The following is a 56,453-nucleotide window of genomic DNA, read 5'->3' on the forward strand; positions in this document are numbered from 1 at the left end:
TTCTACCTCGCGGCGTTCGCCTCGCTGTCGCAGCCAGAATCACGCGCCTACTACGACAAGAAACGCCGGGAAGGAAAGCACCACGTCGCGGCGATCGTCTGCCTCGCCCGACGCCGGATCGACGTCCTATTCGCCATGCTCCGCGACGGCACCTTCTACCAGCTCCCAACTACCGCCGCGGCTTGACGAAGACCATAGGGGCACCTTTTCGCCGCTCCGGCGGCGTGCTGATGGGCCCGGCAGACGGTGGAGTCGACGTTCACGTCCCAGGTGATCAGGCCCTTCGCGTCGGCCTCGGCCTGGAGTTGGGTGAGGATCCTCGCCCAGGTGCCGTCCCGCTGCCAGCGCCGGAACAGGTCGTAGACCCGGTCCCACGGCCCGTAACGTTCCGGCACGTCACGCCAGGGGGCACCGGTCCGGGTCCGCCACCGTATGCCGTCTATCAGCTGCCGCCGCGTCCACACCTGCGGACGGCCTGGCTTGAGGCCCTGCGGCAGCAGCGGCTCAAGCCGGGCCCACTGGCCGTTCGTCAGATCCCCACGTCCCACAGGACGTGATCATCTACGAACAAGATCCACTTTCGCAACAGACCCTAGAGGAGCACGGCCTCGCAGAACGGAACAGCCCCTGGTGGATCCAGGCGGAGAAGGAGCGAAAGGCCGCGTGGGCCGGGATGTACTTGCTGCAACCAACCTCATCCCGGGCCACCGCCGCGACGCGATGATCGCCGCCGTCGACCCCGACCAGCCCGGCGAGCTACAGCCCTCGGGCCGCTCCAACGCCTACGGCGATGCCTGAGTCGACGCGGAATGCGCGCAGGCTGCGACGCGCGCAGCCCGTTTCACGGCCTTGTCAGTGGCAGCAGGCAGACTGTGCCGTATGCGTTCGGTGACCGCACATGGCTATGCCTGGATAGGTTCCTCGCCGTTGTTCCGCTACGCACTGGAGACCGGGTACACCCTGACGCTGGTGCGGGGTGTCACCCCGAGGGAGGTGCTGCAGGTGATGGAGGCGGAGCCCCAGGGCACACGCACAGGGGCGGTCGCGTTGATCGAGCAGCAGGACGAGCTGGGCGTCCCGACGGACTACTGGGACGCGTCCTTCATTGCGGGAGCGTCCACCGTCCCAGGCGAAGGTGATGACTGGACACTCGTCCTGCACGTTGAGGCATGGGAATGCAGTCGCGCTTCCCGGAGGCGTTGTCGGCCAGCAGGTGTGCCGCGGTGCACTCCGCAATGGAGGCAAGCCCAGGCACTTTCTCCATCAGTGATCTAGCGAGGGGACGCCCCGCTTCAGCGGGGTGGGGAAGGCGCCTGCGGGCGGACCAGGCGTACGCCTGCCAGAGGGACCGTGCTTACCTGCGGCGACGGGGGATCCGCTGCAGCATCGCGGACCAGGACGGCGAAGTCCGCAACTGCAAGAACCGCGGCTTTCGCGGGGCCCGGCCGCCGAAGGTCGATCCGGAGGACTACAAGGCTCGGCACGCGGTCGCGTGCGGCGTTAACCGCTTCGATAGGCGCCGAGCCGTGGCCGCGAGGTACGACAGGCTCCGCAGTCCGTTACGAGGGGATCGGCCTCATCGTGACCATCAACGAGTGGCTGTGAGCAGCATTTTCGCGATGGGTCTGGTGGCGCTTCATCGATTTTCCGCCTCGAATGCCTGGGCGACAGCGAGGCTGTCTTCGTAGACGTGGTGTCGGGTGACGAGGCCGTCTTCGACGGTGAGATGCAGCGCGAACCGAGCGCGGTATGCGCGTCCGGTGGGCCGGGCGGTCTGACGGATCTCGCCGAGCACGACCGCGTCGCTTCCGTCGATGAGGATGCGCTCGACCTCAGTGGCCGCGTGCTCGGGCAGGTGGTATTCGGCGAGCTCGCGATAGTGGGCGGCCGCGTCGGCCCGGGTGGACCGGTGACGGATCCACGGCGTGGCGGTACGGCCGTGTTCGGCCTCCGGCCAGTCGAGCTTCCAGTCGCCCTGCTCGGCATACAGCTCGGCGATGCGCTCGGGGTCGCCCTCGCCGATTCTGCGCAGCAACTCATCAACCACAGTACGCGTGTTCGTAGGCGTGGCTATGGACATGGCTGACCTCTCCGTCCTGATCCGCGTCCAGCAACGCGGGGAGATCACCAATCCTGCCGGCGCGGGCGCGCCGAGACGATTACCTCTGAAGTAGGGCAAGCGCATCACCAAGATCCACTACAAGCAGTGGGCGTACACCTAGTGAGAGGGGCGTGGCGGCCGCCGGCAGTGCCGTCGGGTGTCCCGTGTGTGCTCGGCGTCGGTGACTTCGCCCCTGGTGCGCGGGCGCTGCTACGCCGCTGTGATCGTCGACGGCGGGACTGGCGGGCGGGTTGATGTTCTGCCGGACCGTGCTGGCCGGAGGCTGGTCGTGTGGCTGCGCGGGCGCCTTGGGGCCGGGTGTGTCGGCCGGGAGGGCTGCGGCTCTTGCGGTGAGGTGGTTTGCCGGGTCGTCGCCGTAGCGGTGCTGGCGATGTTGTGTTGGGTGGTGATCTGGATCACGTGTGCTGGACCTCAACTCTGCTTGAGGTAGCAGGCTGTGAATCCAGCAGGACGGCCGCGGAGGCAGCCCTGCGACTCACTCACTATTGACCTTCAAAGCGTGGTGCCGGTAGGGCTGACGGTCCATGATCCCTGCGGTACGCCAAGTGCATGAGGTATGCGCAAGGGGGCGGGCTGACCGACGAACGGCGGGCCTTCCGCGAGAAGTTGCGGTTGGAGGCGGCCGAGCGGTTCCAGAAGGGTGACGAGAACGCGGTCATTGCTCACGACCTGCGGGTCAGCGTCCGGTCGGTACAGCGGTGGCGCAAGGCTTGGTCGCAGTACGGGCCGAAAGCCCTGGCCTCGAAGGGGCCGGCGTCGCTGCCGCTGCTCAGCGATGAACTCTTCGCCGCCCTCGAGCGGGAACTGCTCAAGGGCCCGGTCGCGCATGGCTGGCCGGACCAGACCTGGACGCTGTCGCGGATCAAGACCCTGATCGGGCGACGGTTCCACAAGAGCTACACAGTCCAGGGCGTCGCCGCGCTTCTCAGACGGCATGGCTGGACCTGCCAGGTTCCCGCCCGCCGTGCCATCGAGCGAGACGAGGCGGCGGTGGCCGGCTGGATGAAGGAGACCTGGCCCCAGGTGGAAGGACCGTGGCGGCGCTCGACGCCTGGCTCGTCTTCGAGGACGAAGCCGGATTCTCGATGACGCCGCCGACCACCCGCACCTGGTCCCGCCGCGGCCGCACCCCCGTGGTCCGCCTGCGGGGCCGCTCCCGCCGCCGCTTATCGGTGGCCGCCCTGGCCTGCTACAAGGTCGGCGAACGCTCGCGGCTGATCTACCGGCCCTGCCCGGACGCCCGCCCCGACGGGCGCAAAAGCTTCTCCTGGAAGGACTACCGCGACCTGATCCAGACCGCCCACCAGCAGCTCGGCGGCCCGATCGTGCTGGTCTGGGACAATCTCAACACCCACCTGACTGCCGGAATGCGCCGCTACATCGCCGCCCGCGACTGGCTCACCGTCTTCCAACTGCCGCCCTACGCACCCGACCTCAACCCAGTCGAAGGCATCTGGTCCGTCCTACGACGCACCACCACAGCCAACCGTGTCTTCGCCGACCCCGACGACCTGATCACCGCCGTCCGACGCGGCCTCCGCCAGCTCCAATACCGCCACGACGTCCTCGACGGCTGCCTTACCGGCACCGGCCTCCGACACCAGCCACCATGACGACATCACGCATTCAAGGTCAGCCCACATCTTGCTCGACAGCGCCGTGGAACTGATCATGCACCGGATGGTCGAAGCCGAACTCGACTGCGAGCAATACGACTTCGATCGGCTCGAAGACCTCCGCCGGCTCGAAGCGATGCGCAAGAGCGACAACCCCCTGCACCGCCGGTTCGCCACCGGGCCGAGCGACGACCAGCTCAGCGCGGAGATCAAGAAGCTCGAAGGGATGGTGATTTCGAAGAAGAAGCGGCAGAAGATCAACTACAACTTCGGAGACAAGATCGACTTTCTGGTCGAGCGGACGAGGCTTCCTGCCGGAATCGCGCCAGTGCTGAAGAAGTTGCACGAGTACCGGAACGAGACCTACCACCGTGACCAACACCGCCTTGAGGTGATCCGTCCTGCCGTCCGCCGCCTGATCCCCGCGGGGCGGGGCCTGTGTTCCGCCGCCCCGCCGCGCGGCCCGATGCCCAGCCCCGAGCCTGGTGGTGACTCGTGTGAAAGGGTCTGAGGAATTCGCTTGTATCCGTCCACTACCGGCGTCCGGGGTCTCCCGGGCAACGAGAACAAAGAGGGGGAGCAGATGGCCATATGGCAACCTCCGGAGCCGTTGGACCCGGAGACCGAGTCGGCTGCAGAGGCCGGCGACGTCCCCGCGATGAGGCAGTTCGGTATGTACCTTTTTGAATCACGCAAGCCGGGCCAAGCCGAGAAGTGGTTGCTTGCCGCCGCTGAGGCAGGAGACGCCGAGGCGATGTATACCCTGTCGAAACTTCACCACGGCCGAGCATCGAGGGAGACCCCGTACGGCAAGGCTCACGACCTAGTTGCGGCGTCCTGGTGCAGGCGCGCTGCGGAGAAGGGCTGGGTGCCGGCGATCCGAAGCATGCGCTCGTGGGCGGACCCCGAAGAGCACGAGTCCTGGATTCGCAAGGCCATGGAAACCGGCGACCCGCACGCGCCCTCGGCACTGGCCCACCTGCTCGACGAGGAAGGACGCACATCCGAAGCCGAGCACTGGTACCGCGAGGTTTCCCGACGGCCCGACTACATCGGCTTCCACGCCCGCGACTACCTGGCCGATTTCCTCCTGAGGCAAGGGCGCCTGGAGGAAGCAGCGCAGCAATGGAGGCAGAACGCGGAAGCAGGTTCTTCGGCAGCCGCTCACCAACTGGCCTACGTTCTCGAGAAGCTCGGCGACATCGAGGAGGCTGACCGATGGCGCCAACGGGCCGACCTGCTTCGCGCCCGCGAGCGCGAAGAGGAAGAGCCAGAGCGCTGAGCGGAACCGATCCTGCTGGTGACCTGCGTGAAACTGGTCTGGGTCTTCGCGTGAGAGCGTCCAGCCCCCTTGAGGAATCAATGAGGCATAGCTGAAGGTCAGGCCGCATTTCAGCCAGATACTCTCACGCGAAGTGCAGAGGACACCTTCACGCGAGTCACCAGGGCGAACTCGCCTGCGACTTCGCGGCCGTCCGCACCTGCGGCCGGACCGCGGTGGCCGACATGTGGCGCGAGGACCTCGAGCGAGAGCGCGCCCGCGCTCTCCTGCCCCGGATCTGGGTGCTGGCCCGAAGCGTGCGCACCCATCCACCCAAGCGCCTGCGGATTCTGTAGGCCGAACACGTTCCGCTGACCGACGGTCTTGGCCAGGAGCCGCGCCCGCTGCACACGACGGTCAGCTGACCAGGCATCCTGGCCTTTGCAGCGTCCCGCTCTGCGCGCAGACCGGGTCCGCCCTGCCCCGACCCGCGATCCGATTCTCCGATATGTGCGATAAGGCGCCGGTCGGCGCGGTACGTTGAGCAGCAGTCCCCCTGGGCACCGCGTCCCCCGTGCGCTGCGTCCGGGGGCACAATCCGCCGGTCCGGCCTGATCATCGGCCGGCGCCCGTCCCGCAACGACATCACGGCCCTCGACCGCGCGCCTCGCCAGGGCTACTCCTCGCCCTCCGCGGGATGGCCATCGGAGGGCGGGACTCAACCCCATGGTCCGGCCACTACCCTGGTGGCCAGCGGGATCGAGGGAGCCACATGAAGCGCACGCGAGCTGTCGAACTGGTCGAAGCGATGCTCCACCGGCTCGACTGCCCCCAGGAATGGCCCCTCCACCTGGTCCGGCAGGTGTGGCTGTTCGGCAGCTTCGCCCGCGGCGCCACCGAGCCCCACGACGTCGACGTCGCCGTCCGGTTCGAGCGCGACGAACGGATGAACCAGGCCGTTGTCCAGGCCATCTTCTCCGGCGGCAACCCGTACGCGCCGCTGCGCCGCGCGCTCGCCGGGTCGTCCCGCGGGCTGCAGTTCCAGTTCGAGGACGCCGCGCGCGAGCAGCTGGAGGCCGAAGGCACCGTCATGCTCCCACTGTGGCAACGAGGTGACACGCTCGCCAATGCACTCGGCGTGCTCCACGCGATCGCCGAGGACCCCGAAGCCGGCCGGGCCGAGCGCCACGACATGATCGAGGCCTTCGAAGGCCTCGACCGGCACATCCCCCGCCCGGTCCGGGCAGAACTGATTGGGTGGCAGCAGCAAGAGGCCATCACCATCTCCCGCGTCACGCTCTCCGACGCGCCCGACGACACCGACCTGCTGACGACCCCGGACATGCGCAGGGCCTTCCGCCGGTGGAACGAGGACAGCCCGTTGCGCCGCGCGGCCCTGGCGGGCCTGGTCCTGATGAGGGAACTCGCGGTCAACCTCGACGACGTCGAGCTGGCAGGCCAGCGGCTGCCCACACCGCGGCGCCTCGTGGGACACCGGAGTGAACCCCGCTGGTGGATCAACTGGAAGTGGCAGGGCTACCGGAGCATCCCGTACTGCGTCACCCGCGCAGAGGGCTGGCTGGAGGTAGTGCAGCCCACGCGGACTCGCCCGCTGAACGCCTTGGTGATCAAGCCCGGGCCCAAGGCAGCGGCATTCCGACACTGACCCACCCGTGCCGTCAGCCGGTGGCCGAACTTCACCCACGGGTCCCTGCGCCGTGGGATGCCCGTGCCGACTGCAGTTCCGTGGAACGGACGACACGGCCAGCAGCGCGGCTATCGGCGTTGCTCGTCGACGAGCGCGAGGTAGCGGGTGTACTGGGCGTCGGTGATGTGGCGGTTGCGGACGAGGCTTCCTTCTTCCATGCGGTAGGTGCGATCGGGATCGCCCTTGAAGGAGAGCCAGTTGAAGGACGTCGTGACCCAGACGTCGTCGTAGACGAGGACCTTGGCGTGGGTGCTCTTGAGGCGGGTGAAGGTGAACTTGTCCGTATGGCGTGCTGCGAGGTTGTTGAGCTTGCGGACGGCCGCCGCGTCGGTCTTGGTGTCGTTGTCCTCGTAGCCGTAGGCGATGTCGACCTTCACGCCGCGCGCAAGGCGGGTTTCCAGCTTGCTGAGGAACGTGGTGGTGATGATCGCGTTCTTGATCCACGGTGAGATGATCAGCAGGCGGCGCCGGGCGTGAGTGAGGGCTTCGTCGAGGATTTCCGGGTGTTCGAAGACGCCGATGGCGCGGATCTCGTCCGCTTGCGGCTGCGGCTGCGGCTGCGGCTGCGGTGCCGCTGGCGGGGCCGGGGTAGGGCTTTGGGCGCCGAGCTGGAAGGCAGCCTGCTCGGCGCGGTGCTGGGTTACTTCCTGCAGGGGGACCCTGGCCCTCTCCAGGTCGGACTCCAGGACGGGCCGCTCTGGCGGCGGGGCGACTGTGATGCCGAGGGCCTTTGCACCGCCCTGACCGATCAGGGCGAGTTCGTGCGCGTGGCTGAGTTCCCCGTCGACGACGACTCCGAGCTGGATCTCGCTGCGCTCGTCGTCGGCGTACACGAGGATCTTGACCGGGAGCACACGGCGTGACGGAGCCTGGGTGATGGACTTGACCTGGAGTACCTCGCGGTCGGTGGTGCCGTTCTCGCGGAGCAGGGCGGTGATGTCGGCCGCGGTGATGTCGCTGTCGTCAACCGGTCCGGACCGTGCGGCAGGCAGCATGATCAGCCCGTCTTCCTCGGCTTGGCCGCGCCGCAGGGTGGTTCGCCGGTCGTAGGGGGCCACCTTCCACAGCACTTCGGTCGGTGAGTCGCAGCGCTCGGCTGCCGGAATCTGCTGCCTGTGCTGGAGGCGCCCACTTGAGACTGTCCGAGTGGAACAGGTCGGCGACGGTCTGGTCCACCATGCGCTCGGGGAGGCCGAGCATGCCGGAGATGCCGCGCTGGCTGATCACGCCCTGGTCGATCAGCCGCAGGACGAACTCCTCCATCAGCGGCAGGTCCTTGGTCTCCTGGGCGAGGACCTCGGCCGTGATGAGGGCGACGGGCAGCGCGGCGTCGATGTGGTGACCAGTTCGAGCCCGGGGCGGGCGTTGTGGAAGCGGACGGCCAGGAGGCTGTCGGTGCTGAAGTTAGGCATTGCGGATCTCGCACTCCTCCGGGTGGCCGCCGATGTAGTCGAGGACGTCGCGTAGGGCCCCGGGCTTGCTGCGGCAGAAGCCGGCGTCGCCGACGATGATCAGGCCGAAGCGCGCCCGGCTGAGGGCGACGTTGATGCGCCGCCAGTAGGGCTGGCCGAGGAACCCGAAGTGCCCGTGCATGTTGCTGCGGGTCACGGAGAAGACGGCGAGGTCGCATTCGCGGCCCTGGACGGCGTCGACCGACAGGACTTCCGGGATGATGTGCTTGAGCTTCAGGGAGGCCAGGCGGCGCGTGAGCTCTTGGACCTGACGGCCGTACGGGGCGATGACCAGGACGTCGAAGCGCTTGCCTTCCGGCACCTTGATCACCTTTTTGTCGATCGCCTGGTCGATGACCTCCAGGCGGCTCATCGCCAGCTTCGCTTCCAGGGGGTTGGAGATGCTGGTCTCGGCGGTGGTTCGGTCGGATTCACGCCGGCCGGGCAGGGCACTGGTGTCCAGCCAGAGCACCGGCTTGTTGATCGTGTCGTATTCGGGCAGCGTGTGGTCGTTGGGCGAGATCAGCTTCCCGTTGTAGAAGCAAGTGCTGATCATGTTGCCGATTGTCGGCGTCATCCGGTACTGCTCGCGCAGCAGGTGCTTGACGGGCGAGTCCGTGCAGTTGGCGAGGTACTGGAAGAGCGTGGTCATCACCAGCTCGGGGACGAGCTGGTGGTCGGCCATGATTTTCTCGTCGCGCAGCAGATCCTCGTCGATGGGCGGCAACTGGTTGGTGTCGCCGACCAGGACCCACCGCTTGGCCCTGGCCAGCGGCACCAGAGCCTCGGTCGCGGTGGCCTTCGACGCCTCGTCGAAGATGCACAGGTCGAAGTCCAGGTCCCTCACAGCGCGGTGGCCGAGGAAGCCCAGAGCGGTACCGCCGATGACCTGCCGGGTCCGCAGGAACGCGCTGATGAGGTTCTGGTCAGTGCCGATATGCTGCAGCCACTCACCCTGCAGGCGCAGCAGATCCATCAGCTCCCGGCACGGCCCGGACGGGCCGAGGAGGGCCTCGACCGCGTCGCGGGCATCTGCAGCGCTGAGGTCCTCGCGAAGGGTGAGTTCGCCGCTGAGCATGGACTGGACCTGGGCAAACAGCTCCGAGCGCTGCTGGAGGAGCTGTTCGTGGCGGCCGCGGGTGGTGACGACCTCCTCGGCGAGATCCCGGGCGGAGCTGGTGCGGTCCGGGGCCGGCCGGTTCGACAGTTCCTCCAGCTTGGCCGCCACGTGCGCCGTACTGGCGGCCACGGAGGCGAGTTCCTCCAGCACCAGGGCCGCCTTGAGATGGCGGGCCTCCATCTGGCTGCCGGCCGCCACCGCGTCCAGGTGCTTCTCCGCCCGCGCACGAACGCCCTGGGTCCACTTTTTGATCTGCTTGTCCAGCAGCAGCGGTTGGGCGCTCTCGGCCACCCGCGGATCGCCGACGTGGCCCAGGCGGACAAGGCCGGTGATGCCGGCGTCCTCGATGCGCTTGAGCGCGTTGTCGATGGCGATATGAGTCTGGGAGACGATGAGGATCCGGGCGTGAGGGTTGCGCTTGAGGGTCTGCTCGACGATCTCGACGATCTCGGTGGTCTTGCCGGTGCCGGGTGGCCCCTCGACGAGGAGAAGGTCCTGGCTGCCCAGGGCGTGGGCGACGACGTCCCGCTTGCTCTTGTCGAAACGGAGTCCCGCCCCGCCCGATTCGTGCTCTTCCACGCCCGCCCCGCCCTCGACGAGGACCCGCCCCGTCAGGACCGCAACTCACCGCCACGGAGCGCCGCACCTTCTTCCAACGCATGCGAGACACGGCTGAACAAGCCCGCGGAGAGGGAAAGTTCCTCCTGCGCCGCCAAGCCCTATACCTGTCGGGTTACGACCGGGACGGGGATACAGCCGACTGGCTCACCCGCCAACAGCGCACAGAGCGGCCGGCCGACTGGCTCACCGCATGGCTGACGCAACGGTCCGTCGCCGCCGTCGCCGCCCGCCGCGGCGACCGAGATCGCATGGCCCACTTCATCGACACCGCACTTCAGGACGACGCAGGCGAGGCCGCCAACCTCGCCTATTGGACCTACTGGATCGCAGAGATGACGACGCTTGAGCTGTCCGACGACTTCATGGCCCAGCGGTCGGCAGGACCCTGGCCGGGAAATAGACTCCTTTCCCACCTCGCTGATGGGATCACGCCCGATCACGGGTACGTGGACTTGAACGTGCACAGCGTCTGGGCGCTGTTGCAGACCCGCCCCCACCTGCTGCAGTCAGGGGCCGCCTCCCGTGCTCTTCGCGACCGGCTGCCGATCATGTTGGATAGCGGAGACCTCTCGGTGCGCGGCCGCCGAGAGGCGGAGAACATCCGCTACGCGATCCGCCTCGCTGAGGCGTGAAAAGGAGCACGACGGTGTCCGACGACCTCTCCACGGTGGCGCGCTTCCTGTACGAGGCAGGCACGCTGAAGCACACGAAGCGCAGCGGATGGTGGATGGCCGGCGTCAAGGACCCCGAATCGGTGGCCGAACACTCGTGGCGCACATCCCTGATCGCCTCGATCATCGCGAAACTCGAAGGCGCCGACCCCGCCCGAGCAGCCTTCCTCGCCGTCTGGCACGACTCCCAGGAATCCCGCACCGGCGACGTCAACCACCTCGGCAAGAAATACGCTCCCGCTGAGCCCGACCCACGCGACATCACCGCCGACCAGGTGGCAGGCATGCCCGAAGGCCTGGCACGCGTCGTCATGGAACTGGTCGCCGAGTACGAAGCGAAAGAGTCACCGGAAGCCGTCTGCGCACGCGACGCCGACAAACTGGAGTGCATGATCCAGGGCATCGAGTATCGCGACCAGGGCTACGCCCATGCCCAGCGGTGGATCGACAACAGCCGCGCTCGGATCGTCACGGAGTCGGGGCAGGCCCTCGCCGAGGCCGTTCTGGAGACCGGATCACTGGACTGGCTGCGGGAGACGCTCGGCGAGCACAACCGCTGACGAGTGCTGGGTAATACCCACGTCCCCGTTCTTCAGAGGGGGCCGGGCAGATGGAACGTTCCGGGACCTTGGCCCAGCTGCTGATCTGCGCGCGATGTGGCGGGTTTTCCCGTGGTTTCGTAGGCGTGGGGGCGCTGTCGTGGCTGTGATTCGCAGGTGAAGGCGTGATCGGGTTGTAGCTGGCAGTACGGGCGGGCGGCGCTGCGGAGTCTTGGGCTTTTGGGCAGCTGTGTGGCCTCCCGTGGGGAGCCGGGAGGCGCGGCGGGTCCTGTCGTGCACGGGATGGCAGGGCCCGGCCAGGGGGTTCTCCGCTTGGAGGGGTGGGAATGCCTGGGGACACACCATGCATGGTCCCGTGGGATCAGAACCCGACCCGCTTCCTGGGCCTGGCCGCCTGACGCAGGGGGCCACGCACTCTTCGCGGTGTGTCCGGGCGGTGTGGCGGGCCGTGCGCGACAGGACCGGCCGGCTGGGTTTCCCGCCGGTCCCGACGCGGTCCGCCCCGCCCAGGCGAAGTGGTCAGTCGGCAGGCCTGATGACGCCGCACCGCGGCCGACGCCTCCAGTCGGCCGCCGACCGGTTCGGGCGGGATCGGGGAACTTCTGCCCGCGTCGGCGCGCGGTGCCTCGCGCAGCCGTATGATCGTGACATACGTCTCATACCGGGACTACTGGTCCCCGACGTCTCACAAGGGGGCGTCATGCACACCCGCCATCGCTTCATCGCCGTCTCCGCGAGCGCACTCCTCCTGGCCGGCTCCGCGGCGTCGGCCTCTGCCGCCGCCGCATCCCCGGTACCGTCCACGAGTCTCGTGGTCAACGCCAGGATCGCCGCTCATTGCACCTTCGACCGGGTCATCATCGACGTCAAGGGCAAACTGCCGCCGACCACTGTCCAGCGTGTCAAGGAACTCCGCTACGACGGCTCGGGGAAGAGGGTCCCGCTGGCCGGGAGGCACTTCCTGGAGATCAAGCTTTCCCCGGCCGCCGCCCACAACGACGCGGGCAAGAACGTCTACAAGGGCCCGCGCCTGGTCAGGCCGAATCTGCCGAAGCTCAAGGGTTTCGCGCTGACCGGCGACTTCGAGGGTGTCGTCACCTTCGGGGCCGCGTTCCACAGCAAGCCCTTCTACACGACGAAGCAGCTGCACCACCCCGAACGCTTCGTCCTCGATATCGCCCACCGCAACGTCTGCCGTTCCTCGCACTGAGGTGCTCTGACAGGTGCCGAGGCACCGCCTCGCACGACGCGCGGCACCGGGTGGATCTCGTCAGCAGCCCGGCTTTTGTGAGGCCGAGGTTCTGCCTGGACAGGGCGACCACGACGCGGTCGAGGTCGTCGGCCCAGGACTTGTGCGTTTGCCCAGGCATAGGTGTCGAGCATGTGGCGCATCAGCCGGGGGCCGGATCGGCGGAACGGGCGCTGGGGCGACAGAGAGCCGTCAGCGGCGTGGGGTGCTCGGCATGCGTCGCCGGGGTGGTGGTGGAGTCGGGCGTATGGGGCCCGTAGGTGGTTGAGGCCGTTGTGGGGTGGTCGTCGAGGGGCAGGTGGTCGACTTCGAGGAGGATGGCGCCGTGCGCAGGCGTGTGCCGGGGGACGCCGGCGTGGTCTTTCTACTCCGCGGTCCGGCTGTCCGGCCTCGGATGCGGCGTAGATGCCGTAGGACCAGTACCGCTGGGCGGTGGTTACCGGCCGCAGTCGTGGCTGACCCACCCGGGCGGCGCGGCGCGGTCGGGGGTCGCTGCGAACACGCGGGCCTTGAGCGAGGGCGGTACGCCACCCTTGATGCGGCTCGCGACTTCGGCGAGCTGGGCGACGATCGCCTTGCGGTACAGCCCGCCGTCCTTGGAGGCGTCGGACGCCGTGAAGAACGCGGTGACCTCCACGCTGTGCTCTCCTCGGTGCTGGTGGCCGAGCGCCCCACCGGGAACGTATCTCCGAACGGAGCGCTCGGCACGGACAGCGCACCCGGTCGTTAGCCCGGGACCACCGTGTCGCTCATGCTCGGCTTCCCCTCGCCCGACGCGTTCCAGGCGCAGACCAGGATCACGTACTCGTGACCCGCCGTGACTCCCGTGATCCTGGCGGAGCGGGCGGAGGCTGGGTAGCCGATGATCCGGGAGTGGTTCATCGGGGTGCTCTTGTCGTACACCCACACCGCGTACCGGACGATCGAGCCGCTGTGCGAGTCGGTCGGCGCCGACCAGCGCACGTCGATCGAGCCCGCGCCGGCCGTTGCGGTGAGCCCCGGCGGCCGCCCCGCCGTCGTCGGCGCCGCCTTGCCCCGGACGGCCGGGGACCAGGAGGAGCGGTTGGCCGCGCCGTCACCGGCGACTGCGCGGACCCGTACCTCGTAGGTGTGGCCGTCGTAGGGCTGGTCGGTGAACTGCCAGGACATGTCGTAGCGTGGGGCGCTCACGCCGGGCACCACGTCCTGCCAGTCCGCGTTCGAGTCGGTGGTGACGTCACGCCATTGAACGTCGTAGGTGTGCGCGCCGAAGACCTTGTTCCAGGTGGCGGTGACGCCCTGCTGGGTGCCGTCGAACTTCATGCCGGACGGCGTGGCGAGCGACCGGCCGGGTGTGCTGTCCGGTACGTCGGGCGCGGCGGCGCCGATGCCGAACTCCTTGTGCAGCAAGGTGCCGAACGCCTGGGCGATGCGGTACTCGCCGAGGGCGTTGGGGTGCAGCCCGTCGTAGGTGGTGGCGCAGGTCGTCGCCTTCGGGTCGCAGCCCATCGCCTTGTTCAGGTCGGCCAGCTCCACCGGCGAGGCGCTGGTGCTCCAGCCGGGGGCCGCCTTGGCGAGGGCCGCGTTGTAGTCGCTGATGCGCTGGGGGAGGTCGGGGTTCGCGTCGCCCAGGGTGGTGCGTTGGGGGACGTTGGCCAGGACGATCCGCACGTCCGGGTTGACCGCCCGCGCGTTGTCCACGAACTTCTTCATGGTGGCGACCAGATCGGCGCCCGCCCCGTACCAGCCGATGTCGTTGAAGCCCAGCTCGACCAGGAGCAGGTCGGGCGTGCGGCCCTTGGCCTTCAGTTCCTGCATCACCGGCTTGATGGTCGGCACGGTCCGGGTCAGTGAACGGCCCCAGAGGGCGTAGTGAGCCGAGCCGCCGGCGGAGAACCCGGCGTTCACGTCCCCGGCGTACTCGCCCTGGACGCGCGGGTCGCCCGTGCCTGGCTCCGTGGGCTCGCCGTCGCCGCTCTCGCCGAGCACCGGCGGCCGCGGCGGCTGTGCGTCGGCCTGCTGCACGGTGCCCCGGTACGGTCCGACGAAGGTGACCGGCCACTTCTTGCTCCTGGCCCAGTCCCACAGCCGGTAGCGCCAGGTGTGGTCGCCCTCGTACCCGTGGCTGATGGAATCGCCGACCACCATGACGTCGCGGATGTCGGTGTGCGTCACGGAGTTGCGGGCGATGATCTCGTCGATGAGCTTGCCGCCGGGGAAGTCCATCATCATGACGCCCATACGGTCCAGGCCGGACCGCCCGCCGAACCGGTCGTCGCGTCCGGCGTAGAACTCCGGGCACCGGTCCTTCTCGGCGCGCAGACACTGGATGAGGAAGTTGTTCACACCGGTCGCCGTCGGGGTGCCGCCCGCCACCGTGTAGGGGTGGACGCCGGTCCCGGAGCCGCTGGTGTAGTTCAGATACAGCGCGTCCTGCTCGTACTCGTGGTCCTTCTCACCGGGGCGGCTGCCGTCCCAGGTGCCGTTGGTCCGGCGCAGGTGCGCGCGGACCTTCTCCCACTTGTCGTCGATGTCGCTGATGGTGGACAGCTCGAAGTCGTCCTGCACGTACTCCTCGTTGGAGCCGCCGGACGGATAGGGCTGCCCGAGCCCGTAGCCGCCGAAGATGCCGCCGCCGGTGTTCCGGTAGCCGAGGAGCACGACCTTGCCGCGTACCTCGCCGAGCGTCGGGACGCGGCTCGACTGGCTCTTGCCGGTGACCGAGGGGCCCCAGAACAGGTTGCGCCAGGCGGTCGACGGGGTGCTCTCGTCACCGTCCCCGGTGTACGAGCGGCCGTCCAGGTAGGAGTCGAAGATCTTCTTGCGCCACTCGTCGGTCCCGAACCCGTCGGCGTCCTTGCAGGAGAAGGTGGAGCCGGTGCACTCCGCCTTCAGGTTCATCAGGACGGTTTCTCCGGGGTGGTCGCTCAGGAAGTCGTAGGTGGCCTTCAGTACGTCGGTGAAGTTGGCGTACTGATAGGTGGCGCCGTGGTGGACGGTGAACTTCAGCCCCTCGTCCCCCTTGTCGACCCGGACCCGGATGTCGAGCGCCCGGATGCCGGCGTCGAACTGGGTGGTCAGGGTCTTCGCGCTGAAGCCGTGGTTCTCCTGCGTCTGGGTGATGCTGGTGACGATGCCCGAGCACTGGCCCGTGTCCGGGTCCGGTGTGTCCCCGCAGAGCGCGAGGCTGTCATGGGTGCCGGGCACCGAGAGCCAGGCGAGGTTGGTCCCGTCCGGGACGCGTGACATCCAGTCGACGTTGGCCGCGGAGGCTTCGGTGATGCTGCTGTAGTAGTCGTTCGCCCGGGCGGGCGTGGCGCAGAGGAAGACGCCGGAGACGGACAGCAGCAGGACGAGGAGCACACCGAGCACGGCGCTTCTCGCCACCATCGCCGGCCGGCGCATCAGCAATCTTCGGGACGAGCGGGTCTGGCGTAGGGCGGTGATCATTTCCATCCTGGGGCGTATCGGTCGGTCGACTGGAAGGCCGCGCGTGCGCGCGCGAGTCGTCCGGCGAGATGTGTGATGATCCCCTTGTCGGGCTCGCCGGTTGGTGAACGCAGCCTGCCCGGGACGTCCGTCCCGGGCCAGCCCGGACGGCCGTCCCGGAACGCTGGGACGTCCCGCATCCCCTGACCAGGCGGAATGCGGCCGCAGGGGACACGGGGTGGGACGTGTGGGTGGGGTGGGGATGGTGAGGGACGCCGATACGGCGGCCAAGCTGGGCGAGATGATGCGCTCGCTGAAGGAGCGCGCGGGCCTCAGCTACGGCGCTCTCGCGGGCCGGCTGCACCTGAGTACCTCGACGTTGCACCGCTATTGCACCGGTGACTCGGTGCCGGCCGAGTTCGCCCCGGTCGAACGCTTCGGCCGGATCTGCCGGGCGGACCCCGAGGAGCTGCTGGAGCTGCACCGGCGATGGGCGGTGGCGGACGAGGCGCGGCGCGGGAGGGGGGCGAGCCCGTCTGAGGGTACGGCGGCGCCGGTGCCCGCGCCGGTACCGGTCGTCCAGAGTCCGCCGACTGTCGCGGAGCCGACGCCGCGAGCCCGCCAACTCGTCTCGCGGTACGTCCTGCTGGGGGCCGCCGTGGTCGCCCTCAGCACCTCCGGAGCGCTGGCCATCGACCGGTTCCGCGCCGAGTCGGTACCGGACCTGACGGTCCCGGCCATCACGGTGCCCGACCCGTCGACCGAGGAGGCCGGGGCGGCCGGAGGGAACGTCCCCCTCTCGGCGGCCGTCGCCCCGACCGACGACGACTGCCCCCGGACGGACGGCACTCGGAGCCGTCCCACAACGTTCCGCCTGAAGGTGCGAAGCACGGCAGAGGGCCCCGTGACCATGACCGCCATGGACGTCCGGGTACTGTCCACCGAAGCCCCGCCCGCCGAAGTCACGTACGCGCACTGCCAAGACACAGACGCACAGCACCCGTTCGCCGTGGACCTGGACGCCCCCGAGCCCCGGGCCGTGAGCCCGAGGCGCGGCTTCCCGTACGAGGCGTCCGCCGGGACCCCCCTGGTCCTGGACGTCACCGCGCACACGTCGAAGAGCGAGGTGCGCTGGTACCTGGAACTGAGATGGACCCAGGGCCCCCGCTCGGGCACGCTACGGATCGACGACGGCGGTCACCCGTTCCGCACCGGAGCGGTGAAGTAGCGCCGCCCTCCTCGGGTCCCCGAACGCCGCCGTCCACCAGGTCGGTGGCCGGCAGTCCTGGGGCTGGGACGCCTTCACCGCCTTCGCCACCGCCCACTGCGCGATCCTCGCCGACTCCCGCCCCGGCACGTTCATCGAGAGTGTGGAAATCCGGGGCACATCGGCGCACATCGGCGGCCTCATACCCGGGTGCCGATACCTGATCGCGGTGGCAACGAACGCCGCCGGCGGTGGCCTGCCCAAGATCGCCCATTCGGTGATCGTCGGGGGCCGCGCCTCCGCGGTGCCGAGCGGCCTGAAGGTCACCTCTTGTGGGTTGGCCGTTGAGCGATGGGCATAGGAGTTGAGGGCTGCTTGAATAGCCCAGTGATCGAACTGGTGGGCATGTTAGTCGTAGCCGGTGTGACGGGCTGGTTGATGCGACGGAAAGTGAAGCAACGGTCAGACAGTGCGGCTCAGGGCGATGTGATCAAAGTTCCTTGCATGCTCAACCTTCCCTCAACTGGAGGGCGGTGGCTACGGGGACGGATGCTGGTTGGCCCGACCACGATGCTTTGGGAGCCCAGGACTAGGGGTGGTGCGGCCGTATCACTTCCGGCGGGGCTGCGGCAGGTTGGTCTGCGTTCGCCTTCGTTGCGTGAAGCATTGAGGATCAACGGCGGGTCTAGAGTCGTTGAGTGTATATCTCCCGAGGGTGGTGTCCTCATTGCCGTGATGCCGAATGAATTGGACAAGATTCTCAAAACTCTGAGTACAAACCAAGGTGCATGATTTGCAGCTTCGGGGAGTGGGCTCTTGAAAGGTCTAGCCTCGATCTTGCATGAGGGTCCGTCGGCTTGCTGACGGACCCTTTGTGGCGAGTGTTGGTGCGGAAGTCCGGAGTCTGGGCAGGTTGAGTGCCCGGCCAGGCCTTCGGCGTAGTCGCATGGCGTCCGGTTCGTGATCATCCGAGGCTGAGGAGCGCGAAGGGGCGGCGGGGGTCGCGGGCGTTGTGGCGAAGGCCAGCCGCGATGTTGTTCACTCCGGCCGTGCGGAGGGCTCCGACGGCGAGGTCGCGCCAGGTGGCCCTCACGCGGGCGCGTTGCCGGTCCGCAGCTGGGAGGCGTCCTCGGCGAAGGTGGTGTCGCGGACATGATGCAGGGCCTCGATCTTCCAATGATCGCGGACGAGCTCGGCGAGCTGGGCCGCGCCTGCGTGTTCGGCGGTCAGGCTGGTGACGGCGTGGACCGTTTCTTGACGGTGGTCTTGCCGGTCTTGCCGGTCTTGCGGTCGTGGAAGTGGTGCTCCAGAAGGCGGCCGTCGAGGGAAATGTCGCGGACGGCGCCAAGGACCGCCCCGAACAGAGCCCGGGCTGACGGGTGGCGGTGTGGCGGGAACCCGGGCCATACGCCTGGCCCTGACGGGCTCTGCCCGCCTGGTCCACGCGGGCCATGGCTGCGGAGTCGACCTCGGCGAGGAGTTCCGCGCCGTCGAACCGTGGGTCCCGCGCCGTGCGGGGGCGTGTCGGCGGCTCTGACCTGTGACCGGGCAGGTGATCAAGGTGCTGTCGGCCTCTGTCCCGGCACCCGGTGGCCCCGAGCCGGCGGGATCGACTCCGTGCATCCCTGAGGCCGTCTGCTGCCTGCGCGCTCGGGACGCGAGGACGAGAGCCGACTCGGCTCCCGACCCGAAGTAACCGGATGTGCCCCAATGCCGACAGCGCCGGCCGGGACCCGGACTTCCGGACCCCGGCCGACGGCCGTACCGCGGCGGACGGCCGGTCAGGAGTTGAACGGTGTGGATCCGTCGGCTGCGGCGATGCGCCACAGGTGGTCGGCGGTGCCGTTGTCGTCCCACTGCACGGCCTGTGCCCCCGTTGCGGTGGACATGTCCTGGATGCCCAGGGCCATGCCGCTGTTCTTGTTGATGATCTTGCAGTAGCCGCCGCCCGCGTCCACCACGGACCAGAGGTGGTCGGCGGTGAGCGTGTCACCCCACTGCAGTGCGGTGGCGCCGGCCGTCTTGGAGGCGTCCTTGACGCCGAGCACCTGCCCGCTGTTGGCGTTGAATATCTTGTAGTAGCCGTTCTCGGCGGGAATGATCTTCCACTGGTGGTTGGCCGTGGCGTCGGCCGTCTGCTGCTGGGCGGCGCCTCCTGCGGCGATCGAGGAGCCGGAGATGCCGAGCTCCAGGTTGCTGTTCTTGTTGACGATCTTCACGGCCGGTGTCTCCGGGTACCAGGACTCCAACTCGGTGACGCCGACGAACTTGCCGGCCTGGGGGGTGAAGACGACCCGAAACTGGGAGGTCGTGATCGTCGGGAAGGTCACCTCGTTGGCGTTGTCGGCGACCGGGGTGGCAGGGCTCTTGGTCTGGTTCGGGACGTTCACCCACGAGCCGTTGCTGAGGTACTGGACGGTGTAGCTCGCCGGGACGCGGATGTTCGCGCCGTCGTCGTAGGTGTAGAACTTCACCTCGTTGATCTTCCGAGGGGCGCCGAAGTCGACGCCGAGGTGGTCGGTGGCGTTCGACGAGTCGGAGTTGGTCCACCGGTCGTCGGGGATCTTGTCGTAGCGGATCCAGCCGTCGGTGGCCCGCAGCGGGGCGTCGAAGGTGGTGGGCTTGCAGGTCTGCCCGCTGTGGCAGTGCGGACCGTTGGAGACGGTGTTGGTGTAGGAGGCGAAGGCCTTCGGGTAGGGCTGGGTGATGGTCCGGCCGAGCCAGTCCTGCTCGGCGGTCAGCGGGTTGGCCGCCACGTTCGTCAGCCGGGTGGCCGGTGCCGGGGTGACGGGGGCGGCCACGTTCACGGTGGTGTTGGCGAGCGTCGACGACTGCTGGATGCGCTGGCCGTCCTGGAAGATCTGCAGGCCGCTCCCCTTGCCGTAGTGCGTGCCGTCACGGTCCCAGCGGATCGAGTAGGTGTGTCCGTGGTAGGGCAGGGACTCCACCGCGAACCAGTCCCAGCCTGAGGGGACCAACGGCTTCAGCACCAGCGTGTTGTTCGCCTGCGGCTTGATGCCCAGCAGACCGGTGAGCACCAGGTCGTTGAAGCTGGAGTGGTTGTAGTTCTCGCTGAAGTTGAAGCCGTCGTAGATCCATGCGCCGGTGTCGCCGTCGGCGGCCTCGGCGATGTAGGGCTTGCCGTCCTTGTGCTGGAGGTCGGCGAACTGCGCCAGCATCGTCTGGTAGTCCGCCTTGGTGACGTAGCTCTGCGCCGGGTAGTCCTGGAGCAGGTTCGCCATGCCGGTCAGGACCTGGCTCGTCTGGTACGGCCAGCTCGGGCCGTTCCAGTGGCAGCAGTTGGCGTCGTCACGCTGCTGCGTGGCGGGGATCGCCTGGTAGTCGAAGTACGGATTCGCCGTGATCCGGTCGAGTTCGGCGAAGCCGCTGCCCTTGGCGAACTTCAGCGTGTTGGCGCCGGCCTTCAGGGGGACCTGCACGGTGACGGCCTGCGACTCCGAGAACTTCTGCCAGGCCCCGGTGGGCGCGTAGCTGACCGTGATCGGGTGGGCGGTGTCGTCGTTCACGATGAGCTTGTGCGTCGATGTGCCGCTGGTGCCGTTGGCGTAGTGCACGGTCACCGGGTACGTCCCGGCGCCGGGCGCGTCCACGGTGAAGGTGACGTAGCTGTCGTCGAAGTCGATCTGCCCGACGTACTGCCCGTTGGAGGCGGTCGACGAGCTGAACAGGTTGGCGTGGTTGCGGGTGGCCTGCTCCGCCTCGAAGTCGTGCACCCGCTCCAGCGTCGTGGGTCCGAACGGCGCCTTGAACCGCTTGGAGTCGGTCAGGTACTTCCACGCCGACGAGTACTGTGCGTCGGGCAGGTTGAACGCCCACGGGGCGTAGCCCATCAGCTCCCGCCAGGTCGTCCTGGTCTGCTTCAGGGCGCCGTTGGTGGTGTCCGTGTTGTAGACCTGCATGAAGAAGTTGCGCTGCGGGTCCCACAGCGAGTTCTGCACGGCCGACTTGAGCTGCGCGGCCTTGGCGTCGTAATCGTTCGCGGTCGCCGTGTCGCCGTTCAGCGTGGCGATCTTGCTGATGGCCTGGGCGGCGCTGAACATGTACGCGTTGATCGTGGGCCGGTAGCCGCGACCGCCGCCGAACCAGTCGCTGCTGTGCATCGACGTCTCGGTGTACTCCGTGGCGTCGGACAGCGGGGTCTGGTGGTACAGGTCGCTGGTGGACTGCGTGCCGTTCACTGTGATGTCGCTGGTGAGGTTCGAGTCCCACCGCTTGTACAGCGCGATGAGGTGGGGGAGCGCGGACTTGATCTGAGCGGCGTCACCGGTGACGAGATAACGCTGGTACGCGGCGCTCGTGATCCATTCACTGAAGTTGCGGGCGCCCGAGTTGCCCGCCCCGCGCAGCCAGAAGTCCAGGTAGTCGCCGGCGTAGTCCCGGTTGCGCAACCAGCGCCCGTCCAGCAGGTGGTAGCCGGCCGCGTCCGGGAGCGCGGTGTACGGGTTCCCGGCGTAGCCGATCGGCACGTCGTACTCGGTCGACACATAACCCGTACCCGGCACGGTGTAGCGGAGCGCACGCTTGTAGGTGCTCCACCGGTAGTAGTAGACATCGTCGATGTCGTTGTCGGGGGTGTCGAGGAATGGGATGTTGTCCTTGTACCACTGCGGCTCGTCGAGCTGGTTGGCGGCGAGGATCGCGTCCTTGTCGAGCGCGACCGCGTTGGGGTCGTCGGCCGCCTCGGCGGGGGTCGCCCCGGGGCCCCCGGTCAACAGGGCCATGGACAGCGTCGAGCCGCACAGGGCGGCCACCAGGCGGGTGCTGGGTCTGGGTCGATGACGCATAGAGGTGTCCTCCATTGGGCACTCATGCGAGATATTCGCCGTTCGAAATATCGAACGTAGTTCGAAATTCTGCCAGACGGTAATGACGGACGGGAGAGCAAGTCAATAGATCCGGCAAAGCGAGCTGACAGCCCGGGCAACTCGGCGCGGGCGCGTCGGTACTGGCCGGTCGTCGTACGGGTCGGCTCCTCCGACGGTCCCCCGGGGGAAGGAATCGGCGCGGTGTCAGCCACGGTGTGTTCGGTGTGGAGTACGACATCCACGGCCTCGACGGGCTGGTGTTCGTGCTGTCGCTCTTCCCCGTGGCGTACCTGGGGCTGCTCGGCATGCTCCGGGGTCTGCCCCGCGTATTTGATGGTGCGGCCGGAAACGATCAGCCTGTAGGCCGTCACCGACGGCGGCACCGGCATCGGCGCGGTGCTGCGCTCCACCTTCCACGGCGCCACGATCGACTACGAGGTGGAGACGACCGCCGGCGCCATCACGGTCACCGAGCCGGGCGTCGACCCTCAGGAGGCGCTGGCCGAGGGAACCAACGTCGACGTCACCTTGGACCAGGACCGGGCCGACCTGCTCACGCGGGACTGGACGATCGATGCCGATGCGGTTGCCCGGCCGGCGATGCCGGGCACCGTCGAGCACGTAGTGCGACCAAGAGGAAGGGGATGCCGGCGCTCTCCCCTGGAGGCGCCGGCATGCCGGTCTCAGGTCAGTTCGTCACGCGGAAGGTGGCGTCGCTGCGCGCTGTCGCGGTGGTGATCGGGTCGAGCTTCAGGTAGTAGGCGTAGTGGCGGATGTACCGGTCGGGGTGGTTGTAGGACTGGAACGACGACCAGCTCGAGTCGGCGAGGCCGGCGACCTGGCGGAAGGTCGCGTCCGCGGCGAACTGGGTGGTGCCGTCGTTGTAGGCGAGCTGGAAGTCGTAGTCGGAGTGCCGCAGGAAGTGCCCGGGGTAGTTCACCGACTCGAAGGAGACGGTCCCGGAGCCCGCCAGGCCGGGCCGCAGCCGGAACTGCGCGTCCGGGTCGGTGATGTTCTGATCGATGCGCACGTCGAAGTTGGTGTGCCGTACGTACCGGTCCTGGAAGTTGTACGACTGGAGCCGGTTGGCCGCGGTGTTGGGCCAGCGTGCGAGCACACGGCTCTCCTCGGCGGCCGTCAGGTTCATGATCCAGCCGTGGCGCTTCTTCGTGCCGCCCATGTTGTAGCTTCCCGACGCCTGCTTCTGGTAGGTCGCGGGATTGGACGGGTCGGTCGTCACGACCGGCATGTAACCGCCGCTGGTGGCGTACTGGTCGAGGTAGAGCGCCCACTTGTTGGTGCCGTTGAACTTCATCCACATGGGGCCCTCGACCATCGACCCGGTCAGACCGATGCCGGAGAGGTTGCCCAGGTTCGTCCACGTCCCCAGGATCGAGTTGCTGCCCTCAAGGGTGATCTGCCCGTCGCCGGAGGCCCGCACGTAACGGTAGTCACCCACTCCGGAGGGCATCTCGATGATCTGGGTGTCGATGATTTCCTGGCTGCCGGGACGGTCGATGTAGAGCTGCGGGGTGGTGATGGTGCGGAAGTCGCTGGTGCGGGCGTAGAAGATGCGGTGCTTCGTTGCGCCGTTGAGGGGCACGTTCGTCGCCCAGTACAGGACGTAGTCGTTGGTCTCGGGGTCCCAGATCGCCTCGGGCGCCCAGGCGTTGCGCCCGTCGGGGATCGCGCCGGCGACGTTGAGCAGCCACGGCTGCGACCAGGTGACCAGGTCCGTCGACTCCCACACCACCAGGTTGCGGCTGCCGTCGTTGATGGACTGGCTCCACGTCTGCCCGCAGCTGATGCACAGGTCGGTGGCGATGATCCAGTACTTGCTGCCGTCGGGGGATCTCACGAATGCGGGGTCACGCACCCCCTTCGTGCCGACCGTGGAGCGCAGGACCATGCCGCCGCCGTTGAGGTCGTTCCAGTGCAGGCCGTCCGTGCTGTGCGAGAGGTACATCTGCTGGTTGGTCGCCCCCTCACCGGTGAAGTGCACCATCAGGTAGCCGGGGTCGGCGGCGGCTGCCCGCTCAGGTGTGATCAGGGACTGGGAGGTGAAGAAGAGGCCGACGGCGACCAGTATCGCCGCGACCCGGGTGAGAACCCTTGGCATGTGCGCTTCCTGTCTTTCTGCGGGTGCCGGAACGGGGTGAGAGCGGAGTGTCAGGCGCGTGACCACTGGAGTCGGCGGACGGCCTGTTCCACACCGGCAGATGCGGGAGCAATGCTCATGACAGGGACATCCTTGTTTGGCGCTGCTGAGCAGGAGCGGGGGCGAGCCAGAAGGTCCGGCGAGCAAGCACTTTGTTCGAAATGGCGGACGCTGTTCGTAATTTGGCGAAAAGCTAGGGTGAGGTAAGAGCGGGTGTCAAGAGGGAGAGCCAAGAGGAGCAGTGTTGCCCCCGTCTGTCCTAGGGAGGGGGGCGTGCGGGGGGGGGGGGGGGCGTACGCATTGCACCCGCGAGTCGCGCATAACGGAAAACAGGGATCGGACGACGGCGTGGGGCGGCAGGACGCCACCTTCTGCCCCCCGTTCCGGTTCCACGGAGGGTGGTCACCACCGTTCAGGACCGAGCGGCCGAACGGGCTCCGGACCTGATCGAGCGTGACTTCGTCGCGAACGCCCCGAACCGCACTTGGGTCGCCGGACTTCACGCACGTCGCGGCCGGGGCCGGCACCCTCTATGTCGCCTTCGTCGTCGACACCTTCTCGCGCCGCATCGTCGGCTGGTCCGCGGCAACCACCAAAACACCGAACTGGTTCTGTCCGCAGTGGAGATGAGTCTGTGGCAGCGCGATCGCGGGGGCAACCGGCCTGTTCAAGACCGAACCAATCAAGCCTCGCCGGCCCTGGAAGACTCTGTCCGACGTCGAACTGGCCACGCGAGCCGCGAGGGCCTGCGCCTGCGCTACCGAAACGGCGACGGCGAACACGTCACCCCGCAGGTCCGCCACCTGAAGCGGGCGACGCCGTTGGGGGAGAGGTCGGGGATGGTGAAGGCGGTGTTGGACAGTGACCGCGTGAACGACTCGCCAATGGAGTAGTCACATGATCAGCTGGATAGCGACAACCTTGCCGGCCTCGGCCACCGGGGCCGCCTGGTCATCGTTCGGAACGGCTGACAGCACCTGGTGCGCGGCCCGCGAGCCAGACGGCGATCCGCTTTTGCAACTCGCGGTCGGAACTGCCCCTCCACGACGCGAACCATTCCAACTGGCGCAGGATGTTCTCCGAGCGGTCCGGGTGGCCCACCGCGACTACGTCGACGCCCGTCTCACTCGTCGAGCAACTGATGTACACGCTGCTGTCGAGCGCCATCATGCCGAACCCCGGGTGGCCCGCGCGAATGCCGAGGAACGCCGATGCCGCACCCCGGCCCATGAGGTCCCAGCGCTCCAGGAGCCGGACCTTGGTCCAGACCGCCGGTGCGGCGCGGCGGCCCCAGTACAAGTCCTGCAAGAAGGCGCCGTGTGTACGGGTGCGCCCGGGAAGCAGGACGAGGAACTCGCGCCGCTGGTCGAAAAGACCCGAGGAAACAGCCAGGTCGTACCAGTCCTCGTTGAGACGCTCGACAAGCCGTGGGGTCTCGTACCCGTGAGAGAAGCCACCGACGATGTCCTCGGGACCATATCCGAAGACGAACGGCATCGTGCCGTCCGGCACGGCGTTCGGGATCACCTCAAGGCCGGCCCGCCGCAGCGGCCGATACATCTTACGTTCGCGCTCCTGGATACCCACAGGTCAGTGTTTACCAGGCCCGGCGCACCAAAATTTCCCCGGTCAGCGCTCCTGTTTCCCGCCCCCCGGATCGGACCGGTGCTCGGATCAGCCGCGTGAACGGCCGGACAGGTCCTAGCCGTGCCGGAGCAGGGACCAGATGCCCTCGACCCGGTTGAGTTCGGGTGCGTAGGAGGGCGCTGGTAGACGGTCAGCCAGTCACGGCCATCACCAGCTCACGGCCGCGCCCACCCCGATGCGGCCCGGCGCCGCGCCGATCACCGCTGCGGTTGACTGGTATCGGCCACACCTCCGCCCGTCAGGAGCACACCGTGGAAGACCTGTTGAACACGCTCCACCTGGCCGTGCTGAACGCTGCCAGCGCGGGACACAAGGCCGTCACCTCGGACCTCGGCGCCGACCCGCAGCGCCTCATGGAAGTCTTCCTCAATCCGACGGGCCTCGCGGCCAACCTCCGCCGCGTCAGCGACGCCGCGATCCGGGAGTCCCTGGCCGCCACCGGCGTCCCGGCCGAGGTCCGCTGGCGGGTGAATCCCCTGGACGGCCTCACCGAGCTCCGGAACTCCGACCCCCGCCATGCGCTGGGGCCCCATCACGCCATCGGCGTCGCCGCCGAACTGGGCGGCACGATCGTGGCCGCCCACCTCCTCAAGCTGAACGGCATCACCCTCGACTCTGCAATCGGCTTCGGCCCCTCCGGCCTCGTCGGCACCATTCCCGGTATCGACCACCTCCGCGGCCGGTCCACGCCCCTGGTCTCCCGACATCCCGATCCGGCCCAGGCACTCGCCATCGCCCTTCCGGTCAGGGGAGAGGACCGGCGCCGGGCACTCCGCCTTCTCGCCGAGCTCGCTCCTGCCGTACCGGAGTTCCGCATCTCCGGGTCCCCGCTTTCCGACCTCGCCGCCGTCGCCCAGGACGACCATCTCGCCGCATGCCTCGGTCTCGGCCAGGGCCCGGACCGGACCGCTCCGGGCCTCGCCGTGGTCCGCGCCTGCGGCGGCGCCGTCCATGAGGGGCACACTGCGGACGGCCTCCGTGTCGAGATCGGGGGAGTCCCCGAACTTGTGGACGCTGTGGCGGATTTGGTGATAGTTAGATGATCTGATCAAGGGGAGAGGTCATGCCACGAAGACTCGGACCGGTGCCGTCCACGCACTACGAGCATCTGACGTCAGACTCCGCCTACGGGTCATCCCGGATCCGGGTCTCCCAACCCCACCCCATCGACCTCGAACGTCCCGCCACCGGCGCCCACCGCGCCACCCTCGCCTGCGCCACCTGCGGCGACCCCGTCGAGATCACCGTCCTCAGTCTCGCCGCCACCAAGCTCTGGCGCCTCGGCTGGCTCCTGGCCTCCGGCCTCGGCCTGGCGCTGGTGGTGACGTGCATCCTGGGCGTGATCAGCACCGGCCCGGACGGCGGCGCACTGCCCGTTTTCACCCTCGGCCTGCTGGCCGGCATCCTGCTCTCCGTCTACGCCATCCTGCACTGGCGGCACGAGGACGGAGTCCGCGGCCCCGGCCTCCCCTGGCGCAGCGGCCGCCACTACGTCCGCCACTTCTGGGCCGGCCCACGCTGACAGCGGAGCCGAGGAGATCAAGCCGCGGACCGGTCCGTTGGGGGGAAGACGGTTGGCCGGGTGCGATCGCACCGTCTTGATCCGCGTTCCCGCAACCAGCAGATGGATCACCGACGTGTCGACCCAGAACGTCACCGTCAGCCCCGACCGCGTGGGACCGAGCCAGAACTGCTGGCCCGCAACCTGCTGATTCCCACTCGCAGGCACCACCCGCTCGAACTCCACCGGCCCACCGGGCTCCACCGGAACCGGCACCGCCTCAGGCGGATCCGCAGGACCCTCGGGCACGACATCAGCAGGATCTGCGGTCACGGGAGCCGTCCTGTCGGCGGTCCGCCACCTCAGGGCAGACGAGGGCCAGGGCCGGCTGATCAGCAAGCTCACCAGCTACCTCCGCCCCGCCGGCCTCGTGGTCGACGAGGTGGGCTACCAGTTGCTGGAGCGGGCCGAGGCGAACCTGGTCTTCGAGGTGATCTCCAAGCGTTACGAGAGAGGCTCGATCATCCTGACCTCGAACAAGTCCTTCGGCAAAGCGCATATGTTCCGGCGAAGCTGTGTCAGGCAGTGCCGAAACTTCACGGGTTCCGGCAGGAACGCGGATGCTGCATGATCGAACGATGCTGGTCGAACTGGTGAAGGTCGCGAAGTTTCCTTGGAGCCCGTGGCTGGCTCAGGTCCGGACGCCGTTCGGAGAGACAGCGGTCCGCTGGTGCGGTGACCAGGCCGTGAAGCCGGGCAAGTACCACGTTGAGTGGACGGTCGATGAGGACATCGTCTGGGGGCGGAACGCGAAACCCGCTGCCGGCGTCGGACCGGGAGTCCGACCTGTCGGGCACTGCGTTGTCCTGCGCGGACGGCTGAACGCCACAGTGGACGGCGCCGCCGTGCTGGACTTCGATGGCACGCACATCCTGCTGGACCTTGCTGATCCGCTGCCCGACGGTGTCGTCGGCACATGGGTCGAGCTCTTCATCGAGCGCGAGAAGATCGCGCTCTGCCCGTACGAACTCTGACCAGACGTCAGCGGTCGAAGACATGGGCGGTGGCGGCCTCGGCCTCGCCGTCCGCTGGGAACGCCGAACCGAACTGCACGACGTCTTCGTCTCATTGACCTGGGCCACATCTGCTGGAGACGGTTGAAGAACCACCGATCCCGATCGTGTAGCTACAACTCACACCACTCACCCAGGGGACCGGCTGCCCGCGCCCTGGGTGAAGTCGTACACCAGGCCCCACGCCCGATCGGTGTCCAGGACAAAGTCGCCCGTGAATACGGCGAGGTCGTCCATGATCGGGACTTCGACCTCGGCACTCGAGGGCGCGATGCCGTCTCCTGCGAGCAGAGACATCCGCTCGGCGTCACTCATCAGATGCACTACCGCGTGATCACCTCCGAAGGCCAGGATCAGCACCGGGAACTCCTTGTCCGGCGACCGAACCTCCATGTACCCCTGGCCGCAGGAACGCAGGTCGTTGAAGCGATCTGACAGGCCCGTCACCTCTGAACATCTCTCAACCGGATGGAACAGTCTAGATTCCGGTGACGTCGCCGCCCACATCACGCTCATCCAGCCACTCTTCCCCACATAAGCCGTCGCCCGCGCCCCAGGGCCACGCTCCCACGCTCCACCGCGAGAGGACTACTGGGACTGGGCCGCATGATCGTGTTACGAGCTCTATGGGGGACGTACAGGTTGTCGATGTAGCGGACGGACCCATACTTCGATATCCGAAGTCGTGCCGGCCTGGCGCACATGCTCCTGCTGCTCGGCGAGGTACGGGCCGAAGCCGGGCGCACCGGCCCCGCCCGCGAAGCGCTCAACGAGGGCGCTCACCCTGGCCGAGGAGGTTAACGTGCCGCGCATGGTCCGTCAGATCACCGAAGACCTGGAACGTCTGCGCGAGGGGCGGCCGTTACGGAGCGCCATCTCGCACACATCGGACTTGTGACGCGGCGGCGACGGTTGGCTTCGCGCAGACGTCCGGACGTACAAGTCCGCGTGCCGGGCCGACTCGGCTCACGCCTGGCTGATGACGGATGTGGCGCGGGACGCCAGCGTTCTACCAGCAAATGAAGCCGCGTCTCGATGCCTACGCCGCCCACGTCAGCCACTCGCGCACGACGTCGGCCTCGGTGGTCGACGGGCGCAGCGCCCACGGCGCCGACAACCTCCGCGCGGCGAACACCGACTCCAGCGCGGCCCTGCGCCGCCGGTACGGCCACCCGGTCGTATCCGTCCCGGACAGCCGCAACAGATCGAAAGCGGAGGCGCGTGAGTTCGCGGAATCCCGTCCTGGGAGGAGCCGGAACCCGCACAGGCGTCGCAGGCCAGTGCGGCATCGCGTACGGGTTTGGCGCCAGGGGAGCGATTTATCTTGCACACAGCGCGCCGGTTTCCTCCGCCGCGTTTCGTGCGGGCACCTCAGCAGCAGGAACACATGGCGCCGGCTGCGGGCACGGGCGTACGGGGTCCTGCGCGAGGGTTGGAGGGTGCCGCCGCCGGGTTCCCGGGAGCTCGCGGCCAGAACCGATGACGACCGCGTGCCAGGGGCTGTTCCAAGGCTCCCGGCTAGCCGACGGAGGTCGCAGAAGAGGTCCGACTGCATGGTCGGCTGGCTGGTATCGGCGGGGAGTGCGGGGCGCAGTGTGTCGTGCGTACGGGAGTGAGCGGGTCGGTGTGTGCGTCGCGCGCTGGCCGTCGCGCCCTGCACGGTGCGCCGCCCGTCGCCGGATCCTGGCGTGAGCATGACCTTGATTTTCGGAAGGGGTTCCAGTGGCTGTCGCTCCACGTGATGGTGCAACCATCCTGACGGAGGCCGCGACCGTTGTGGCCCCGTTGCTACGGTCTCAGGTCAACGCCCTTCCTCCTCACGTCCGCCATGTCGTGGGGCTGCATTTCGGCTGGTGGACCGACGACGGAAACGCCCTGGACGCTTCGGACGTCCACAAGGCCGTCCGGCCTGCCCTCGCCCTGCTCACCTGCCAGGCGGTGCTCGGTGAACTGCAGGCCGCCAAGGCCGCTGCGGTGGCGGTGGAGTTGGTCCACAACGCCAGTCTGCTCCACGACGACATCATCGACCAGGACCCGCTGCGGCGCGGCCGGAAGGCGCTGTGGGCGGCCAAAGGGGTGCCGGCGGCGATCCTGGCCGGCGACGCCCTGTTCTTCGCCGCCGTCCAAACCCTCACCGACGCACCGAACGCGGGCCGCACCGTACCGGTGCTTCTGGCCGCCGTGCAGACCCTGATCGAGGGCGAGTACCTCGACATTCTTACGGAGACCGGCACCGAGGTCAGCGAGGACCGGGCCATGGCGGTCGCGGCGGGCAAGACCGGCGCGCTCCTGGCCTGCGCCTGCGAACTCGGCGCGCTCGGGGGCGGCGCCGCCCCCGAGCGCGCCCAGCTCTATCGACGCTTCGGCCGCCGCCTGGGCACCGCCTACCAGTGCGTCGACGACGTCCTCGGCATCTGGGGCGAGGAATCGGTGACGGGCAAACCCGCCCTGTCCGACCTGCGCTCCCTCAAGGTCACCATCCCCATCGCGGTCGCCATGGCCGGCAACACCCCACAGTCCCAAGCCCTGCGCACCCTTTACCGCACGAGCGCGCCGCTGGGCGAGGAGGACTGTCTGCGCGCGCGGGACCTGATCGAGCAGACCGGCGCACGGGACGCCACACTGCGCCGGGCCCAGCGGCACATTGCCATAGCTCTCGAACACCTCGCGCGAGCCACCCCGGATCCCGTTCCTGCTGCCGAATTGGCCTCCCTCGCCCGCCTCCTCGTCCGCCGTGACCACTGACCTGCGGACAACCGGACCGCACAGACCACCGCTCCCGACCCGTGGACCAGCACGCACTGTCAACCGACGCCTCGTAACCGACACGCCCGGCGGTGCCGTCACCCGGCGCAGCAGCTGCGCGAGCAGCACACCCAGAAAGGCACCCCATGACCCCGCTCGAAATCGCCGAGTTCTTCCAAATCCCCGCGGAGTGGCCGGTCAACCCCGATGGTCCGGCCGCCGACGAACAGGCCGTCCTGTGGGCACAGCGAACCCGCCAGGCCCTCACGCCGGAGGAGGTCACATTCGTCCGCAACGCCACCTACGGCCAGTCCATGGGCACGGCCTTCCAACGTGCCAGGGGCGAGCGGCTGCAGGCCATCACCGATTGGGTCACCTGTGCGTTCTTTCTCGACGACATGTTTCTCGGCATGCTCAAGCATCCGGGCAGGGTGGAGGTCGTCCTGAACGACGCTGTCGAGGTCATGTACGCCCTGCCGGGAAATCTGCGGCGACCATTGAAGGGACCGGAACGAGGACTCTTCGACGTGATGGAGCGATTGCGGGAACTGGGACCGCCGCGCTGGGTGGCCCGGTTCCAGCAGGGCATGCGGCTCTGGATGGCCGGCATCCACCAGAAGCAGTTCGCCCTCTCAACCGGGGCCTCCATCGGGCTGGAGGCGTATTGGCGCATCCGGCCCGCGGACATCGGGGTGACGCCTGGCTTCCCTCTGCTGGAGATGGTCGGGGAGAACTACCTCCCGGAAATGGTCGCATCGAGCCACGAGATCGAACGCTTACAGGTCCTCGTATGCGAAGCAATCGCGATCCAGAACGATGTCGTGTCGATCGGACGCGACCGGCGCGACCGGGACCTCAACCTGATCCTGGTACTCGAAGACGCCTACGGGATGACGGAGGAAGAGGCCCGGGACAAGTGCCGCGAGTGGTACTTCGAACGGATCGCGGAATTCGACACGCTACGGCCCGTTCTCCAGCAGCACTGCGCGCATCTTCCCGCCCCCGAACGCGAAGTCGTCCATGACGTGCTCCAGGACTACCGGGACCTCTTCCACGGCACCATGCACGCCCAGATGCGCTCAGGGCGCTACAACCACACCCTGGAGAACGCGCCGTCCCCCACAGGGACAGGCGGCCGGCCGGCCTTCCTGGACGAGTACGCCGACGTGTTCACCGAACGCGGCTTGTGATCAGCGCCTCCTCAGCCCACTACGCGGTGACCTGCCGAGGGCCGGTGACGTTGCCCTGATCATGGACGGCTACGAGCACCTTGACCTTGAAGAGATCGACTTCGCTCCCATGGAGCACAACACCGAACGGTTGCGCCTGCTGAAACTGGACGAGACGCGTGACCTGATCAGCGTGCTGCGTACTGCGTGCTGTCGCTGTGGAGGGCGGGACGGTCGCGGGGAGGGCGGACCGGCTGGCACGGGAAATCGGGGGACGCATTCCGCCGGAAAGCTGACCTTGCTGCGGGCCGCAGTAGCAAGAGGATGCGAAGCCGTTTCCCACCTGCCTCCGGCTGAGGTGACGCGGTGGCTGTTACCCACCGGACCCGCTTCCCGCCGAGTGTCCGGCCCTGGCGGGACCGCGCCCGTACACCGTGGACGGCGTGCCAAGCGAGTGTGGACGGTGTGCCAACGACAGGGGAATGACCGCCGTACATCCTTGTGATCGCCGCAGAGACGTCTGGGACTTGCCACAGGATAGGCCTCTCATTTCAAGACCGATGCGGTCAGCTCAGCCAACCCGTCAACAGAAAGGGAAGCCCATGCCGATTTCTCGTTTCATGAAGAGTGCGCTGACGGCGGCGGTAGCGACTGCGGGGTTGGTGGTGTTTGATGCAGCTCCGGCCCTTGCAAGTCAAGATGTTACTGTCCATGTTCTGCAGTGCGCATTCGAGTACTGCCCCTCTGCAGGGTACGGGTGGTTCCATGCCGATCCGAGCGGGAGTCTTCCCGGTGACGCGCTGAAAGCCTGCGACCTGCACGCCGATGGCCGTGGCATAAAGGCGACGCTGACTAATCGAGACACCGGCAAAGTCATTCGCACCGCCGATACCTCAGGTCACGCTTCGCCCTACTGCACGGATTGGAAAACCGGTGACCTTCCGGAGCAGACCCGGGTCTGGGTCGACGTGTGCACGACGGGCGCGGAGCCGCGCACATGTGCTTACGGTGCCGAGGGATGGAGTTGACGGCTTCTTCGCCGCCACGATCCGCTCGGGCGCGTATTCACCGATTCGCCTACAACGGCTGACACCGCGGCCGGCCGTTCGGCCTCGCCGCCTCCCTCATCACCCACCGCCACCTCCGACGCCGTTGTCACGGCCGACGAGCAGGTGGTAGAGCAGCGCGAAGAACGTCCGCTGGGGGTGGTCTTGGTCTCCGGCGGCAGCTCATTGGGCGTGGCGTCGGCGGCCGCCCCGTCGCGGCGGCAGGCGGGCACCGGGGCTGCGTCCAGGGCGACGCGCTCATGGCGGCAGTCTGTCGGTTCGGCAATAAGCTCTCCGCATGGCGATGGCACCGGCTGAACTCGAGGCGCGGAAGTGCGCAGCACCTTGTTCCTGAACTGGGAGCTGACGACATCGAGGCCCGCAGGCGGTGGGCCGCTGAACCGACCTGTCCGTTCCGTGGTGCGCGTGACATGATCCCGTTGTGGATTTGCTTCCGATTTCAAGCTATTTCCCACCAGGTGGGCGCGCTGCCATAACCGATCTGATCGCGGCGGCCAGGTCCGGTCGTGGTGGTGCGGTGGTGGTCCGCGGTGAGGCGGGCATCGGCAAGACCACTCTCCTGCGGCATGTCCTGGACGCGCAGGACGGGTTGCGGGTGCTGTGGGTGAACGGGGCCGAGTTCGAGGCGGACTTCGCCTACGCGGCGGTGCATCAGCTCACCCGGCCGTTGCACGACCGGATCGGGCGGCTGCCGGCCCGGCAGGGGAACGATCTGTCGGTGGCGTTCGGGCTCGGGGAAGGCAGCGCGCCCAGTCGGTTCGCGGTGGCACTCGGTGTGTTGGGGCTGCTGTCGGAGGCGGCGGGGGAGTCGCCCGTGGTCTGCGTCGTGGATGACGCGCAGTGGCTCGACCGGGCGTCGGCGCAGGTTCTGGCGTTCGCGGCGCGGAGGATCGGCGCGGAGCCGATCGCGCTCGTGTTCGGGTTGCGCGATCCGCACGGTGTCGACGAGCTGGACGGGCTGCCGGAGCTGAAGCTGTCGGGCTTGTCCGATCAGGCGGCCCGCGACCTGCTGGCGTCCGGGGTTCCGGTGCCGCTGGACGACCGGGTGCGTGAGCGGATTCTCGCCGAGGCGCGCGGCAATCCGCTCGCGCTGCTGGAACTGCCGCGCAGGCTCGGTCCCGCCGGACTCGCGGGCGGATTCGGGCTGCCCACTCCCGCCTCGCCGGCGAACCGGATCGAGCAGAGTTACCGGGAGCGGGTCTCCCGGCTGTCGCCCGGAGCCCGGATGTTGCTGCTGATCGCGGCCTCCGAGCCGCTCGGCGACCCGGGTCTGCTGTGGCGGGCCGCGGATCTGTTCGACCTGAAACCGGAGGCCGGAACCGAGGCCGAAGCGGAGGAGCTGATCGAGTTGGGAGGCCGGTCCCGGTTCCGGCACCCGCTGGTGCGGTCGGCCGTGTACGCCGCCGCGTCACCGGCCGACCGGCGGCTCGTCCACAGAGCGCTCGCCGACGTCACCGACCCGCAGACCGATCCCGACCGGCGCTCCTGGCACCGGTCTCAGGCCGCAACCCGGCCCGATGAGGACGTCGCGGCCGATCTGCTGCGCAGCGCGGAGCGGGCCCGGCGGCGGGGCGGGGTGGCGGCCGAGGCCGCGTTCCTCCAACAGGCCGCGTCCCTCACTCCCGATCCCCGGTTCCGGGCCAAGCGCAGCCTCGCCGCGGCACGGGCGGCGCTGGAGGCCGGCGCCTTCGAGACCGCGATCACCCTGGTCGACGCGGCCGAGCACGGCCCCATCGACGACGCCGGGCGGGTCGAGGCCGAACTCGCCCGCGCACAGGCGGCGTTCTTCCGCGACGGCGCGGCCGACGCCGTCGGCCATCTGATCCGGGCCGCCGGACTCGACCCCGCCCGGGCCCGGCTGTACCTGCTGGACGCGCTGCAGGCGGGGCTCGTCGTCGGTCGGTCCTCGCCCGCCTGCCGCACCGCCCTTCAGGCGGCCCGGCAGGCACCCGCTCCCCCGGGGCACCGCACCGGCGCCGACGACCTGCTGGACACGCTGGTCGCCTACCTCGACGGGGATCTCGCGACGGTGTCCGTACTGTCCCGCATGCTGTCGGACACGACCGACCCGCTGTGGTCACGGCGCCTGTCGCTGGCGGCGCTGCTCGCCGTAGAACTGTGGGACTTCGCCCTGGAGGAACGATTCGCCACCCAGGCCGTCGTAGCGGCCCGGAGCTGCGGAGCGCTGATGATCCTGCCGGTCGGCCTCTGGATGCGGGCCATGGCCGCCGCCCAGCGCGGCGCGCTGCTCGACGCCTCCGCCCTGCTCGGCGAGGCCGACGGCATCGCCGAGGTGACCGGGGTCCCGGTCCACTGGTACGGCCACCTGCAGGTCGCGGCCGTGCGCGGCCGGCCCGCCGAAGCCAGGCCGCTGATCGACCGGGTGCTGGCCGAGTCGCGGGGCCGCCGCAAGGGGATGCTGACGGCGATGGCCCACAGCGCCGCCGCGTTCTACGCCAACGGCGTCGCCGACCACCGGGCGGCGCTCGAATCGGCGACGCTGGCACTCGCCGACGGCGACCTGTCGACGAGCAGCATGGCACTGCCCGAACTGGTCGAGGCGGCGGTGCGGTGCGGCCAGGACGCCGTCGCCCGGGAGGCGTTCGCCCGGCTCGACGAGCACACGCGGGCCGCGGGCACCGACTGGGCGCTCGGGGTGCGCGCGGCTCTCGGCGCCCTGCTGTCGGACGAGCCGGAAGCCCTGCATGCCGAGGCGGTGTCCAGGCTGGGCGCCGGCGGCATGCGGACCTGGCACGGCCGGGCCCTGCTGCACCAAGGGGCGTGGCTGCGCCGCGACGGCCGCCGCCGTGAGTCGCTGGAGGCCCTGCGCGCGGCCCACGACCTGTTCACCACGACGGGCGCGGAGGGATTCGCCGAACGGGCCCGGGCCGAACTGGCCGCCGCGGGCGAGCAGGCCAGATCGGTGACGAGAGGGGTGCTGGAGGCGCTCACCGGCCAGGAACTCAACATAGCCCGGCTCGTCGCGACCGGCGCCACCTCCCGCGAGGTCGCGGACCGGCTCTTCCTCAGCCCCCGGACGATCGACGCCCACCTGCGCAACATCTTCAAGAAGCTCGACATCACCTCGCGCCGCCAGCTCACCGACCTCGTCACCCAGGCGATCTAGGTGACGGTCTAGGCGACTTTCACCGAAGAGCGGCCGGGTCTCGCCACAGCAGACTCGGCCGCATGGACAACCCGCCCGCCGGCATCGACCGCGCCGCCCCCGTCGTCGCCCGCCACGAACTGACGATCAGAGCTCCCGCCGCCGCGGTCTGGGGGTTACTGACCGACGTGCCCGCCTGGCCGTCCTGGCAGCCCGACATCGTCTCCGCACGCGCCCGCACGCCGTTGACGCCGGGCGCGACGTTCCACTGGCGCACCGCGGCCCTCGACATCGCCTCCACCGTCTACGCGATGGAGGCGCCCCGCCTCATCCTCTGGGGCGGCCCGGCCCAGGGCATCGTCGCCGTACATCAGTGGACGCTCATCTCGTCCGGCCCCACCGCGACCCTCGTCACGACCGAGGAATCGTGGGACGGCGCCCCGGTGCGGGCCGACGCCGCCAACATCCGGCAGGCGCTCGACGACTCCCTCGCCCAATGGCTCGGCCACCTCAAGACCGCCGCAGAGAAACCGCGATGACCGCTGTGGAGTCCGCCATGCGCAAGCGATCCCGCGGCGCCGCCCTCACCGCTCTGGCCGCCGCGCAGTTCACCGTCATGCTCGCGACGTCGATCGTGAACGTCGCGCTGCCCCAGATCCGCGACGGCGTCGGTCTGTCGGACGGCGGCACCACCTGGGTGGTCAACGCCTACGGCCTGGCGTTCGGAGCCCTGCTGCTCGCCGGCGGGCGAGCAGCAGACTTGCTGGGACGCCGCCGGGTGCTGTTCGCGGGCCTCGCGCTCTTCGGGGCGGCCTCGGCGGCAGCGGGACTGGCGACGTCGCCCGCCGTCCTCATCGGTGCCCGCGCGGTGCAGGGGACCGGCGCCGCGGTCGTCGCCCCCGCGGCCCTCGCCCTGGTGATGGACCTCTACCCGCCGGGGCCGGGGCGGGGCAGGGCGCTGGGTATCTGGGGCGCGGTGTCCGGCGCCGGAGGCGCGGCGGGGGTCGTCCTCGGCGGCGTGCTGAACCAGGCGTGGGGCTGGCCATGGATCTTCCACGCGGTCGCTGTCGGAACCTTCCTGTGCCTGGGCGCCTCAACCGTCCTCGTCCCACAGACCGCGGCAGCGGAGGCGGCTCGCTTCGATCTCCCCGGCACCGCCACGCTCGGCCTCGCGCTGACCGGTCTGGTGTGGGGGCTGACCACCGCCCGCAACGACGGGTGGACGGACGGCCCCGTACTCGGCGCCTTCGTGCTGGCGGCCGTCCTCGGGGCGGCGTTCGTCCTGATCGAACGGCGCAGCCGCCACCCGCTCGTGCCGCCCAGGCTGTTCGCCGGGGGCCGGGTGACCGCAGGAAACGTCCTGATGGGCCTGTTCGGTTCGGTATGGATCGCGCTGTTCTTCTTCCTGCCGCTCTACCAGCAGCAGGTCCTCGGCGCCGGCCCGCTGGTCACCGGTCTCGGACAACTCCCCCTCGCCGCCGCGAACATGCTCGGCGCGACCCTCGCACCGCGGATCGCACGCCGGCTCGGCGCCACGGCCACGGTGATCGGAGCACTGCTCACCGAGGCCGCCGGAATGCTGTGGCTCTCGCGCATCGGCGTGCACGGAAGCTTCGTCACCGATGTCCTGGGCCCGAGCGTCCTGGTCGGCCTCGGCCTGAGCGTCGCATTCGTCCAGCTCACCGCCCTCTCCATCGAAGGCGTGGCCAAGGACGACTCCGGGGTGGCCGGGGGACTGGTGAACACCACACGCCAGGTCGGCGGTGCGATCGGCCTGGCGGTGCTGACCACCGTCGCCGGAACCGTCACCTCGGCCGCCCACCGGCCACACCTGGAGGCGCTGACCGAGGGATACCGCACCGCGTTCGCCATCTCCGCCGCGGTCCTTGCGGCAACCGCCCTTCTCGCCTCTCTTCTGACCCGTTCGAACACGAAAGCAGGGAAAGCACCATGCGTACCATCGACGAATCCGCTCCCGTCGTCGTCCGGCTCTCGACCGTGATCGACGCTCCGCTGGAGACGGTGTGGAACCTGCACACCGGCATCGACGCCTGGGCCGATTGGAACACGCACGTCGACGAGGCCAAGCTCGACGGCCCGCTCCAGCCCGGCAGCTCCTTCCGCTGGAAGACCCACGGACTCGACATCACCTCCACCCTCCACGAGATCGTTCCCGGTGCCCGGATCGTCTGGGGCGGCCCCGCGAACGGCATCGACGGCGTCCATGTGTGGACCTTCGAAGCCGACGGCGGCCAGGTGACCGTCCGCACCGAGGAGTCCTGGGCCGGTGCCCCCGTCGAGGCCGCCGTCGAAGAACTCGGCCAAGCCCTCGAACGGTCCCTCCAGTCCTGGCTCGTGGCCCTCAAGTCGCATGCGGAACAGCGCTCCTGACTGACCATCTCCACCACCGACCCCACCGAGCGACGAGGTTCACACATGTCCACCAAGCCCTACCTGATCGGCCACTACACCCCGGCCGTCGACGAGATCACCGCCACCGGTCTGACCGTCGAAGGCAGCCTGCCGCCGGAGCTGACCGGCCGGCTGATCCGCAACAGCCACAACCCCAAGCCCGGCGTCACCCCCACCCACTGGTTCAAGGGCAGCGGCATGGTCCACGGCATCCGTCTGCGCGAGGGCCGCGCCGAGTGGTACCGCAACCGCTGGGTCCGCACCCCCGCCCTGGACGGCGCCCCCTACCTCACCGAGCACGGCCCCGACCTGACCGCCAGCACCGCTGGCACCCACGTCGTGGAACACGCCGGGCGCCTCCTCGCCCTGTGCGAGGCGAACCTTCCCTTCGAACTCACCCGGGACCTGGACACCGTCGGCGCCTACGACTTCGACGGCAAGTTGCGCAGCGCGATGACCGCGCACCCCAAGACCGACCCGGTCACCGGGGAGTTGCACTTCTTCGGCTCCTCGCCGTTCCCGCCGTACCTGATGTACTACGTCGCCGACGTCAAGGGCCAGGTCACACACAGCTTCGAGGTGCCGGGCGCCACCGCCTCCCTCAAGCACGACTTCGCGCTCACACGTCACTACGTGGTCTTCGCCGAAGGCACGGTCACCTTCGACCCGACCGAGCACTCGGGCATCCCGTACTCCTGGAACGACGACCAGCCCGCCCGGATCGGCGTCATGCCCCGCGGCCCGGAGGGCGCCGGAGAGGTCCGCTGGTTCCCCATCGAGCCGGGCAACATGCTGCACGCCGGCAACGCCTACGAGGACGCCCAGGGCCGCATCGTCCTGGAGGGCCCGACGGTGGACAAGGCAGGCTTCCAGCTCTCCTGGAACTGGTGGGTCGGCGCCCCCGGCCGCGGCACGGAGCCCAACACACGCTCCTACAACCGCCGTTGGGTCGTCGACCTGGCCGCCGGCCGCGTCGACGAGCGGATCACCGACGACCTCGCCGTCGAGTTCCCCACGCTCAACGAGGACTTCCTCGGCGCCGAGAACCGTTACCAGTACGCGGTCTCCTTCCCCGACCAGGACGGCTACGGCGGCTACGGCATCGTCAAGTACGACCGCACCACCGGCGCCCGCCGCGTCCACCAGGCCGGGGACGCCCGCCTGCCCAGCGAGGCCGTGTTCGTGCCCGCCGCCGGAGCCACCCGCGAGGACGACGGCTATCTGCTCACCGTCGTCTCCGACCTCAAGCAGGACGCCTCCCAACTCCTGGTCCTGGACGCCTCCGGCCTCGACCGGATCGCCACCGTCCACCTGCCACGACGGGTCACCGGCGGCATCCACGGCTCCTGGATCCCGGACACCGACACCGGCACCGACGCCCCCGACAGCTGAAATCGCCCCCCCGGCCAGGGGGCCGCTCCTCCCGGCCGGGCCCGCACCCACCACCCGTTCCCTGAAATCCACGAAGACTCCTCGAAAGGCCAAGCATCGTGCGTACGTTCACCGTGGCGAGGTTCACCGCCGCCACCACCGTGCTCGTCCTCGCCGTCTCCGGCACCGCCCACGCCCTCACCGACGACAGGCCCACCGCCTCGGGCGAGAGCCTCGCCGCGCACACCGCCGACGTGCAGATCGATCAGACCGCGCCGGTCATCACGCGGGAGACCATCCTCATCCACGCCCCCCTGCGCACCATCTGGAAGATCCAGACGGATGTCGAGAAGTGGCCCGCCTGGCAGCCCAGCGTGGAGAGGGTCGTCAAGGACACCCCCGGACGCCTGCGCCCCGGCTCGGTCTTCCGCTGGAGCACCGAGGGGCTGGACATCACCTCCACCGTCAAGCAGGTCAGACCCGGCAAGCGCCTCGCCTGGGGCGGCCCCGCCCAAGGCATCACCGCCGTCCACGTGTGGACGTTCACGCCGACCCGCGACGGCGTCCTCGTCCACACCGAGGAGTCGTGGACCGGAGAGCCCGTCGTCGCCAACCAGGCTGTCCTACAGGCCGCCCTCGACAACTCCCTCCGCAACTGGGTCGACAACCTCCGACACGAGGCCGAGGCCCAGGCCGCGAAGTAGCCCGTCACCGAGGCCGAAGGACCCGCCGGGCACTGCCGGCCGATGGCCCGGGCCCGCGCCGACCGGCGGTTCTTCGACTTCCTCGACGACCACGTCGGGTCGCCCTCGCTGCCGTCTGACCTGACTGCTCGGCCGAGCCCCCCTTTGCCCACCCGCTTGCCCAGCACCCGCGGGAACACCTCGGCGGCCGGGGGTCGATCGGGGTTTGGTCAATAGGGACCCCGCCGGTTCGCGTCCTGGCTAGAGTCCGCCATACGCCGGAAGACATCGGCCGGGGTGGGGCTTCGCGCGGTCCAGCGGCGCGGGGACCGAGATGGCGTCACGGGATGAGGGGTAGGGGCGCATGGGGCCGGACAGCGTGGAAGAAGGCCGGCAGCGAGCCAACCCACGGCCCGACGTCGACTTCAAGCCCGTACGCAACGGGATGGACTACCTCCTCACCGCTGTTCAGCACCTTACGGAGGGCGCGTCGCCGCCGAACGACCGCGACTTGAAGTACGCGATCCTGCACCTTCAGGCAGCGACCGAAGTGCTCTTCAAAGCCCGTCTCGTCAAGGAACACTGGACTCTGGTCTACAGGGACCCGCGCCGGGCCAGCCTGGACGACTTCAGGCAGGGCCGGTTCGAAAGCTGCACCCTCCAGGAAGCCATGAACCGACTCGCACAGGTCGCAGGCGTGGTCGTTCCGCCTGAGGCTCGACAGGCGATCGAGAAGGTGACCGACGTCCGCAACCGCCTGACGCATTACGGGCACACCGTCAACGCCTACCGGGTCGAGGACTGGGCGGCGCAGGTTCTCGGCTTTCTGCTGACGTTCATCACCCAGGAACTGAAGCCCGTGCTCTCTTCCGAACTCAGGGAAGTCGGCGAAGCGATGTACACCCTGCGCACGAAGCTCAGCAGCATCGAATCGCTGGTCAAAGACCGCATGAACACTCTGTCGGGAGAGCTCGTGCCCGTCGCCCACCGCACCGTGGTGTGCCCGGACTGCCGACAGTGGGCTCTAGTCGTGGGTGAAATCCCCGTGGTCTGCCACTTCTGTCTGCAGAACTTCGACACCGCAGTCTTCGCTGAGGCCGACTACGTCCTGGAAGTCCTCGGCACACGGGACAATCACGAGTACCGAGCGTGCCCGGGCTGCGCCGACCGCTTTGCCGGCCATATGGTGGTCGGCGCCAGAACCGCCAAGGCCCCGAACACCGACGTCGCCTTGTGCTTCAGTTGCGGTACCTGCGAGGCCCTGGAGGATCAGCCGGGAGACCGATCAGGCGCAACCCCGGACGAGGACGCGTCCGCAACACCGCATGGCGTCGACGCCGCCGACAGCGCACCGTCCTCCCCCTGACTCGTGCCGCGCACCGCAGCAGTACGGCTCCTGGATCACCGACGTCCACATGCGGGGGGACGACAAGCAGGCTCACGGGTCGGCACAGCGGGGCGATGAGCAGGCTCACGGGTCGGCGCAGCGCAGAGGCACCTCTCCGCGGTGTGAGCCGGCGCTGCCGTGCGGGTGAGGCTCCCCGTGTGGCATCTGCTGTACCGGGCGGCCGCTCGGAATAGTGCTTCGCGAACGCAGGATCGGATTCTGGGTGCAGTCCTGGAGGGATGCGTCGTGGACAAGTCATTGCTTTCCCAGGTCGAGGCGACCGTGGGCAGGGGGAAGGTCGTCGTGTCGGCGGACGACGAGACAGTCGTCGCCTTGGTGCAGGAGACCGTCAAGAGCGGCAGGACCGCTTCCTTCTACCTCTCGCGTGAGCAGGCCCGCATCATCCGGGATCTGCACTGGACGCCGGAACTCGTCAAGGCCTCCCGTCTCGAACCCGTCTCGGCCGAGGAGAAGGCCCGGATCGAGTCGGAGCTGGGGATCACGGACATCGGAGCCTTCCGGTTCGGCCGCTTCGCGTGCAAGCAGGGTCACGAGTTCAGCGCGTTCGATTTCCTGCAGCACGGCGTCTGGGAACATGGGCTGGACGGGGTGAAAGCGATCTTCGAGCTCAAGGAAGCGGCCTTCCTGCGCGTCAATCCGTACTTCGCCGTCAACTGCGCCACCTGTGACCAGCCCATGGAAGGGGGCATCACCTACGAGGGCGACACCTACGGCGGTTGCTCCTACCCGGACCCGCCGGTCTGCGTGTAACCGGCACGGGGCTCGCCGGTCGGCGACCGGTATGCGCGAGGGAGTCCGGCCGCGGAGGTGAGGCATTCGCGCTGCACGGCAGGCGGACACGTCCGTCGGGTCATCGCAGAGCGGACGGATCGGGCCAGTGCGGCACTCGACGGCAGGTACGTCATCCGCCCGTCGACGCCTCAGCGACGGATTCGCCGAGCAGAAGCGCGGCGACCGCTTCGGGGTCTTCGCGCATTGCGTCGTGGCCGGTGGGGAGGTCGTGGAACCTCCGCCTAGACGAACTCCCGCCGGGGGATGTGGGCGATCGTGCCGGTGAGCCGGATCGTCTGCTGAACGAGGCGAGGGGATGGGGACGGCGGCGGGGGCCGCCGCCGTCCGGCGGCCGGACGGCGTAGCCGGTGGCCGCAGCGCCGACGGCGAACACTTCCCGGTAACGCTCGGCCGTCGACCACCAGCACGACTCGCCGTCACGCGGCACGTAGGCGTCAAGACGCACCAGTCGTGAGATCCGGCCGCCGGCGCGGTCGGCCGCGGCGGCGATCGCCATCCCGCCGTAGCGGTGGCGGACCAGCGTCGCACCGGTGACGCGGGCGCGATCGAGGAGCCGCAACACATCGTCGGCGTGCGTGTCGAGGTTGACGGCCGCCACGGTCGCGTCGTCGTCCGGCCGCAGACTGCTCGACACCGCGGCCCGCACGGGCAAGCACGGCGGTCGGCCGCCGGTCATCACCGACGACATGCTCCACACCGTGCTCCGGGGGTCCCAGTAGTACTCGCCGCAAAAACAACGGAGTAGTCCTGCTTCCTGCACGAGCCCCGGCCCTGAGAGAGCGCCGACCGGGCATGCGCCGGCGTTGCTTTGTGCTCAACCAGAGCCGGAGAAACGTCCGAGGGTGAGGCTCGCCCTAGAAGGGTTCAGCGGCCCGCAGGAGGTCCCGCGGCAGGTAGGGGGATTCGACGCGAATGGTCCAGCCGCGGCGGCGGGCATGGCAGGCCAGGGCGAGGACGTCGAGGTTGACGGAAACATTTGGGCCATGGGCGCGGTCGGCGACTTGGTAGTAGTCACGGTGGGCTTCGAGGGCGTCGGCCAGGGCGAGGTTGAAGCTTTCCTCGTCACCCTCCACGAGCTGTGACAGCAGCACGGCCGGTGGCAACGCGAAGCCCCAGTGCGTGGCCTTCTCGGCTTCCTGTAGCGCCCGCTGCGCGGCGGCTTCGGGGTCGACGCCCTTCAGGTAGGCATGGAGGGCTTCGCGGTACGCGGCGAACGCGGAGCGGTCCGGGCCGGCGACGGTGGGGCCGGTGAGGACCAGCGGGGCGAGGACCTCGCGTACGCCGGTGATCAGGGCGAAGGCGACGGCCGTCTGCCAGTTCCCGGCACCGGCTTCCTCGCCCCGCTCGGCCGGGTAGCGCAGTGTGCGGCCGCCGATGGTCACCTCGACCTCGGTGCCCGGCTCCGCCAGCGCGATGCGGAACAGCGCCGCCCCCGTCTGGGAGGCCAGCCGAAGAGTCGCGAGCTGGGCGTCCGTGAGGTCGCCGGGATTGCCCGCCCGCCACTTGAACAGGCGCTCCTGATCGCCCATGACGTTGCCGAGATGCCAGACGGCGAGGGGATCTCCGTCGACGGAGGTCAACGCTTCCCGGAGGTGTTCCTCGTACATGGCCTCGATCCGCTCGATCCCCTCGCGCTCACAGGCGGGCCGCTCCACGACCAGCGTGCCCGCGGCAAGCGCGGCGACCGCGTCCGGCCGCCGGTCCCGGCCGAACCCTCCAACCCGGGGCCCCCGGGTCTCGAAGCCCGTGATCAGCGCGTGCGGGAGGTAGTCGGTGCGGACGGCGGGCGCCCACCCCAGCGTCCGGTACGCAAGCGCGGACAGAGCGATGGGGACGAGCGGGAGCAGAGTCCTCGGAGAGGCCGCGGGCCCCTGCAGGGCGGCGTGCCCGGCGAGAAGATCGGCGAGCGCGGCATCGAAAGACTCCCGGTCCTCGACGACCAAGGCGCGCAACGCGTGGAGGGCCGCACTGTCCGGCCGGTCCATGAGGAGCTGGCCGGTCTCTGCGGCGCGGGTGCGGATGCGGACGAGGGCCGCGTCGATGGCGGTGAGCTTGGCCTTCGCGCTCGGCGGGTACTCCTCGTCGTCGCCGGTGTCGTCCAGGACCACGGCCATCAATCCGGTGGCGAGTTCGCCGGCGGGCGTGCCCTTCGCCTGCGCGGCGAACTTGTCACGGGCGAAATGGAACGCCTCGCCGTGGGTCTTCGCCGTGTCCGTGAGAACCGTCAGGCAGAGTGCATCGGTCCACTCCCCGGTCGTGACGCTCTCCTCGGGGGAGTCGTCACCCGGGTCGTAGCTCATACCGAAGTTCACGTAGTTGAGGAAGACCTGGAAGCTGCAGTGCGGGTGGTAGGCGGCGTAGGCGACGGCGCCGGCTGCGGCTTCGGAGGCGTCCTCAAGGGCCGCCTTTGCCTCCGGAGTGTCGAGGTCGGGTGTCTCGACGGAGAGGGCCCCCAGGTAGGCGAGGAACTCGTCGGCGAGATCGACTGCCATTCGTAGGTGGTGGGGAACACGACTCGCGCAGTGATCATCAGTAACCGCCGGATCACGGGCCTGTCAGCAGATGTGATCGCCGAACTCGTGGCCGAGGTAGGCCCGTTGTGGCATGAGCGTCACCAGGCCAGACTTGCCCGTCGACCGCGGAAGCGGGCCATGGGTGGCGGCGCGAAGCACCGGCTGGTGTTCGTCGACCGACTCCTGGCCACCCTCGTCCACCTCCGTCACGGGGCTACTCACGATGTGCTGGCCTGCTGGTTCGGCGTGGACCGCTCCACCATCACCCGGGCCATCGGCGAGGTGCGGCCCCTGCTCGCCGAGCGGGGGTGCACCGTCAGCCCCGACGTGCGGTTGCGGACCCTGGCCGAGGTCGTCGACCATCTCGGCGCCAGTGGGGAGTTCGGCATCGTTGACGGCACTGAGATCCGGGTCCGGCGGCCCGCCGCCGGACGCAAGGACAGGTTCATCTCCGGCAAGAACAAGCAGAACGCCGTCAAAGCCATGGTCGTCACGGACGGCGAGGGCCGCATGCTGTGGTGCAGCCCGACCCGTCCCGCAAGCTGCGCGGATATCACCCACGCCCGCCAGTTAGGGCTGGTCAAGCTCCTGGCCGACGGGCCCGCGGTCGAGATCCTCGCCGATGCCGGATACCAGGGCCTGGGCGCGCAGACTGGCGGACGCGTGGTGACACCACCGCATCGCAAGTTCAAGAAGAACGCCCCCGATTGGTACGAGGAGATGTACGAGCGCCAGCGCAAGGCGCACTCCTCACGACGCATCCGGGTCGAGCACGGCATCGCCCATCTGAAGAACTGGCGATCCCTGGCCCGCCACCTCGGCCGCCGTGAGCACATGAGCGACATCGTCCAGGCCATCGCCGGCCTGCTGTCCCATCAGCAGACCGCGGATCTGATCCCGGCACAGCAGATGTGAACACCGAGCTCTGCCGGAGTCCTCGACGTCTCACCGCCTACCGTGCACGAGCTCGTAAGGGCTGTCCCGCAACTGGCAGCATCCGTGGGGAGTGCAACCCAGCAGGTCTGGTTGGTGCTTGCCTTGGGCGTGTCGCGCTGCCTGTTGGGGCCGCCGATGTCCATGACGCTGATGTGGGCGGCAAGGCTACGCTGACCCAATGATCGCGGATGGCGCTACGGACAAGGGCAGCGTGACCAAAGTGCGGCGGATCGGAGAGACGATCCGCCGGCCCGTCGGCGAGTGGACGTCCGCGGTACACGCCTTGTTGACCCACCTGGAAAGGGTGGGCTTCACTCGGGCTCCGCGAGTCCTTGGCACTGACGGCACCGATGAGGTGCTGTCGCTGGTGCACGGCGAACCCGCGTTCTCGCCTTGGCCGTCGGCTCTGCGATCGACCCTCGGAATCAGCGAACTGGGGTGCTGGCTAAACGAGTACCACGACGCTGTCCGGGACTTCCAGCCGCCGGCCGACGCACGATGGCAGGGCCAGGAGGACGCCTGGAGTCCCGGCATGATCATCAGGCATGGAGACCTTGGTCCATGGAACTCCATCTGGAACAGCGACCACCTGGCCGGTTTCATCGACTGGGACTTCGCAGCGCCCGGCCACGCCCTCGACGACCTTGCACAACTAGCCTGGTACGCCGTGCCACTGCGCCCGGTCGAGCAGCAGCGAAGAGCATCGATCGCCGGTGAGCACACCCTTCGGATCCGCCTCGACGCCCTTTGCGCCGCCTACGGGGCACGGCCGGCAGACGTACTCGATGCCCTGGAGGCCGTCCAGTCCCGCGAGGCAAAGCGCATCGAACGACTCGGCCGGCAGGGCCACGAACCATGGGCAACCTTCCTCGCCCGCGGCGATGTGTCCGAGATGGTAGCCGAGCGATCTTGGCTCCGATCGCAACGCACGGTTCTCCTCAGCGGTTCGGGCAGCTGAGCACGGCCCGTCCCGGCCGACCCCAGCTGGCCCGTTCCCGCGATGGCTGTTGTCACCTCGGCGTCCGAGCCGTATCCAGGGGCGTCACGTAGCTGACGGCCGCGAACGAGATGATCTTGCTATGGCTGGTGTGATCACGTCGTCGGAGTCGTTCTGGATAACCCCGTTCACCGGGCTGAGCCCGCGCCAGTTCGGAAAGCTGGTGACGGTGTTACGCCGCGCCGGTGTCGATACGCACCACCGGGGGCGGCCATGGGGATTGTCTCTGGACGACCGGACGCTGCTGGTCACGGCGTACTGGCGCAGGAACTTGACGATGCGCCAGCTCGCCCTGCTGTTCGGCATCTCGAAGTCCGCAGTCGACCGCATCATCGATCACCTTGGGCCGCTGCTGGCACTGCAACCTCGGCGCCGCTTCGCGAAGGACGCCGTACTCATCGTGGACGGCACCCTCGTCCCGACCCGCGACCATGAGGTCGCCGAACAGTCGAAGAACTACCGGTACTCCACCAACCACCAGGTCGTCATCGACGCCGACACCCGCCTGGTCGTCGTGGTCGGACAGCCACTGCCGGGCAACCGCAACGACTGCAAGGCGTGGGGCGAGTCCGGCGCCGAAGCCGCGGTTGGCCGCACCACGACGACCGCTGACGGCGGCTACCCCGGGACCGGACTCCTGATGCCGCACCGTCGCCGCGCCAACGAGGAACTGGCCGACTGGAAACAGGAGCACAACCGCTCGCACAAACAGGTCCGAGCCCGTGTTGAGCATGCCTTCGCCCACTTGAAGACATGGAAGATCCTTCGCGATTGCCGCCTCAAGGGCGACGGAGTTCACCACGCCATGCTCGGCATCGCCCGCCTACACAACCTCACCCTTGTGGGATAGAGGCTGTCGCACACCGAAGATCATTGCGGGACAGCCCTTCGGCATGGTGGACGAGGCGGTCGATCATCGCGGCGGCGACGGTGTCGTCGCCGAAGACCTCGCCCCAGCGCCCGAAGGGCTTGTTGCTGGTCACGATCACCGAGGCTCGTTCGTAGCGGCCCGAGATGAACTGGAAGAACAGGTTCGCGGCCTCGGGCTCGAAGGGGATGTAACCCACTTCGTCGACCACGATCAGCGGGATCCGTCCCAGCCGGGTCAACTCATCGCTCAGACGACCTGCTTGATGGGTCTCGGCGAGGCGGGTGACCCACTGGGCGGCGGTCCCGAAAGCAACCCGGTGGCCGGCCTGGCAGGCCCGGATGCCCAGGCCGGTGGCGAGGTGGGTCTTGCCGGTGCCGGGCGGCCCCAGGAAGATCACGTTCTCCTTCCCCGCGACGAAGTCAAGCGTCCCCAGATGGGCGATGACCTCGCGTTTCACGGACCGCTGGTGGTCGAAATCGAAGTCCTCCAACGACTTGCGAGAAGGGAAACGAGCCGCCCGGATGCGTCCCTCGGCGCCGTGGGAGTCGCGGGCTGCGACCTCCCTCTGCAGGCAGGGGGCCAGATACTCCTCGTGGCTCCAGCCCTCGTCGCGGGCCCGCTCGGCGAGCCGGGCGGCCGCGTCCCGTAGGGCCGGGGCCTTCAGCGCTTTGGTCAGATAGATCAGTTCGGAGCCGACGTCGCGGCCGGTCCCGGCCTGGTTCGTGCCGTTCTTCGTGCTCATCACGCTGCCCCTTCACCTGTGCTCAGCCCGCCGTCGAGGACGCCGAAGATCCGGTCGTAGGTGTCCAGCGACCGCTCCTCAACCTCCGTCACCTCCACCGGCGCCGGCTTCGTGCCTGCGGCCTTCTTGCGGGCGGCCGCGGCAGCAGCCGCATGGTCCGGGTCGGTGATGGTCTGGTGGCGGGCCCAGCTGCGGGCATGGCGAGCGACCTCGACGCCGTTGCAGGTCACCAGGACCTGGTCCAGGTCGGCGGCGACCTCGATGCGGCGACCGACGGCCAGCGGATGCACCGAGTAGTCGCAGGTGTCCAGGCGGACGTAGTGGTCCCGGGGCAGACGCAGGGACGCCTTCCACCAGCCCGGCGGGGCGATCGGCGGCAGGGCCAGCATCCGCGAGCGGTCCGCTTCCAGCCGGTCCGCCGGGCGGGCCTGCAAAGTGCGGTGGATGCGCCGGTTCGCCCTGGTCAGCCAGTCGGCGAGCTGGATGTTGAAGTCCGCCGGCGAGGTGAACACCCGCCCTGGAAGGAACGACGTCTCCAGATAGCCGTTGGCCCGCTCGACCAGGCCCTTGGACTCCGGATCCCGCGGCCTGCAGAGCAGGAACTTGACGCCCAGCAGTCCGGCGAACGCAGCAAAGTCATCGGTGAGTTGGGGTCCGCCGGACCGCCAGGACCCGACGGCCCCTCGTTGTCCCAGACCAGCACCCTCGGGACGGCGCCCAGCTCGGTCAGCAGCCGCCAGTGCCCGGCGATCAGGTCGGCCGCGGACCTAGAGGGCAGCATCCGGGCGGTGATCCACCGCGAGTAGCCCGCGACCATGACCAGCACCGGCGGCCGTCCGACCTGGCCGAAGCCGAGCGGGATGTCGGCCGGCGGGAACCAAAGGTCGCACTGGCCGATCTCGCCCGGCTCATAGACCGTCCGCGAGGCCGGATCCGCGGGCCGATAGGCCGGCCGCAGGTCCCGGACCCGGTCCTTGAGCACCGTCAGACCCCGGTCCCAGCCGATCCGTTCCGCGATCACCGTCGCCGGCATCTCAGGCCACTGCTCGAGCAGTTCACGGATCTGCGGCTCGACCGCGTCCACGATCGAGCCCTTCGGCGCCCGCTGATACTTCGGCGGCGCGTCGTCCGCGATCGCCGTGCGGACAGTGTTCCTCGCGATCCCCAGCTTCCTCGCGATCGCCCGCACCGGCATCTGCTCGGCCCGGTGAAGCCGGCGGATCTCCGCCCAGTCCTCCACGCTGATCACCACTCCTCCCGGTCTGACTCAACGAGCCAGACCCTTGGAGGGGGTCAACTTTCAAGCGTCGCCGCTGGTCCACTTTTCAGCCGTCGCCGACAGGCTTCGAATGCTTCCCACACAGCGCGCCTGCGCTGCTGAGGGTCGGGATCTGGCTCGCGCACGGTCACGCGGCAAGCATGACGAGCCGATGCGAGAGCAGAGAGGTAGGAGACGTAGAGCGAACGGCGGCTCTCGGTGTGCTGGTCGCCTCGCTCTCGTCTCCACCGGCGATGATCCAGGATCCCGGCCGATGCTGTCGCGATTCCTCCACCGACGATGGTGCTGGCCAGCGAGACCCATTCCATCGGCACCCCCCAAGGCCTGAGCTGTTGGCGTTCAACGGTGCCCCTGCTCGCACGCGGCGTCGAGGTGCCGGTGTCGCTGCCGGCTCATAGGCTGGCCGTGCTCGGGGCCTGCGGCGGAGGTGCCTTATGCCCCGAACGATTTGGTCCGGCGCGATCAGCTTTGGCCTGGTCACGGTCCCCATCCACGTCCAGTCAGCCACCGAAAACCACAGCATCCAGTTCCACCAGTACCACCTGGAGGACATGGGGCGGATCCGCACCAGAAAGGTGTGCGAGGTCGAGGACCGTGAGGTGTCGAACGCGGAGATCGGCAAGGGCTACGAGCTCACCAAGACCCAGGTCATCCCCATCTCCGATCAGGAGCTGAGCGACCTGCCGCTGCCCACGGCGAAGGCCATCGAGATCGAGGCCTTCGTGCCGCTGGAGTCCGTGGACCCGATCCGCATCGCGGAGGGCTACTACCTCGCCCCCGACGGGCAGGTCGCAGCCAAGCCCTACAAGCTCCTGCGGCAGGCGCTGGAGCGCTCGTCGAAGGTGGCGGTCGCCAAGTACGCCTGGTCGGGCCGTGAGCGCCTGGGCCTGTTGCGGGTGCGGGACGACGTTATCGGTAGCGTCGGATATTCGAGTGTGCGGAATAGGGCCGTGATCCGGCTCTGTTGCGCTTCACACCGCGCTGGTTGGGTGGCTTCATGCTGCCTCGGTGGCCGAGGGGGTCGCGGCCAACCTCGGCCCTCGCACCTCGCGGTAGCCTCTCGCCATGAATCATGGGGAGGGCGAGGACGCGCTGGTTCTGGAGGCGCGGGAGATGCTTGCCGCAGGGCAGAGCGAGGAGGAGGTCTTCGCCGAGCTAGCCGCAAGGACAGGCGAGTGGGGCGTCTGTGTGTTGGCTGTGTGCTTGGCCATGGGGGTCCCCCGGACTGACGCCGAGGCCCGACTCCGCGAGGTCGAGCCACTTCTCGCGGAATTCGCGGCGGGCGAGGAGGAGGACCTCGCCTTTGTTCTCACGTTCGGGCAGGTCTTCATCGTGGACCGCGCGCTTGACGAGCACGAGGAGCACATCCGCCACCTGCTGGGAACCGCCGCTGGCGCCCGCGGAGGCTATCCCGGTGGCCTGCTCGGGTGGTTTCGCACTGGGGAGCTCACGAAGATCTTCCTCTATTTCGCCAAAACCCGGTTCCGGGACGGGCGGGGCTCGCCGCCCGATTTCTGGGCCGCCATGACTACGGCCGGCGAACTCCTGGCGAGCCAGGACGGCCCGGACCATGCAGAGGTGACTGCGGGGCTGGAGCGTTGCCGCACGCAGGCTGCAGCCATCGCCGCGAAGTAGCGTCGTCATCGACGGACAATCTCCGGTGTGTAGGCGGTTCTGACAGCTCCGGCAACTCAACGGCCCCGCGCAGGCCACGCCGAATCCTGTAGCGACTCCTGCGTTCGGTCTCTACAGTCACCGCATGGCTGCCGACGACGAGAACCCAAGTCAGCCCGACATCACCGCGATGCTTAACGGCCAGACCAGTGCCTGCAAGGCAGCACGCGCGGGCACTCTCGTCGCCCGGGAGCAGGGGTACGGATGACGTACGAAGACAGCGCCGCCGCGGTGCTGGCAATGGTGGCCGACCGGCAGCAAGCGGCTGGTCACGGCTGGGCCTTGGACCAAGACCTTCGGCAGGTCAAGCAGCGCGTGTTCAACCTCACCACGCGAGGCCTGGTGGAGTTGGCGGACCGAGAAGACCGCGCGGAGCTGTCGGCGTGGGAGGGGCGGGCCGTGCGGTGGGCGGCGCGTCCGACGCCGTGCGGCCACGACCTTCTCCTCTACAGCCGTCTGCGCCCCCAGCCCGTGCCGGACGAGCCCGGGCCGGGGCTGCGACGGGTGGAACTGATCCCGGCGCAGATGACCGCGCTGCGCCTGTTCGTCGCCCTCACGGGCCAGCTGCGGGTGGCGCCAGCCGAGGGGCTGGCGGAGCGGGTGCGCGGGGCCCGGCGAGAGTCGGGCACAAGCCGGCACGTGCTGTACCTGTCGCCAGAGCAGATGGAGTCGGTGGCATACGGGTTCTGGCTGCACAAGATGTCCGGCTCGGCTCTCGAGGCCAACCGCTTCGCCCCGCGACTACGACGTCGCCCATCACCCTGCTCTCGCCACAGAGGGGTGCGACCGCACGCGCAACGCCCTGAGCACGGTCACAAGTCATCCCGAAGGCCTTCCAGGCACCCAGTCCTGAGAGCCGCAACAGACTCTGACTTCGTTTGCCGCTGTCGCGGTACCGGAGTTGTTACTCACTTTCGGGTGATGGGCCGGGCGTACCCGCAGCACCCGGCGCGGAGAGAGCGGGCCCCGGCCAACTCTCGCAAGGGGCCCCAGGCTGCATGCCGTCAACCTCGTACATCGCCAACATAAATGGACGATACAAGCGAGAGTCGCAGAAACACGGGCAACAAGTAACACAGCTCCTGTTTCCATCCCAACTCACTACCGAAGGGGACAGAGTGTGTGTGCGGCCAGCCCGGCCGCCACCCGCACACCGCACCGACTTCCCGACGGTCCTGAAAGCCACGGGAGAGGGTGCCCGCACCATCTGGGGGACTTCATGTCCGCTTCTGCTTCCGTCACCGCCCGACGTCTGGCCGCCGCCGCGCTCGCGGCCGGCGCCCTCGTCTCGGTGGCGGCGCTGCCGGCGTCCGCGGCCGACCACCGTCCGGCCCGGGAAAGGAGTGGAGATCTCCGCCGTCCAGGCCGACTCCCCGGGACGCGACGACCGCTCCAACCGCTCGCTGAACAAGGAGTGGGTGGAGCTCACCAACACCACCCGCCACGCGGTCAACCTCGACGGTTGGACCCTCGAGGACGAGTCCGGCCACACCTATACCTTCGAACACTACCGCCTGGCCGGCCGCGCCACCGTCCGGATCCACACCGGTGAGGGCCGCGACACCCGCACCGACCTCTACCAGGACCGCCGCGCCTACGTGTGGGACAACGACCACGACACCGCCACCCTGCGCAACGACCGAGGCCGCTTCGTCGACGACGAGTCCTGGGGCCACCGCCGTCACCACCACGGCGACTTCCGTCGCTGACCCACCGGCCCTCCCGCAGGGCCATGCCAGGGGGTGATCGCCCCACGGCGTGACATGTCGGCGGCGCGCGACCCGGTGGTGCGGTCGCGCGCCGCTTCACGTTCGGCGGCCTCCTCTGTGCCGGGGTCTGCTCGGGTTCGTAGGCTGGAGGTGCTCGGGGCTCACGGTGGTGGAGGTGTGCGGTGCCCCGAACGATTTGGTCCGATCAGCTTCGGCCTGGTCACGGTGCCGATCAACGTGGTCAGCGCGACCGAGGACCACAGCATCCACTTCCACCAGTACCACCTACAGGACATGGGCCGGATCCGCACCCGCAAGATGTGCGAGATCGAGGACCGCGAAGTCTCCCAAGCGGAGATCGGCAAGGGCTACGAGCTCACGAAGACCCAGGTCATCCCGATCACTGACGAGGAACTGCGCGACCTTCCGCTGCCGACGGCCAAGGCGATCGAGATCGAGGCCTTCGTGCCGCTGGAGTCGGTGGACCCGATCCGGATCGCGGAGGGCTACTACCTGCAGCCCGCCGGGCAGGTCGCGGCGAAACCGTACAAGCTGCTGCGCCAGGCGCTGGAGCGGTCGGCGAAGGTCGCGGTCGCCAAGTACGCCTGGTCGGGCCGCGAGCGCCTGGGCCTGCTCAGGGTGCGCGGGGATGCGATCGTTTTGCACGCGATGCGCTGGCCGGACGAGATCCGCGACCCCACCGAGCTGCTGCCGCCGACGGTGGAGGTGTCCGAGGACGAGATCGAGGGCGCGCTGGCGCTGATGGAGACCATGACCCGCGAGGACTTGGAGGGGGAGGAGTTCCACGACTCCTACACCGAGGCCATAGCGAAGATCATCGCGTCCCAGCGGGGGGACAAACCGCTCCCGGAGGCGCCGGAGCCGAAGGAGCAGGGCCAGGTCCTGGACCTGATGGCCGCGCTGCAGGAGTCGGTGCGCAAGGCGCAGGCCTCCCGCGGCGAGACCGACGAAGCCGGCGCCGACGTCCACGACCTGGCGCAGCCGAAGAAGAAGACGGCCGCCAAGAAGAGCGCGAAGAAGACGGCGGCCAAGAAGACTCAGAAGAAGACGGCGGCGCGCAGGCCGCGTAGCGCGGAACGCATCCATACGGCCTCGGTGCGGGGAACATGAAGGCAGGGCTCCCGTTCCGTGTTTCCCCCGAGCCGGGACGGGGGCCCGCCCGGCCGGTCACCGTGGCGGGGAATGCCGGCACGGCCGGGCGCGTTGTGCGGGGCGTGGCAGTGTCCCCGGGCCTCACCTATTGCCTGCGTGAAAGATCGTCCGGCCGAAGCCCCGCAGAGCCTGTCGCCGCGTAGGCGACCGCCCTCCACGACCGCACCTCTTCACCTCGGCCCGTGCCGGCGACAACGCCGCCCGGGGCCTGTAGGTTCCGATCGGGTTTGTCAGCGGGCGCTGCGGTGACCTGCGACCTTGCGTGGTTGTCTCGATGATCTGGCGGTGGGTTTGTCCAGCCGGGCTGTCGGTTTCTTCGGGCTGGATGCGGGGCTCGGGCGGATCTGCCCGAGGACGCAGGGCTCGTGGGGTGGCTTCGACAACGTGAGGTGACCCAGTTCGGCGGCGGGATCCGGACCCACTTGGCGATCTTTCGGGCATGATCTGCAATGGCGTTCGCCCTGATGTAATTTGCGCGGCATGCTGACCCGACGCGCCGGGCTCGATGTGCGGGCCTGGCAACCGGGGCGGGGAGGATCGCGTTGATCGTCTGGGTGAACGGTGCGTTCGGCAGCGGGAAGAGCACGCTGATAGACGAGCTGCGTCCGCGATGGCCTGAGGCCCTGGTCTATGACCCGGAGATGGTCGGCTATGTGCTGCGGGAGATCGTGGAGGTGCCGACCGGCGACTTCCAGGACCTTCGGCTGTGGCGGCGGCAGGTCGCCAACCTGGCGGTAGGGCTGGTTGAGGAGTACCGCCGTCCGGTTCTGGTCCCCATGACCTTGGTCAACCCCGGCTATGTCGGTGAGATCTTCGGCGCGTTGACGGATGCGGGCATCGACGTCCACCACTTCTTCCTCAAGGTCTCCCGAGAGGTTCTCGAGCAGAGGATCGACGGCCGGAGCTTCACCCCGGACAACCCTGAGCAGGACGAGAAGGTTCGACGCTGGTGCAAGGACAAGATTGCGCCGTGCATGGCCGCGGCTGACACTCTGCCCAGCGACACCGTGTTTCTGGACGGCGAGTTGACCCCGCAGGAGTTGGCCGACGTGGTGCTGGCTCGTGTCGGCGCGGCTGCGAACCGGTAGGACTGGTTCGTGGGTGAACTTGTTGAGCGGGTTGACGAGCGTGACGAGGTGCTGGCTGTTGTGGACAGGGGGGAGGCGATTCGTCAGCGGTGGCTGCATCGCATCGCGACGATCGTGTGCCGCGACCGTGCGGGGCGGTTCTTTGTCCACCGACGTCCGGATGATGACACTCGTTTCCCGGGGCAGATCAACTGGATGCTCGGAGGCGCGGTGGACGTGGCCGAGCCGTATGAGGATGCTGCTGCGCGGGAGTTGGCGGAAGAACTTGGTGTTCATGCCCGTCCTCGTTTCCTGTTCAAGTTCTTGTGTGAGGGCGTGATCAGCCCGTATTGGCTCGGTCTGCATGAGGTCGTCGTCACGGAACCGGTCCGGCCCGACTCTTCGGAGGTCGCTTGGCATGACTGGTTGACTGAGTCCGAACTGACGGACCTGGTCCGGCATCGGGAGTTCGTTCCGGATGCTCGTGAGGCGTTCGACCGATATCGCGCCCTGCCGGCGCGGCCGGGAGCGATGTGAGCT

At 68.6% G+C, this 56,453-nt stretch carries 48 protein-coding genes and 8 pseudogenes; 41 read left to right on the forward strand and 15 right to left on the reverse strand.

Annotation, left to right across the window (positions count from 1 at the left end; genetic code table 11):
* Window positions 1–186, forward strand: a pseudogene (locus tag ACZ7DE_RS38380) (IS110 family transposase); the annotation flags it as partial.
* Window positions 187–203: 17 nt separating this feature from the next.
* Here ACZ7DE_RS38380 and ACZ7DE_RS38385 read toward each other — a convergent pair.
* Window positions 204–548, reverse strand: a pseudogene (locus ACZ7DE_RS38385) (IS5 family transposase); the annotation flags it as partial.
* 115 nt (window positions 549–663) lie between these two features.
* On the opposite strand from ACZ7DE_RS38385, the gene ACZ7DE_RS38390 reads away from it, so the two are divergent.
* Together ACZ7DE_RS38390 and ACZ7DE_RS38395 are read left to right on the forward strand one after the other, a co-directional pair.
* Entirely contained in the window at window positions 664–798 is a 135-nt protein-coding gene (locus ACZ7DE_RS38390; protein ID WP_470769026.1) for a hypothetical protein, read from the forward strand.
* A gap of 81 nt (window positions 799–879) precedes the next feature.
* Entirely contained in the window at window positions 880–1,275 is a 396-nt protein-coding gene (locus ACZ7DE_RS38395) for a DUF6461 domain-containing protein (protein WP_470769027.1), read from the forward strand.
* A gap of 361 nt (window positions 1,276–1,636) precedes the next feature.
* Here the strand turns inward: ACZ7DE_RS38395 and ACZ7DE_RS38400 are convergent, their stop codons facing one another.
* On the reverse strand, window positions 1,637–2,080 hold the full coding sequence (locus ACZ7DE_RS38400; RefSeq protein ID WP_470769028.1) for a nuclear transport factor 2 family protein: 444 nt from the start codon (window positions 2,078–2,080) through the stop codon (window positions 1,637–1,639).
* Between the two features lie 591 nt (window positions 2,081–2,671).
* Here ACZ7DE_RS38400 and ACZ7DE_RS38405 point away from each other — a divergent pair.
* From ACZ7DE_RS38405 to ACZ7DE_RS38420, 4 genes are all read left to right on the forward strand, one after another.
* Window positions 2,672–3,735 (forward strand): IS630 family transposase gene (locus tag ACZ7DE_RS38405; RefSeq protein ID WP_470769029.1). Its coding sequence is split into 2 segments (ribosomal slippage): window positions 2,672–3,115 and window positions 3,118–3,735, totalling 1,062 coding nucleotides; the frame shifts between segments, so codons are not numbered across the junction.
* A gap of 31 nt (window positions 3,736–3,766) precedes the next feature.
* On the forward strand, window positions 3,767–4,249 hold the full coding sequence (locus tag ACZ7DE_RS38410) for a hypothetical protein (RefSeq protein ID WP_470769030.1): 483 nt from the start codon (window positions 3,767–3,769) through the stop codon (window positions 4,247–4,249).
* A gap of 72 nt (window positions 4,250–4,321) precedes the next feature.
* A complete protein-coding gene (locus ACZ7DE_RS38415; protein ID WP_470769031.1) occupies window positions 4,322–5,020 on the forward strand; it encodes an SEL1-like repeat protein in 699 nt (232 codons plus the stop codon).
* A gap of 751 nt (window positions 5,021–5,771) precedes the next feature.
* On the forward strand, window positions 5,772–6,665 hold the full coding sequence (locus ACZ7DE_RS38420; protein ID WP_470769032.1) for a nucleotidyltransferase family protein: 894 nt from the start codon (window positions 5,772–5,774) through the stop codon (window positions 6,663–6,665).
* Between the two features lie 110 nt (window positions 6,666–6,775).
* On the opposite strand, the gene ACZ7DE_RS38425 is transcribed toward ACZ7DE_RS38420, so the two are convergent.
* A complete protein-coding gene (locus ACZ7DE_RS38425; RefSeq protein WP_470769033.1) occupies window positions 6,776–7,702 on the reverse strand; it encodes a phospholipase D-like domain-containing protein in 927 nt (308 codons plus the stop codon).
* 151 nt (window positions 7,703–7,853) lie between these two features.
* On the opposite strand from ACZ7DE_RS38425, the gene ACZ7DE_RS38430 reads away from it, so the two are divergent.
* The gene (locus tag ACZ7DE_RS38430; protein WP_470769034.1) at window positions 7,854–8,174 is read left to right on the forward strand and encodes a hypothetical protein; all 321 of its coding nucleotides are present in this window, start codon (window positions 7,854–7,856) and stop codon (window positions 8,172–8,174) included.
* Here ACZ7DE_RS38430 and ACZ7DE_RS38435 read toward each other — a convergent pair.
* Entirely contained in the window at window positions 8,112–9,857 is a 1,746-nt protein-coding gene (locus tag ACZ7DE_RS38435) for an AAA domain-containing protein (protein WP_470769035.1), read from the reverse strand. The genes ACZ7DE_RS38430 and ACZ7DE_RS38435 overlap by 63 nt on opposite strands.
* 80 nt (window positions 9,858–9,937) lie before the next feature.
* Between ACZ7DE_RS38435 and ACZ7DE_RS38440 the strand changes: the two genes are divergently transcribed.
* From ACZ7DE_RS38440 to ACZ7DE_RS38450, 3 genes are all read left to right on the forward strand, one after another.
* Window positions 9,938–10,531, forward strand: coding sequence for a transcriptional regulator (locus ACZ7DE_RS38440; protein ID WP_470769036.1), 594 nt, complete (start codon window positions 9,938–9,940; stop codon window positions 10,529–10,531).
* A gap of 14 nt (window positions 10,532–10,545) precedes the next feature.
* On the forward strand, window positions 10,546–11,130 hold the full coding sequence (locus tag ACZ7DE_RS38445; protein ID WP_470769037.1) for an HD domain-containing protein: 585 nt from the start codon (window positions 10,546–10,548) through the stop codon (window positions 11,128–11,130).
* A gap of 700 nt (window positions 11,131–11,830) precedes the next feature.
* Complete coding sequence (locus ACZ7DE_RS38450) at window positions 11,831–12,340, forward strand: AMIN-like domain-containing (lipo)protein (protein WP_470769038.1); 510 nt, start codon at window positions 11,831–11,833, stop codon at window positions 12,338–12,340.
* Window positions 12,341–12,815: 475 nt separating this feature from the next.
* Here the strand turns inward: ACZ7DE_RS38450 and ACZ7DE_RS38455 are convergent, their stop codons facing one another.
* Window positions 12,816–13,016 carry a hypothetical protein gene (locus ACZ7DE_RS38455; protein WP_470769039.1) on the reverse strand — a complete coding sequence of 67 codons (201 nt, stop codon included), beginning with the start codon at window positions 13,014–13,016 and terminating at the stop codon, window positions 12,816–12,818.
* Between the two features lie 89 nt (window positions 13,017–13,105).
* Window positions 13,106–15,748 (reverse strand): phosphatidylinositol-specific phospholipase C domain-containing protein, encoded by a 2,643-nt coding sequence (locus ACZ7DE_RS38460; protein ID WP_470769040.1) that lies wholly within the window; start codon window positions 15,746–15,748, stop codon window positions 13,106–13,108.
* A gap of 304 nt (window positions 15,749–16,052) precedes the next feature.
* On the opposite strand from ACZ7DE_RS38460, the gene ACZ7DE_RS38465 reads away from it, so the two are divergent.
* Window positions 16,053–17,015 (forward strand): helix-turn-helix domain-containing protein, encoded by a 963-nt coding sequence (locus tag ACZ7DE_RS38465; protein WP_470769041.1) that lies wholly within the window; start codon window positions 16,053–16,055, stop codon window positions 17,013–17,015.
* A gap of 1,760 nt (window positions 17,016–18,775) precedes the next feature.
* On the opposite strand, the gene ACZ7DE_RS38470 is transcribed toward ACZ7DE_RS38465, so the two are convergent.
* Window positions 18,776–21,799 (reverse strand): MGH1-like glycoside hydrolase domain-containing protein, encoded by a 3,024-nt coding sequence (locus ACZ7DE_RS38470; RefSeq protein WP_470769042.1) that lies wholly within the window; start codon window positions 21,797–21,799, stop codon window positions 18,776–18,778.
* Between the two features lie 417 nt (window positions 21,800–22,216).
* Between ACZ7DE_RS38470 and ACZ7DE_RS38475 the strand changes: the two genes are divergently transcribed.
* Window positions 22,217–22,558 carry a hypothetical protein gene (locus ACZ7DE_RS38475; protein ID WP_470769043.1) on the forward strand — a complete coding sequence of 114 codons (342 nt, stop codon included), beginning with the start codon at window positions 22,217–22,219 and terminating at the stop codon, window positions 22,556–22,558.
* Here ACZ7DE_RS38475 and ACZ7DE_RS38480 read toward each other — a convergent pair.
* Together ACZ7DE_RS38480 and ACZ7DE_RS38485 are read right to left on the reverse strand one after the other, a co-directional pair.
* Complete coding sequence (locus tag ACZ7DE_RS38480; protein WP_470769044.1) at window positions 22,509–23,939, reverse strand: glycoside hydrolase family 43 protein; 1,431 nt, start codon at window positions 23,937–23,939, stop codon at window positions 22,509–22,511. The genes ACZ7DE_RS38475 and ACZ7DE_RS38480 overlap by 50 nt on opposite strands.
* Window positions 23,940–24,929: 990 nt before the next feature.
* Window positions 24,930–25,565 carry a hypothetical protein gene (locus tag ACZ7DE_RS38485; RefSeq protein ID WP_470769045.1) on the reverse strand — a complete coding sequence of 212 codons (636 nt, stop codon included), beginning with the start codon at window positions 25,563–25,565 and terminating at the stop codon, window positions 24,930–24,932.
* Between the two features lie 311 nt (window positions 25,566–25,876).
* On the opposite strand from ACZ7DE_RS38485, the gene ACZ7DE_RS38490 reads away from it, so the two are divergent.
* Together ACZ7DE_RS38490 and ACZ7DE_RS38495 are read left to right on the forward strand one after the other, a co-directional pair.
* Window positions 25,877–26,668, forward strand: coding sequence for a hypothetical protein (locus ACZ7DE_RS38490; protein WP_470769046.1), 792 nt, complete (start codon window positions 25,877–25,879; stop codon window positions 26,666–26,668).
* 20 nt (window positions 26,669–26,688) lie between these two features.
* Entirely contained in the window at window positions 26,689–27,147 is a 459-nt protein-coding gene (locus tag ACZ7DE_RS38495) for a hypothetical protein (protein ID WP_470769081.1), read from the forward strand.
* 60 nt (window positions 27,148–27,207) lie between these two features.
* Here ACZ7DE_RS38495 and ACZ7DE_RS38500 read toward each other — a convergent pair.
* Window positions 27,208–27,471: pseudogene (locus tag ACZ7DE_RS38500) on the reverse strand (IS481 family transposase); the annotation flags it as partial.
* Between ACZ7DE_RS38500 and ACZ7DE_RS38505 the strand changes: the two are divergent.
* Both ACZ7DE_RS38505 and ACZ7DE_RS38510 read left to right on the forward strand, forming a co-directional pair.
* A pseudogene (locus tag ACZ7DE_RS38505) lies at window positions 27,404–27,679 on the forward strand (ATP-binding protein); the annotation flags it as partial. The pseudogenes ACZ7DE_RS38500 and ACZ7DE_RS38505 overlap by 68 nt on opposite strands.
* An 85-nt stretch (window positions 27,680–27,764) precedes the next feature.
* Window positions 27,765–28,160, forward strand: a complete 396-nt coding sequence (locus ACZ7DE_RS38510; protein ID WP_470769047.1) for a hypothetical protein — start codon at window positions 27,765–27,767, stop codon at window positions 28,158–28,160.
* Between the two features lie 168 nt (window positions 28,161–28,328).
* On the opposite strand, the gene ACZ7DE_RS38515 is transcribed toward ACZ7DE_RS38510, so the two are convergent.
* Window positions 28,329–28,715, reverse strand: coding sequence for a hypothetical protein (locus tag ACZ7DE_RS38515; RefSeq protein WP_470769048.1), 387 nt, complete (start codon window positions 28,713–28,715; stop codon window positions 28,329–28,331).
* A 1,317-nt stretch (window positions 28,716–30,032) separates the two neighbouring features.
* Here ACZ7DE_RS38515 and ACZ7DE_RS38520 point away from each other — a divergent pair.
* The 13 genes and pseudogenes from ACZ7DE_RS38520 (at window position 30,033) to ACZ7DE_RS38580 (ending at window position 42,910) form a co-directional block, all read left to right on the forward strand.
* The gene (locus tag ACZ7DE_RS38520; protein ID WP_470769049.1) at window positions 30,033–30,944 is read left to right on the forward strand and encodes a polyprenyl synthetase family protein; all 912 of its coding nucleotides are present in this window, start codon (window positions 30,033–30,035) and stop codon (window positions 30,942–30,944) included.
* 146 nt (window positions 30,945–31,090) lie between these two features.
* Window positions 31,091–32,134, forward strand: a complete 1,044-nt coding sequence (locus ACZ7DE_RS38525; protein ID WP_470769050.1) for a terpene synthase family protein — start codon at window positions 31,091–31,093, stop codon at window positions 32,132–32,134.
* Window positions 32,135–32,195: 61 nt separating this feature from the next.
* Window positions 32,196–32,294: pseudogene (locus ACZ7DE_RS38530) on the forward strand (DUF6417 family protein); the annotation flags it as partial.
* 22 nt (window positions 32,295–32,316) lie between these two features.
* The gene (locus ACZ7DE_RS38535) at window positions 32,317–32,409 is read left to right on the forward strand and encodes a DUF6417 family protein (RefSeq protein ID WP_470769078.1); all 93 of its coding nucleotides are present in this window, start codon (window positions 32,317–32,319) and stop codon (window positions 32,407–32,409) included.
* 306 nt (window positions 32,410–32,715) lie between these two features.
* Complete coding sequence (locus ACZ7DE_RS38540) at window positions 32,716–33,141, forward strand: hypothetical protein (RefSeq protein ID WP_470769051.1); 426 nt, start codon at window positions 32,716–32,718, stop codon at window positions 33,139–33,141.
* Window positions 33,142–33,601: 460 nt separating this feature from the next.
* On the forward strand, window positions 33,602–36,307 hold the full coding sequence (locus ACZ7DE_RS38545; protein ID WP_470769052.1) for a helix-turn-helix transcriptional regulator: 2,706 nt from the start codon (window positions 33,602–33,604) through the stop codon (window positions 36,305–36,307).
* A 62-nt stretch (window positions 36,308–36,369) separates the two neighbouring features.
* The gene (locus ACZ7DE_RS38550) at window positions 36,370–36,825 is read left to right on the forward strand and encodes an SRPBCC family protein (RefSeq protein WP_470769053.1); all 456 of its coding nucleotides are present in this window, start codon (window positions 36,370–36,372) and stop codon (window positions 36,823–36,825) included.
* 17 nt (window positions 36,826–36,842) lie between these two features.
* Window positions 36,843–38,288 (forward strand): MFS transporter, encoded by a 1,446-nt coding sequence (locus ACZ7DE_RS38555; protein WP_470769054.1) that lies wholly within the window; start codon window positions 36,843–36,845, stop codon window positions 38,286–38,288.
* Complete coding sequence (locus ACZ7DE_RS38560; RefSeq protein ID WP_470769055.1) at window positions 38,237–38,677, forward strand: SRPBCC family protein; 441 nt, start codon at window positions 38,237–38,239, stop codon at window positions 38,675–38,677. The genes ACZ7DE_RS38555 and ACZ7DE_RS38560 overlap by 52 nt, the downstream gene beginning before the upstream one ends.
* Window positions 38,678–38,722: 45 nt before the next feature.
* A complete protein-coding gene (locus tag ACZ7DE_RS38565; protein ID WP_470769056.1) occupies window positions 38,723–40,090 on the forward strand; it encodes a carotenoid oxygenase family protein in 1,368 nt (455 codons plus the stop codon).
* Window positions 40,091–40,188: 98 nt separating this feature from the next.
* Window positions 40,189–40,773, forward strand: a complete 585-nt coding sequence (locus tag ACZ7DE_RS38570) for an SRPBCC family protein (protein WP_470769057.1) — start codon at window positions 40,189–40,191, stop codon at window positions 40,771–40,773.
* A 343-nt stretch (window positions 40,774–41,116) separates the two neighbouring features.
* Window positions 41,117–42,118: a hypothetical protein gene (locus tag ACZ7DE_RS38575; protein WP_470769058.1), complete on the forward strand. Its 1,002-nt coding sequence runs from the start codon at window positions 41,117–41,119 to the stop codon at window positions 42,116–42,118.
* Window positions 42,119–42,385: 267 nt separating this feature from the next.
* On the forward strand, window positions 42,386–42,910 hold the full coding sequence (locus ACZ7DE_RS38580) for a hypothetical protein (RefSeq protein WP_470769059.1): 525 nt from the start codon (window positions 42,386–42,388) through the stop codon (window positions 42,908–42,910).
* Between the two features lie 151 nt (window positions 42,911–43,061).
* Here ACZ7DE_RS38580 and ACZ7DE_RS38585 read toward each other — a convergent pair whose 3' ends face one another.
* Window positions 43,062–43,640: an alpha/beta fold hydrolase gene (locus ACZ7DE_RS38585; protein WP_470769060.1), complete on the reverse strand. Its 579-nt coding sequence runs from the start codon at window positions 43,638–43,640 to the stop codon at window positions 43,062–43,064.
* A 166-nt stretch (window positions 43,641–43,806) separates the two neighbouring features.
* Window positions 43,807–45,444, reverse strand: a complete 1,638-nt coding sequence (locus tag ACZ7DE_RS38590; protein WP_470769061.1) for an immunity 49 family protein — start codon at window positions 45,442–45,444, stop codon at window positions 43,807–43,809.
* A gap of 159 nt (window positions 45,445–45,603) precedes the next feature.
* On the opposite strand from ACZ7DE_RS38590, the gene ACZ7DE_RS38595 reads away from it, so the two are divergent.
* The 3 genes from ACZ7DE_RS38595 (at window position 45,604) to ACZ7DE_RS38605 (ending at window position 48,248) form a co-directional block, all read left to right on the forward strand.
* Window positions 45,604–46,380, forward strand: coding sequence for a transposase (locus ACZ7DE_RS38595; protein WP_470769062.1), 777 nt, complete (start codon window positions 45,604–45,606; stop codon window positions 46,378–46,380).
* A 199-nt stretch (window positions 46,381–46,579) separates the two neighbouring features.
* Window positions 46,580–47,359: a phosphotransferase gene (locus ACZ7DE_RS38600; protein ID WP_470769063.1), complete on the forward strand. Its 780-nt coding sequence runs from the start codon at window positions 46,580–46,582 to the stop codon at window positions 47,357–47,359.
* Between the two features lie 121 nt (window positions 47,360–47,480).
* Window positions 47,481–48,248 (forward strand): transposase, encoded by a 768-nt coding sequence (locus tag ACZ7DE_RS38605; RefSeq protein ID WP_470769064.1) that lies wholly within the window; start codon window positions 47,481–47,483, stop codon window positions 48,246–48,248.
* Here ACZ7DE_RS38605 and istB read toward each other — a convergent pair.
* Both istB and istA read right to left on the reverse strand, forming a co-directional pair.
* Window positions 48,232–49,011 (reverse strand): IS21-like element helper ATPase IstB, encoded by a 780-nt coding sequence (istB, locus tag ACZ7DE_RS38610; RefSeq protein ID WP_470769065.1) that lies wholly within the window; start codon window positions 49,009–49,011, stop codon window positions 48,232–48,234. The genes ACZ7DE_RS38605 and istB overlap by 17 nt on opposite strands.
* Window positions 49,011–50,260, reverse strand: a pseudogene (istA, locus tag ACZ7DE_RS38615) (IS21 family transposase). Before istA ends, istB begins: the two are co-directional and overlap by 1 nt.
* 464 nt (window positions 50,261–50,724) lie before the next feature.
* On the opposite strand from istA, the pseudogene ku (ACZ7DE_RS38620) reads away from it, so the two are divergent.
* The 8 genes and pseudogenes from ku (ACZ7DE_RS38620) to ACZ7DE_RS38655 form a co-directional block, all read left to right on the forward strand.
* A pseudogene (ku, locus tag ACZ7DE_RS38620) lies at window positions 50,725–51,204 on the forward strand (non-homologous end joining protein Ku); the annotation flags it as partial.
* A 151-nt stretch (window positions 51,205–51,355) separates the two neighbouring features.
* Window positions 51,356–51,925 (forward strand): cytochrome c-type biogenesis protein, encoded by a 570-nt coding sequence (locus tag ACZ7DE_RS38625; RefSeq protein WP_470769066.1) that lies wholly within the window; start codon window positions 51,356–51,358, stop codon window positions 51,923–51,925.
* A gap of 124 nt (window positions 51,926–52,049) precedes the next feature.
* Window positions 52,050–52,172, forward strand: a complete 123-nt coding sequence (locus ACZ7DE_RS38630) for a hypothetical protein (RefSeq protein WP_470769067.1) — start codon at window positions 52,050–52,052, stop codon at window positions 52,170–52,172.
* A gap of 32 nt (window positions 52,173–52,204) precedes the next feature.
* Window positions 52,205–52,993, forward strand: coding sequence for a DUF6417 family protein (locus tag ACZ7DE_RS38635; RefSeq protein WP_470769079.1), 789 nt, complete (start codon window positions 52,205–52,207; stop codon window positions 52,991–52,993).
* 190 nt (window positions 52,994–53,183) lie between these two features.
* Window positions 53,184–53,673, forward strand: a pseudogene (locus ACZ7DE_RS38640) (lamin tail domain-containing protein).
* Between the two features lie 225 nt (window positions 53,674–53,898).
* The gene (gene ku, locus ACZ7DE_RS38645; RefSeq protein ID WP_470769068.1) at window positions 53,899–54,804 is read left to right on the forward strand and encodes a non-homologous end joining protein Ku; all 906 of its coding nucleotides are present in this window, start codon (window positions 53,899–53,901) and stop codon (window positions 54,802–54,804) included.
* 584 nt (window positions 54,805–55,388) lie between these two features.
* Window positions 55,389–55,934, forward strand: coding sequence for a P-loop nucleotide/nucleoside kinase family protein (locus ACZ7DE_RS38650; protein ID WP_251100348.1), 546 nt, complete (start codon window positions 55,389–55,391; stop codon window positions 55,932–55,934).
* Between the two features lie 9 nt (window positions 55,935–55,943).
* Window positions 55,944–56,450 (forward strand): NUDIX hydrolase, encoded by a 507-nt coding sequence (locus ACZ7DE_RS38655; protein ID WP_470769069.1) that lies wholly within the window; start codon window positions 55,944–55,946, stop codon window positions 56,448–56,450.
* Window positions 56,451–56,453 lie beyond the last annotated feature (3 nt).

The sequence above is a fragment of the Streptomyces sp. NPDC037083 genome (assembly GCF_055606485.1).

Excerpts from the sequence above, each read along its gene's own strand:
- ACZ7DE_RS38395 (WP_470769027.1), top strand. The coding sequence starts at position 880 with ATGCGTTCGGTGACCGCACATGGCTATGCCTGGATAGGTTCCTCGCCG.
- ACZ7DE_RS38575 (WP_470769058.1), top strand. The coding sequence starts at position 41,117 with ATGGGGCCGGACAGCGTGGAAGAAGGCCGGCAGCGAGCCAACCCACGG.
- ACZ7DE_RS38540 (WP_470769051.1), top strand. The coding sequence starts at position 32,716 with ATGCCGATTTCTCGTTTCATGAAGAGTGCGCTGACGGCGGCGGTAGCG.
- ACZ7DE_RS38590 (WP_470769061.1), bottom strand. The coding sequence starts at position 45,444 with ATGGCAGTCGATCTCGCCGACGAGTTCCTCGCCTACCTGGGGGCCCTC.
- ACZ7DE_RS38630 (WP_470769067.1), top strand. The coding sequence starts at position 52,050 with ATGGCTGCCGACGACGAGAACCCAAGTCAGCCCGACATCACCGCGATG.
- ACZ7DE_RS38560 (WP_470769055.1), top strand. The coding sequence starts at position 38,237 with ATGCGTACCATCGACGAATCCGCTCCCGTCGTCGTCCGGCTCTCGACC.
- ACZ7DE_RS38525 (WP_470769050.1), top strand. The coding sequence starts at position 31,091 with ATGACCCCGCTCGAAATCGCCGAGTTCTTCCAAATCCCCGCGGAGTGG.
- ACZ7DE_RS38420 (WP_470769032.1), top strand. The coding sequence starts at position 5,772 with ATGAAGCGCACGCGAGCTGTCGAACTGGTCGAAGCGATGCTCCACCGG.
- ACZ7DE_RS38635 (WP_470769079.1), top strand. The coding sequence starts at position 52,205 with ATGGTGGCCGACCGGCAGCAAGCGGCTGGTCACGGCTGGGCCTTGGAC.
- ACZ7DE_RS38550 (WP_470769053.1), top strand. The coding sequence starts at position 36,370 with ATGGACAACCCGCCCGCCGGCATCGACCGCGCCGCCCCCGTCGTCGCC.
- ACZ7DE_RS38625 (WP_470769066.1), top strand. The coding sequence starts at position 51,356 with ATGAATCATGGGGAGGGCGAGGACGCGCTGGTTCTGGAGGCGCGGGAG.
- ACZ7DE_RS38415 (WP_470769031.1), top strand. The coding sequence starts at position 4,322 with ATGGCCATATGGCAACCTCCGGAGCCGTTGGACCCGGAGACCGAGTCG.
- ACZ7DE_RS38460 (WP_470769040.1), bottom strand. The coding sequence starts at position 15,748 with ATGGTGGCGAGAAGCGCCGTGCTCGGTGTGCTCCTCGTCCTGCTGCTG.
- ACZ7DE_RS38400 (WP_470769028.1), bottom strand. The coding sequence starts at position 2,080 with ATGTCCATAGCCACGCCTACGAACACGCGTACTGTGGTTGATGAGTTG.
- ACZ7DE_RS38565 (WP_470769056.1), top strand. The coding sequence starts at position 38,723 with ATGTCCACCAAGCCCTACCTGATCGGCCACTACACCCCGGCCGTCGAC.
- ACZ7DE_RS38470 (WP_470769042.1), bottom strand. The coding sequence starts at position 21,799 with ATGCGTCATCGACCCAGACCCAGCACCCGCCTGGTGGCCGCCCTGTGC.
- ACZ7DE_RS38450 (WP_470769038.1), top strand. The coding sequence starts at position 11,831 with ATGCACACCCGCCATCGCTTCATCGCCGTCTCCGCGAGCGCACTCCTC.
- ACZ7DE_RS38440 (WP_470769036.1), top strand. The coding sequence starts at position 9,938 with ATGCGAGACACGGCTGAACAAGCCCGCGGAGAGGGAAAGTTCCTCCTG.
- ACZ7DE_RS38480 (WP_470769044.1), bottom strand. The coding sequence starts at position 23,939 with ATGCCAAGGGTTCTCACCCGGGTCGCGGCGATACTGGTCGCCGTCGGC.
- ACZ7DE_RS38555 (WP_470769054.1), top strand. The coding sequence starts at position 36,843 with ATGCGCAAGCGATCCCGCGGCGCCGCCCTCACCGCTCTGGCCGCCGCG.
- ACZ7DE_RS38495 (WP_470769081.1), top strand. The coding sequence starts at position 26,689 with ATGCCACGAAGACTCGGACCGGTGCCGTCCACGCACTACGAGCATCTG.
- ACZ7DE_RS38510 (WP_470769047.1), top strand. The coding sequence starts at position 27,765 with ATGCTGGTCGAACTGGTGAAGGTCGCGAAGTTTCCTTGGAGCCCGTGG.
- istB (WP_470769065.1), bottom strand. The coding sequence starts at position 49,011 with ATGAGCACGAAGAACGGCACGAACCAGGCCGGGACCGGCCGCGACGTC.
- ACZ7DE_RS38425 (WP_470769033.1), bottom strand. The coding sequence starts at position 7,702 with ATGCTGCCTGCCGCACGGTCCGGACCGGTTGACGACAGCGACATCACC.
- ACZ7DE_RS38605 (WP_470769064.1), top strand. The coding sequence starts at position 47,481 with ATGGCTGGTGTGATCACGTCGTCGGAGTCGTTCTGGATAACCCCGTTC.
- ACZ7DE_RS38595 (WP_470769062.1), top strand. The coding sequence starts at position 45,604 with ATGGGTGGCGGCGCGAAGCACCGGCTGGTGTTCGTCGACCGACTCCTG.
- ACZ7DE_RS38585 (WP_470769060.1), bottom strand. The coding sequence starts at position 43,640 with ATGTCGTCGGTGATGACCGGCGGCCGACCGCCGTGCTTGCCCGTGCGG.
- ACZ7DE_RS38600 (WP_470769063.1), top strand. The coding sequence starts at position 46,580 with ATGATCGCGGATGGCGCTACGGACAAGGGCAGCGTGACCAAAGTGCGG.
- ACZ7DE_RS38515 (WP_470769048.1), bottom strand. The coding sequence starts at position 28,715 with ATGAGCGTGATGTGGGCGGCGACGTCACCGGAATCTAGACTGTTCCAT.